Raw genomic sequence first — 56262 nt, forward strand, 5'->3', positions numbered from 1 at the left:
GGCCGACGACTTGATGGTGGTGAAAGCGGCGCCGTCGGTGCTGCCCGACAGGGACAGCGTCTGGTTACGGGCGCCCCAGCCGGCCGGGAGCTGGAGGACGACTCGGCCGGCGCTCTGCGCGGAACCGAGATCCACCTGCACCCACTGCGGGAAAGCGTTGTTGGCGCTCTCCCAGTAGCTGCCCTGGTTGCCGTCCGTCACGTTCGACGACGCGTACACGTCGGTGTGGCTCGACTCGGTGGTGGGCTTCCCGGCCGCCAGGTTCTGGTTTGCCGCGCCGGCCCCGGTGCCGGTCAGCGCGACCGTGGTCGTACCGTTCGACGCATTGCCGGCGATGCTGAGGTCGCCGGCGCGGGTGCCGGACGCGGTGGGCCTGAACGTGACGTCCACCGTGCAGGAGGCGCCCTCCGCGATCGACGTCCCGCAGGTGTTCGTCTGCGAGAAGTCGCCCGTGACGGTGATGCCGGAGACGGTCGCGGCCGCGGTACCGCTGTTGGTCACCATCACCGTCCGCGCGCTGCTGGCGGTGTTGAGCGCCTGGCTGGGGAACGACAGCGACGTCGGGTCGGCCGACAGGGTCGCCGGCGAGGAGCCGCCCCCGCTGGGGAACACCTGGAGGGCCGACAACTGGGAGGCGTTCCAGCCCGTGTTGGCGGTGATGTTCACCCGCACGTATCGCGCGGTGGCGGCGTTGAACGTGATCGTCGCCGTGTTGTTGTTGGCGTTCGGGTCGAAGGTGTACCCGGCCGAGGCCTTGATCGTCGAGAAGTTGGATCCGTCCGTGGATCCCTGCACCGACAGGGTCTGTGTGCGAGCCGACCATGCCGTCGCCGGCGGGAGCTTGAGCACGACCTTGCCGATGCTGAAGTTCTGGCCGAGGTCGACCTGGGCCCATTGCGGGAACGAGCCGTTCGCGCTCTCCCAGTATGTCGACGCGTCCGGGTCGGTGAGGTTCGAGGGGACGTACGGACTGCTGCTCGAACTCGCCGTCGTGGGCCGTCCGGCGGCGATGTCGGTGCCGCTGTCGATGCCGTTGCCGGACAGGGAGACGGTGGTCGGGCTGTTGTTGGCGTTGCTGGTGACGGTCAGGTTGCCGGTGCGCGATCCGCCCGCGGTGGGCTTGAACCCGACGCTCACCGTGCAGGACGCGCCGACCGCGAGGGTGGAGCAGTTGTTGGTCTGGCTGAAGTCACCAGTCACCGCGACGCTCGAGATGTTCGCCGACGCGGTGCCCGAGTTGGTCACCTTCACCGTCTGCGCGGGGGCCGACGAGCCGACCACCGTCCCGTCGAAGGACAGGCTCGACGGGTCGGTGTTCAGAACCGGGCCCGGCGCGGTGCCGGTACCGGAGAGGCTGACCGTGTTGGTGGTCCCGCCCGCGGTGACGGTCAGAGCGCCGCTACGGCTGCCGGTCGCCGTCGGCGCGAACTTCACGCTGACGGTGCACGAGCCGTTCGCCGCGATCGACGAGCCGCACGTGTTGGTCTGGGAGTAGTCCCCGCTGGTGGAGATCGACGAGACGGGCGCGGCGGTGTCGGTCGGGTTGGAGACCGTCACAGTCTGCGCGGCACTCGTCGAACCTGTCGGCACCGAACCGAAGTTGAGCGCGCCGGGGGTGGCCGTCACACCTTCGGACGGGTAGGGCGGGTAGACCGGAGCCGGCCACCCTCCGCAGTACGGCGTGCCGCTGATGCCGGAGTTGCCGCCGCCGTCGGTCACCGTGAAGCTCCCGACCGAGCAGTTGTACACCGGGGAGGAGTAGCCGACGCCGGTGGCCGTGACATTGGTGAACTTCGCCGCGCCGCCGGTCTGCTCCTGCAGGGCGAAGGTGCCGGTGCCCGCGATGGTCACGTTGGTGAGGTTGACACCGCTGATGGTGCCCTCGACCCACTGGACGGCCTCGTACGGACTCTGCTGGATCAGCGCGTTGGTCACGTTGACCGGGCCGGTGATCGCGCCCTGGCTGCCGTCGAACCACAGTGCGCCCACGCCGAACTGCCAGTTCGGGTCGAGGCTGCCGTCCCGGATCATGGTGTTGTCGGAGATCGTGGTGGTGCCGACCGGCGTCGACGAGAACCGTTGGCCCACGTGGATGCCGCCGCCCTGGGTGATGCCGGAGTCCACCACCCGGTTGCCGCTGACGGTGTTGTCGTGGCCTCCGTAGATCGCGATGCCGTTGGCGAGGATCTGCAGGGACACGGTGTTGTTGGAGATCGTGTCGTTGGCGTCGGCACCGATACCGGAGTCCGCCCAGGTGGCGATGCCGTCGTCGCCGGTGTTGCGGATGTCGCTGTTGGTCACCTTCGAGTTGGTGACCGCGCCGTGGAAGTTGATGCCGTCCGCGGTGGTGTCACGGATGCGCATGCCGCTGAACGTCAGCCCGTCCATCGGGCCGTCCATCCAGGCGCCGACCTTCATGTGGTCGATCCACAGGTTGGAGACGGTCGAGTTGCTCATCGCGCCGCCGATGCCGTTGACCTGGGCGCTGTCGTCGCGCTCCTGCACATTGCCGAAGATCGCGAAGTTCTGCAGGCGCACATTGGTGCTGGCCGAGGGTGCGGAGTTGCCGTAGAAGCCGGGTGCCGTGCCGGTGACGGTCGAGTACCACATGCCGGCGCCGGCGATCGTGACGTTGTTGACGCTGATGTGGCCGGGGATGTTGTAGGTGCCCGGCGGGATCCACACGGTGCCGCCGGGGCCGGCCGCGCTGATCGCGGCGTTGAACGCTCTGGTCGCGTCGTTCACACCGGTCGCGTCGGCGCCCTTGCTGGTCACCGACACCGACCCCGAGGGTGCGGTCAGGGCGGCGCCGACCTGCTCGAAGTCGGCGAAGTCGATCGTGTACGAGGAGGCGGTGTCCCCCGAATCGACCTGCAGCTTGAAGGTCGTTCCCGCCGGATAGGTGGTGGAGAACAGGCGGTGGGCCTCGTCGAAGAAGTGGTGCGGGTTGCTGCCCGGCGAGTTGGTGAAGGGATAGCTGCCGTAGTACCAGCTGTAGGCGTTGGTCAGGGTGAAGTCGGGCTGCTTGACACCGTTGATGTACAGAGACAGCGCGGCGGTGTAGACCGAGCCGCCCGAGGTGTCGGGGATGCTGTACCGGAAGTTGATCGAGTTGGTCGCCACCGGCGTGGTGAACGTGACGTACTCGCCGGTGCCCCGCAGCGTCGTCGCCTTGCGGTACGACGCCTCGTCAGCCAACTGGCCCTGGGTGTAACTCGGGCCGATGGGCGTGCCGTTGGTGGCGGAACTCTCCGCCTGCACCTCGACGTACGGCAGGCTCGCGCCGCTGCCGCCAGTGGCAGCGGCCGCCGCCCAAGCAGGTTGGACAGCCAGGGCGAAGACGCCGACGACAGCCAGCATCGCGGTGCTGACTGCCCAGACGAGGGCTCGTCTCAGATCTCGGATGGAATGGAACACTTACCACTCCTTTCACGCAAAATGCCGGAACTCTTCCGCTGGCACCGCCGGAGAGGGAGGGACGGAGAACACGCGAGAACGCAGGCGATCGACACGGTTCAGCGCGGAGCAGGACACCTCGTCGGCCCGATGGACTGAGGTCGGCGAAGCGACTCAAAGGGAGACGGGAGACAGAGGAAGGACGGGGGGGTGCCAGAGACGCAAGGGGGACCGTAATATCTTTGATATGAGGCCGCAAGAACTAGACAGAACTTTGCAACAATAAAAATGTAGCCTGCAAGATCTAATGTGACGTCTTGAGGCTGGAGGGCGGGGTCAGGGGTTCCAGATCTGGAATTCGGACACCTGGCCCGCGGGCAGCCGTTGTTGGCGGTGATGGTGACGCGGGAGGCGCTCCGACCGAGACGGTCTGCGCGGCGCTGGTCGTGTTCACCGCCTGGTCGGCGAAGGTCAGTGATCCGGGAGACACCGTCAGGGTGGCCGACGGCGATCCGCTCCCCGCGGCAAAGCCGAGGTAGTTGATGTTCCAGCCGCCGCTGTCCTGGTTGAGAGTCAGAATCTGCCGGCCCGCGGGCAGGCTCACATGCGTGGTCACAGTGGCCCATGTCTGCCAGTCGCTGGTGGCGGGCGGGTCGACGGCTCCGGGGAGATCGACGCCGGAGGCATCCGACAGGTGCAGCGCGCCTGCCACCGCGGACGGTGCCGCGACGCGGAGACCGAGGGTGTAGATGCCGGCCGCGGCGACGTCCACGGCGTAGCGGAACCACTGTCCGCCGCTGGTCCAGCCCAGGTCGTAACCGCCGCCGGTGTCCGCGGTGTTGTCCGGGTCCACGCCGTCGACGCGGTAGAAGTTGGCGCTGCCGTTGACGGAGGTGACGCTGTAGGCCACCCCCTGGCCGCCGGTGTCGTAGTTCTCCGCCTGCACCCTGCCGGGCACGGCGGCAGAGGTGCCGCCGTAGGGGCCCTCGGAAGCGCCGGCGGCCAGTGGTTGTCGCTCACCGTTGCGACGCACCCGCTGGAGTTGTCGACGAAGTCCGAGGCTCCGGAGCCGAGCCCGTCATAGAGGGAGTCGGTGACGGTGTTGCCGGTCACCATGACCCTGTCGACGACCCCGGTGTTCCGTCGGTGTTGCCCGCCACGGTCGCGGACAGCAGGTCGTTGCCGTTGACACCGAAGCGCCCGGCTCACAGACCGATGTAGCGGGCTGTATCGCTGATGTAGTTGTCCTTGACCTGATGGCCGCTGCCCCTGTAGATCCCGGCACCCTTGCCACCCCACGGTGCGATCGAGGTGTTGTCGCTGACGGTGACATTGCTCAACCGACTGGCTGCCGGCCGCGCCATTGGTCGGATTGTTGTCCGCCACCGCACTGCCGGGAGTTGAGGTTCAGCGCCTGCCGAAACACCCAGTTGACGTGCAGGTCCAGCGTCGCTGTGACCCCACCGCCGGACGCCGAATCCGAGATGCCGGCACGGACGTTGAGGAAGGAGATCGGCTGCCCGGTGGTGTTCGTCCACTGCACCGACTGGCCCGTGCCGCCCAGGTGGACACAGGAATGGCCCGAAGCCTCCAGGGCGGCGCTCGAGTACTGCGTCGTCGGCGCCGAGGTCAGCGACCGGACGGCCGCACCCCCGTCCGGCGTTCCCTCCTCGGCCTCGTAGACCGAGAACGGCTTCGTCGCACCCACCGCCGCGCTCGCTGCCGCCTGCGCCTGTCGGCATCTGATGCTCCTTCAAGGAGTCCGAGGAACCGGCGCCCCGACCGTACAGAGCCCCCATCCACCCCGCTAGATTCCGACGAAGCTAAGAATGACTCATGTAGATCGCTGCAAATTTCTCACCGAAGTTCGCAAATATCGGATGGAGCGTGGGGCGCGGACGCCAGGTGCTCGCGGGGTGGGCGTGTCGGGCTGGCGGATCGTGCTGTGCTCCCCGGCCTGCCCCACCGCCTCCCGAAGGACAGGCCCCACCGCACACCCGACCACGGAATGGCTCGTGCAGCTCGGGCGCAACCTCCGCACGGACCTGGAGGGCGCGGGCAACAGGGCCAGAACTCGCTCCCATGCCCCGACCAGTATCCCGCCCATCACGAGCCACGTCTTCAGGGTCGCTTACAGCAGGAGGGCGGCTGCCCGTCCCGATGCTGATCGACCTACATCTCCAAGGACGCCTGGACCTCGACGCGTTCGTCCTCGGCTCAGTACGCGGTGGTCGTTCCACCAGGTGGAGAACTCGGGGGATTTCAGGGTGAGTTCGGCGACGAGGTCGGCGAGCCTGCGGTCGTGAGGGTGGCGGCCGGCCTCCAGGCGGAGGATGGCGACGGTCTCGGCGGCGACCTGATCCCCGTCGGTGACGCGTTGCTGACTCCTCCCAGGCGGGCGACCTCGTCGCGGCGCAGGCCGGGCACCCGGCGGGTGCGCCCGTCGGCGGGCAGCCCGGCGCGGTCGGGGGTGAGCATCAGACCCCCCACCCGTCCCCTCCCCGGCCGTGTCGCGGTCGTCACCGGTGCCTTCAGCGGCATGGGTGAGGCGTCGGCCGAGCACCTGGCCGCGCCCTGGCCATCGACGTCGCCGACGCGGTGGCCGTGCAGTCCGCTGCCGAGCTGTTGGCGGCCGAGCTGGGCGGCGCCGACCTGCTGTCCGACAACGCGGGCTGCGCGGCTCTGGAGGGGCTGCCGCCCGCTACGGGTGGCAGCCCGCGACATCGGATCAGGGCGTGTTCGGGAACAGGGTGCGGGCCCGGTCGGGGTCGGGGTCGGGTCTGACGAAGACCCCGTCCGCGGCGACCAAGGCCACCGACGGGTCGTCCTCGGTGCTGATCGAGCCCGCCACGAAGATCTTCCGGTCCTGGGTGCCCGTGACGCGGGCGTGGGTCCGCAGCGGGGTCTCCAGGGGGACGGGACGCCGGTACCGCATCTGCAGGAAGACGGTCATGGCGGGGCTTCCGGCCGCGTAGCAGGCCCAGCCCATCAGTTCGTCCAGCAGCATGGCGCTCATGCCGCCGTGCGCATAGCCGGGTGGGCCTTCGTGGGCGATGCCGAGGGTGCAGTGGCCGACGATGCCATCGCCGTCCGGCGTCACCCGCATGGGCGGGGCGAGCGGGCTGCCGGGACCGGTGACGGGGCTGTACATCCGTACCCGACCGGGGAACTCGTCCACCGCCGGGATCTCCGCCCGTGCCCGCCGCCGGCCGGTCAACTGCCCCGTGAGCCGTCGCACTTCGTCCGTCATGCGGTGCAACACCTCGGGCGGGGTCGGGGGTCGTCCTGAGGGACTCGGTCGGTACTGGGTTCATCAGGTTTCTCGGTCGGGATGTGTCAGCCGTCGACGCGGACGAACACGGGCTTGAGGTGCTTCTCGGGCAGGGCGTCGGGGAGTTGTTCCCAGTCGAGGACGTGGGACACGACCCGGGCGGGGTCGACCTTGCCGGAGAGGGCCAGGTCGAGGGCGTCGGGGATGTGGCCCCGGACGTTGTCACGGGCGATGCGCAGCGTGACGCCGGTGAGGTACATGTCGAGCAAGGGGAGCTCGCCGGGACGGAAGTGGTTGCCGGCGGACTCGCAGATACCTTCCGGGGCAAGGGACTTGACGGTCAGGGCGAGCTGGCCGACGCGCCCGGTTGCCTCGACGGCGATGTCGAAGCCGTGCCGGACGGGCTCGATCGCCTCCGCGGTACGGGCGCCGTAGCTCTCGGCGAGTTTGCGGTGTTCGGCGTTCGGCGTTCGGCGTTCGGCGTTCGGGTCGACGTACAGGACGTCGGAGGCGCCGAGCGCGCGGGCGATGTCGCACACGTACAGGCCGATGCTGCCGCGTGCGACGACCAGCACGCGCGCGCCGGGCCTGTTCTTCAGGTGAGGTGCGACAAGCCGCCAGGACAGCGACCAGTTGTCGCTCGCCGAGGCCATCGCGACCGGGTCCAGACCGTCCGACAGCGGTACGAGCATGTCGTCCGCGTAAGGCACACGGACCAGGTCGGAGAAGAGTCCGCCGAATTGGCCGACCTCAGGCACGAGCACCGCGTCCGTAAGCGTCTCGGCCGGCTTGCGGCGCCGCTCCTGATCCAGACGCCCCTTCGAGTTGTTCACGGTGATGACGGTCACGGCCGCCTCCTGTAGCGATCCCTATAAACGACGCCTTGACATTCGAGGAGTACTCGGCCGCTACCGCCCTGACCACGATGTCGAGCGGCCGGCGCTCGGCGGGCGTCGATCCGATGCGGCGCGTGGTGCTCCTCGAGTGGAAGGATCGGTGCCATGGGCACCGAGAAGGGCTGGGTGTACCGGGTCGACGAGCCGCACGGCTCGCAGGGCTGGCGCCTCTACGGCGGCCATCCCGAGCGGTGGCGGGGGACCGTCATCACCGACGATCCCAAAGAGGCCGCCGAATACGTCGCTGCCCTCGTCGTCACCGACCTGGTGACCGAGTGGGAGGTGCGCGGCACCGGGCAGAGGCACGTACGCGTGATCGTCTGGGAGGACGAGGAAGGCGACGGCCCCGAGGACGCGGCCTTCACCGTGGAGATCCAGCCCGACACCGATGCAGACTGACCGATCCGGCCGCAGGGCACAGGCACGGTGCTCTTCGGTTTCGCGGAGCGCAGGCGCGGCAGAGCCTTCGCGCTGCGGTCAGGCCCGCGCGAAGGCTCCGAGGGCAAAACAGTCCCCGGTAGTGCTGCGCGTGTCCTGAAGCTTCAGTCGTCACTGTCGCCTCGGTATCGCGCCGGCTTGCCGGGGGCCTAAACCACATCCTGTCCAAGTCACTCCGCCGACTAGACGTCCTCACCGATTTTGCGGCTCTTTCGGTGTTGTGGCCTATTAATCACTTTGCGCGATATATGCCAAGAGTCAATACCCTTTGGGTAAATTTTTTAGCATCCACTCGAGGTTCCCTTCCGCGCCCCAGTCCGTCAGCCGGGCAATACGGTTGCTCCGCCGCCCATCAGGAGTCCGAAGATGTTGGCCACGATGAACGAACGCGCCTGGGAACAGCTCGAAATTGAGCGGTCCGCCCCGGCAACCAGAGCTGCTTCCGCAGAGAAACCTCATGGAATCCCGTTCAGCCGGGCCATGAGGACGGTGATGTCGTCGTGGTGGCCCTCGGGATGCTGGTGCCGCATCAGTGCCTCACAGGTGTCCTCCAGCGACGAGTGCTGGGTGGTGAGTCTGCGGCCGAGCGCGCGGAGTGTCTCCTCGATGTCCTGCCCGCGGGTCTCCACCAGGCCGTCGGTGCACAGCAGGAGGAGGCTGCCGGGGTCCGTGAGCAGTTCCAGGGTGTCGAAGGTGACGCTGCCCACTCCGATCGGTGCGCCGACGGGGACCTTCAGCAGGTCATTGCTGCCGTCGGGCCCCACGAGGACTGGCGGCAGGTGGCCGGCGCTGGCGAGGGTGGAGCGGCCGGTCGCCGGGTCGTAGACGCAGTACAGGCAGGTGGCCAGCTGGGTGTGGCCCAGGTGCTGTGCGAAGGCGTCGAGACGGGCCAGCATCCGCCCCGGGGGCAGGTCCAGAGTGGCGAGGGTTCTGACCGCCGTGCGCAGCTGCCCCATGACGACCGCCGCGTGCAGGCCGTGACCTGCCACGTCGCCGATGGCGAGTCCGACTCGGTGGCCCGGCAGGGGGATCACGTCAAACCAGTCGCCTCCGACCTGCGTGGTGCGACTGCTGGGGTGATACCGGTAGGCGATCTCCACCCCTGGCAGGCGAGGGGGTGGCGTGGGAAGCAGGCTGCGCTGCAGCACCGCGGATGCCGTCGCTTCGTCGCTGTGGATCCGGGCGTTGTGCAGGGCCACGGCCGCCCGCTCGGCCACCTCCTCACAGGCTGCCAGGTCCGCGGCGACGAAAGCGGGGCGGTCGGGTTTGCGCCCGAACACCAGGAAGCCGAGGGCCCCGCCGTGCGCCACCAGATGCACCAGCAGGACGGAGGAGCCCTTCAGCACCAACCGGGCGGCCGGACTGTCGAGCTCCGCCGGAAGTTGCTGGAGGATCTCGTCTCCTACATGCGGAATGAGGACTGGTTCGATCTCCGCAAGGAATCGGGCCATGGCCGTGCCGGTCGTGTAGACGAAGGTCTCCCCCGGGCGGAGTTCCTCCCGGCAGTCCAGGCCCTCATGGTGGACCGCCGCCACGCGGTGCATCACCACCGCACCCTCCAGGCCCTGGGGCGCGAGGTCGTCTTCCGACGCGACGACCTGATCGCACAGATGAACGGAAGCGAAGTCGGCGAACCCCGGCACCGCCAGGCGGGCCAGTTGGCCGGCCTGGCGCTTGAGATCCAGGGTGGTGCCGATACCGCGCACGGCGTCGCACAGGAAGGTCAGCCTGGCCGTGTCGGTGCTGGTGGCCGCACCGGGGGTCGCTCGGCGATCGGAGCCCGGGAGCGTCAGAGCGCATCGTTGTGTCTCTGGCGGCAAAGAGGCCCCCTGACGTGTGCCGGGCGCAGACGCGCCCCTGGGATGACAAGGACAACTGCGCCAGACCCGACCCTCGAGACTGCCCAGACCTTCCGTTATGACCCTATCGCCCCAGCTCAGCAGAGGCGTTCACTCACAGGGGTGGTCCGCGCTGGTGGATCGGCGGTGTGGTGAAGGACCCGTGAGGTCTGTCCAAACGGCTCCGGGTCAGTGTGCGGTCGGGGGAACGATGGCGCCGGTCCGCCGGCGGCCGCTCCGAGCGGAGGCTGCCGTCCTCGACAGTCCCCAGGGTCTGCTTTCTCTACCCCGCTCAACCTCCTTGTTCCACACACTCCTTGAAATGCTCCAGATCGCTGCGGACGAGCCGTTCGATCGCGTTCGCCTGGGCGAATCCCCTCAGCCCGCCGAAGGTCTCCCTGACCGTGTCGGGGTCGTACTCGAGCCGTGCCCGGACCCGGGTGCGGTTCTGGTTGATCGGCTGAAGCGAGAAGGAACCCACCAGTTCGGGGTCGCTGGTGGTGTGCCACTCCATGACGCGTTCCCCCCTGCGATCGGAGATCTCGGCCTCGAACACTCGGGCCCGGCCGCCGGCCTCGACGTCCAGACGCGCTCGACCACCCGCCTCCGTACGGACCTCGCGCACTCCTTCCACGAACCGCGGATAGTTCTCCACGCGGTGGAGATCGTCCCAAGCCTTGTCGATCGGCACTCCAACGTCGACGTGTTCTTCGAGGGTGCTCATGGCCCACCTCCATGTTCGACTCATGACGCATGGGCTTTCTGTGTCCAGTGTGCGCCCGGTGGGGGTGCCAGGTGGTGGCGCCGAGCATTCCGGTGAACGCGGTCCGCAACACGCATCGCTACGACCACGCTGTCCGATGCTGTCCCCAGCTGCGCGCCGACCGATCCCGGCGCATGCTGGTGACATGGACGTACGCCCCCCAGCGGTCGTGCTTTCGCCGGAGTCGGACGGGGGTCGGCGTGTGATGATCCAGGGCGAGTTCACGGGCACCGCGTACAGCCTGTTCGACGTGCTGGACTTTCTGCACCGTGCGGGCCTGCCCGCCGAGGACCGGGTCATCGACGACCCGGAGCTGATCGAGTGGCGTGGCGGCGGACCGTACGACTGGGGCAACACGGCGTAGCCACCGTGACCCTGGATTTCCGCCCCCGCGTATCGCCGTCCTGGCGCGTTAGGGGTCTTTCCTCTCTGACCGCTTACCAAAAGGGCGACAAGGGCCTCCCCTACTCGTCACTCGCCTCCGATGCGTACGACCGCCAGCGTGATGTTGTCGGGTCCGCCCGCCGCGATGGCCGCTTTCCACAGTTCGAAGGCCGCCCGTCCGCCGTCGTGCTCCCGTGTCACCGCGTCGATCTCGTCCGGTGTCACCGGGTCGGTCAGGCCGTCTGTGCAGATGAGGTAGCGGTCGCCGGGCGACAGCGACGCGGCCGTCACGTGAGGACTGATGGAGCGGTAGCCGGGCGTACCACCCAGGCACTGGGTGACGAGGGACGTGGTGCGCTGCCCGGGTTCGAGCGGCGGGCTGTCGTCGACGCTCACCTGGCGCAGCCCGGCGCGGGAGACCGCGAACACCCGGCTGTCACCCACGTTGAACGTCATCAGCGAGCCGGGCTGCACGACAACACCGGCGACGGTCGTCCCCATGGTGGCCAGCTCACTTCCGGTGCCGCCGGCGGCCTGGTACAGGGCACGGTTGCAGGCGTTCAAGGCGTCGCGGACGGCGTCCTCGCTGCTCAGAGTGGGACCGATCGACGCGATCCGGCGGACGGCCAGGGCGCTGGCCACGTCGCCGCCGGGATGTCCGCCGAGCCCGTCGGCGACGGCGACGACGAGGGGCGTCCCCAGCGGGAAGACCAGCGTCTGCGGATTCTCGGTCACGGTGGCGCACAGTGTCCACGGTCCGACGACGAGGCTGTCCTCGTTCCGCTCGCGGAGCAGCCCGGGGTGGCTCAGCGCACTCACTGCGACGTACGACATGGAGCGCCACCGCCTTCCCACAACGGCACACCGCCGAACCCCGGACCCCGGACCCCGGACCTGCTGACACTCGCGCACGAGTCCTCACGGCCGAAAGCCTGAGCCGAGAGACGGACCCTCACGAGACGTCCTGTCCGGGGCACTCCGAGAGTTGACGCCCGTCTCTCAGACATCGGCCGGCCGCGCGCACACGCAGAACTCGCGCGGTTCGGCCCAGCGGGCACACTGGCGGGCGAAGGCTACGACGTCACCCTGCCGCAACGAATCCAGGCACAGTGCGTCGGTCGGTTCCAACGCCCGGACCCACCCGGCCGAGCCTGTCCATCCGACCACCGCCCAACCGACGAGCAGGGCAACAACACCATTCTCCGCTCCGGCACGCCCTCCGGCCAGCCTCCGCGGACGGTCACAGTGACCTGCCGTACGCCAGGGAGCACACGGAAGTGGGTGGTGTCGACGGTGACAACGACGCAGCGCTCGAAGGGAGAGCTCGACTCAGACTCCTTGGACGTGGCCCGGGGGCCCGCAGTGAAGCGCTGTGATCGATCCGCATGGACTGCACGGCACGCGACTAGGAAGATTGCACACGCTCCCTATTTGTTCCAGCCGCATAGCCGCGCATGAGACTTTCACGCTGTCTGGCGTGACGGCTACGCCAGATGCCCCTCACCCACTACGACATCCGGGCCGGCACGCTACGGAAGCGTGGTCACGACCTCTTGGTTGGCCTGTCCGCACGGTGCTGTGGTGCCAGGCTCGCGGCATGGCAGACGATGTAGTGGGAAAGCGTGTCGCTGATCTTCGGACCGAGTGTGAAGAGCAGGCACGGAAGAATCGCTTCCGTCGGCAATTCTGGCGGCTTACCCATGCCGCGCTCGGGCTGCCGGCCGCTGTGCTGGCTGGTATCTCAGGCGCAACGGGGCTGTCCTCGGAGGGGGCCCGTATCCCTGCGGCGGTGCTGGCGCTCATCAGCGCGGGACTCGGCGCTGCTATCGCTCAGGTACAGCGTTGTGACTGAGCACGCTGGGCCCTGTGTCCTCGATCAGGTGACTCGTTGCCCCGGTCATGCGTTCAGCCCCACCTCGTAGGTCTCAACTGCCAGGTGGCTCGTGTCCGTTCAGCTGGCGACAGCACTTGGTGCACGGCCCTCCCACGTGACTGTGTGAACTGCCGTGGTCCGTCGACGACTTCACCGACCGCGGTGCGGAACCGGCCCGGATTGACGATCTCGTTCACGCCGAGCACTCGCCGGGTGTCGCCGTGGGTTGGTCTTCGACCGCGCCGAGTACATCCCCTCCGACGTCTCCCTTGGGTAGACAGTCAACCGCCTGAAGCAGCGGCAACGTGCCGCGTTGAGCACGGATGAACTCGGCGTGCGCCATGGTGTTCTTGGCCTCAGCGGGCCAGGATCCAGCCGGCCGCCAGTTCACTGACGCGTTGCCCGAGACTCCCGTCCACGGAACGGGTGCCCTCGGGATACAGCAGCACGTTCCAGCCCTCGTCGAGGAGGCTCATGGCGACGCTGCGCCCTCCTCTGCGGGCCCCGCTCCGTTGCACGGGGAACGCGTTGATCAACAGCGCCGTGCTCATGCCGGCCACAGCCGAGGTGAAGAAGTAGTCAGCGGCGGCTCCGACCGCCAACCGGGACGCGAGGGGACGAGGCAAGGCGCCGAGGATCAGTGGAGTGTCGAGATGACTGGCGTGGTTTGCCACGAACACCGCCGGGCCGCTCAGGGACCCCAGGTCTTCCCTGCCTTCGACGCGGGGGCGGGCGCACGCCCACACGTAGGGCTTGAGCACCGTTTGGTGCGTCGTCCCACGCAGGACCCTGGCCGGTGCTGTTCGGGCCCACGCCGTGGGAAACGGTTGGGAGCGCACGCGATGCAGCACCTGGGAGACGCGGTCGGGCTCACCAGGCACACGACACTGATCACAGGCACCCCGACGGACCTCGCGGCGACCGTCCGCGCCTGCACCGGCACCTTCGACGAATCCGGCCTCGCGCAGCACCTTCAGATGGTTGGAGAGGTCGGCTGCCGGGATCCAGCTCGCGGGCGCGCAGGGCCGCACTGATCAGACCGACTTCCGCAGCCTCGCCAGATGCGGGGAGGTCAGCCGACGTGCGCGCCAAGTATCTCCGCGAGAGCCGCTCAGCGCGCACAGCAGCCGGTAGCACGACGGATCGGCCACCGCCTTGCGCACGGCGACCACCCGGTCGGCACCGCCTGCGTCCCACGACGTTACTTGCGTCCCCATGTAAATCTAGTAACCGGCAGTACGCGCACCAGGCCGCGCCCGTCGCGAGGAGACGCCATGACGGCCAGCAGTACACCACCGACACCTCCACCGCCGCGGTCCAACCCGGAGTCCGTGGTCGACTGCGCCCTCTACGAACACGGCAAGCGCCGACCGGGCCTCCTCCCTCTCCACCAGGCGATGTCCTCCTGCCACGCCACCCCGGACAGCTTCGTCTGGATCGGCCTGCACGAACCCACCGAGGACCAGCTCCAGACCGTCGCGCGCGCCTTCGGCCTGCACCCCCTGGCCGTCGAGGACGCCCTGAACGCCCACCAGCGCCCCAAGCTCGAGCGCTACGACGACACCCTCTTCCTCGTCATGCGGACCGCGCTCTACGTCGAGCACGAACACCTCACGGCCACCAGCGAGATCGTCGACACCGGCGAGATCATGGTCTTCATGGGCGAGGGCTTCATCGTCGTCGTACGGCACGGGCCCTCCCGCCAGCTCACGGGCGTCCGCCACGCCCTGGAGAGCCGTCCCGAGCTCCTCGCGCACGGCCCCGCCGCCGTACTGCACGCCATCGCCGACACCGTCGTCGACCAGTACCTCGAGGTCGTCACCGCCGTCGAGACGGACGTGGACGAAGCGGAGGGCTCCACCTTCGCGCCTCAGCAGGTCCACGACATCCGCCGCGTCTACCAGCTCAAACGCGAGCTCCTGCAACTTCGCCGCGCGGTGGCCCCACTCGCGGGGCCGATGCGGGAGCTCGCCGGAGGCCGGCTGCCCGGCGTGGACCCGGACATCGCCAAGTACCTGCGCGACGTCCACGACCACCTCACCCAGGTCGCCGAACGCATCACGACACTCTGCGAGGTGACCGACACCGCCCTGTCCCTCACCCTCGCGCAGACCGGCGTCCAGCAGAACTCCGATATGCGCCGCATCAGCGCGATCGGCGCCCTCATCGCCGTACCCATCGGCATCGTCGGCGTCTATGGCATGAACTTCGATCACATGCCCGAACTCCACTGGACCTTCGGCTACCCCCTGGTCATCCTGGGCATCATCGTCGTCTGTGTCGTGATCTACCGGGCCTTCCGGCGCAACGGTTGGCTGTGAGCGCCGTCAGAAGAGCGTGGCATCAGAAGAGCGTTATGAACCGCCCGCCTGCCATCAAGTAACCGCCAACAGAGCCGTCCGCACCCGCCCTCGGGGACTTCCATGAGACTCGAATGTCTGTGTGGATGCACGCCGAGGGGTGATCGAGCGATGAGCAATGCCAAGGGGCGGCGCGTCGTTGCCGGAGGGAGTGGTTCGCTGGGGAGCCTGGCGGCTCTGCACCAGGCCGCGGACGAGGCTCGCCGCACCGATGCCGAACTGCTGGTCGTCCTCGCCTGGGAACCACCCGGCGGTGACCTCGCCAACCGGCGCTCGATCTGCCTGGTGCCGATGGCCAGCCTCCGGCGGGATGCGGGCCAGCGGCTGCTCGCCGCTCTCGACACGGCCTTCGGCGACACCGGGCCCGGGGTTCCGTACCAGGGGCTGGTCGTCTGGGGCACACCGGGGCGCGCGCTGGTCGAGACCGCTGACCAGGGCGACGACCTCCTCGTGGTCGGCGTGGGGTGCCGCGGAAGGCTGCGCCGCGCTCTGTTCCCGTCCGTCGCCCGGTACTGCCTCGCACACGCCGCCTGCCCCGTGCTGGCGGTGCCGCCTTCGCCCTTGGAGAGCGAGCTCGCCTCCGTGCACCGTCGCATCAGCCTGCGGATGCCGCTCGACGCCCGGGAGCTGACGGACAGCAGGCCCTGACCGACCCGGACGCGTCGGGGTTGAGGCCCCGTGCCAGGAGCGCCGCGGTCATGTTGACCTGGTCGTCGCCGTAGGTCAGCGCGAGGGCCGCGGCCCGCTGCACGCCGGCGGCCCGCAGGGTCTGTTCATCGGGGTGCGCCGACACCAGTAGCTCGATGGGCGAGTGCGGGTCACGGTGCAGCGCGGCGATCTCGGCGCCGTGCTCGTCGCGCCGGGAGGGTAATACGACGGTGACGGCCTCGCCGCACACGGCGTCCAGTTCGACGGCGAGCCGGTGCGCGAGCCCGTCGTCACCGCAGATCACCATGTGCTGGGAGCGGGGGCCGAGTTCCGCGCGGAGATGGAGAGTTGACGTCACGTCAGTCAAGAACGGCGGGGCGGACGCAGCCAGTTCCTGGTGGGCGACGGTTCGGCGTCAACGTTCCGTATGCGTCTGAAATCTCATCCGTCTCATCCGTCTCATCCGTCTCGTCCCGTATGCGTCCGTCAGCCGCGCCGACGTGAAAATAGCCGGTCATCACGCCGCCACCTCCTGCGCTCATCACAACGGCTCCGAGCCCCCGCGCCCTGGTACGCCCCTTTCGAGGCTCATACGCTGCCTCCCACGCTCTGCGTACCACCGGGCTGCTCCGCTCGCTCGGCGAAGGGCAGCGACAGCACCATGGTCAGGCCCCCGCCGGGAGTGTCTTCCGGGGTGAGTGTGCCGTCCATCGCTTCGGTCAGGCCCCGCGAGAGGGCCAGGCCCAGGCCGAGTCCGGTGGTGTTGTCGGTGTCGCCGAGGCGTTGGAAGGGTTCGAAGAGGCGGTCACGGTCATTGGGGGGCAGGCCGGGGCCCCGGTCGACGACGCGCACCTCGACGCGGCCCGCGTGGGCGCTCGCGGTCAGCAGCACCTTGCGCCCGGCCGGGGTGTGGCGGGCCGCGTTGCCGACGAGGTTGGCGATCACCCGCTCCAGCAAGGGCGGGTCGGCCAGCACAGCCGGAACCTCCTCCAGGTCCGCCACCTCGACTTCGGAGGTGTCGGCCAGCGCGGCCGGAAGGACCTCTTCCAATGCCGTGGCCCGCATGTTCAACGTGAGCGCGCCCGCCTGGAGGCGGCTGAGGTCGAGCAGGTTCTCCACCAAGCGGTTCAGCTTGGCCATGGACTCGTCCGCGGTGGCGAGGAGTTCGTCCCGGTCCTCGTCGGAGAACTCCACGTCCCGGCTGCGCAGCGAGGCGACGGCCGCCCAGCCGGCGGCGAGCGGGGTCCGCAGGTCGTGGCCGACCGCCCGCAACAACGCCGTACGCATCCGGTCGGCGGCCCTGACCGGCTCCACCTCGGCGGCCACCTCCGCGAGCCGGGCCCGCTCGACCGCCGACCCCACATGCGCGGCGAAGGCCGCGAGGACGCGCCGCTCGGAAGAGGGCAGGGTGCGACCGCGCAGGACGAGAAAGGCGCCGGGACCCGCGGGCACGGCCGTCACGCCGTCCTCTCCGGGCGGCTCGTCCACCAGTTCCGCGGAGTCCATGCCGAAGGTCTCGCGGGTCCGCTCCACCAGCGCCGGAATGGTCGCTCCGCCCCGCACGATGGTGCCGGCGAGCGAGGACATCGTCTCCGCCTCCGCCGTGGCGCGGGCCGAGCGCCGTGACAGGCGCAGCGAGCGGTCCACGACAGCAGCCACTATGGCGGCGACCACCGCGAAGACCGCCAGCGCCAGCAGCGCGTTCGGGTCGTCCAGCGTGAACTGGCCGATGGGCGGGATGAACCAGTAGTTGAGCAAGAGGGACGCGGTGACCGAGGCGATCACCGCCGAGACGACCCCGCCTATGCAGGCCACACCGACCACGGTGAGCAGGAACAGCAGCGCCTCACTGGTGAGGTTGAGCCGGTCCCGGGCCCAGTCGAGATCGAGCAGGAAGGTGAGTGCCACGGGCAGCAGCAGCCCGGCGACCGGACCCGCGATCCTGCGTACGGTCGAGAGGGTGCGCCGCCGCGAGGGCAGCAGCGTGCCGCGTCCGGCGCGTTCGTGCGTGACCGTGTGGATGTCGATGTCGCCGGAGAGTTCGACGACCGTCTCACCGGTGCCGCGTCCGGTGACGAAGCGTTCGAGGCGGCCGCGGCGGCTGGTGCCGAGGACGAGCTGGGTGGCGTTCTCGGCGCGGGCGAAGTCGACGAGGGCGGTGGGCACGTCGTCGCCGACGACCGAGTGGTAGGTCCCGCCGAGGTCCTCGATGAGCCGCCGCTGCCGGGCGAGTGAGGCGTGCGAGGCACCCGCGGCGAGACCGTCGCTGCGGGTCACGTGCACGGCGAGCAGATCGCCGCCCGCGGACCGGTCGGCGATCCGGGCGGCCCGCCGGACGAGGGTGTCCCCCTCGGGCCCCCCGGTGAGCGCGACCACGACCCGCTCCCGGATCTCCCACACCCCGCCGATGCCGTGCTCCGAGCGGTACGACTGCAGCGCCTCGTCCACCCGGTCGGCCACCCACAACAGGGCGAGCTGGCGCAGCGCGGTCAGGTTGCCGGGGCGGAAGTAGTTGGCGAGGGCGGCATCGACCTTCTCGGGCGCGTAGATGTTGCCGTGCGCCATCCGGCGGCGCAGTCCCTCCGGCGGAATGTCCACGAGCTCGATCTGCTGGGCTCGTCGTACGACCTCGTCGGGCACCGTCTCACGCTGGGGCACCCGCGTGATCTTCTCGACGACGTCGTTGAGGGACTCCAGGTGCTGGATGTTGAGCGCCGTGATGACGTCGATCCCGGCGGCGAGGAGTTCCTCGATGTCCTGCCGGCGCTTGGCGTTACGGCCGCCTCCCGGCACATTGCTGTGGGCGATCTCGTCCACCAGCGCGACCTGTGGGCGGCGTGCGAGGACCGCGGCCAGGTCCATCTCCTCGAACTCCCCGCCACGGTAGGCGCAGGGCGCACGCCGGATGACCTCCAGGCCGTCGAGCATCGCCTCCGTGCCCGGGCGCCCGTGGCACTCCACAAACCCCACCACCACATCGGCGCCGCGCGCCGCCCTGCGTCGCCCCTCGTCGAGCATGCGGTAGGTCTTGCCCACGCCCGGGGCCGCCCCCAGGTAGACCTTCAGACGACCGGGCCGTACGTCACCCGCACCGGGCCGTACCTCACCCCCACCGGTCCGTACGTCACTCATATCGGTCCGTACGTCACTCATCGCAGCCGATGTGCTCCGCTCACTGGAGATCAATTCCCCAAAGGGAAGGGTCACTTCCCTCACCGAAGCGCTTGTGCGAGTCGTTCGGCGCGCTCATTGACGCATTCTTGGCGCCGGTCACGTGGACGTTGACACTGCTTTGACGGGCCCTGGCCCGATAGGGTGAAAGCGGTGTGCCGGGAAGTCTGGTCGGCAGGGAGCCACAAGGTCTCCTTCTCATGGCCAAAGGGATGGCATGCGCAGTGTAGGAACGGTCCTGGCTCTCGTGGTCCTCGCCACCGTGGTGGCCACCTTCGCACGCCGTTGGCGGATCCCCGCGCCCTCCCTGCTCGTGGTCGCGGGCCTCGCCGTCGCACTGCTACCGGGCACGCCGGAGATCCAGATCAGCCCCGAGATCATCGGCCTCGTCGTACTGCCGCCCCTTCTGTACGCAAGTGCCGAGGAACTGCCCTGGCGTGAACTGCGCGCCGTATGGAAGCCGGTCGGGGTGCTCTCCATCGGACTGGTACTGGCCTCGGCGGCGGCCGTCGGCGCGGTGGCGTCCCTGATCACTCCGCTGTCCTGGCAGATGGCACTGGTACTCGGCGCGGTGCTCGCCAGCACCGACCCGGTCGCGGTCACCGCTCTCGGCAGACGACTCGCACTGCCGCCCAAGGTCCAGGTCCTGGTCCAGGCCGAGAGCCTCTTCAACGACGCGACCTCCCTCGTCCTCTTTCGGGTCGCGGTGAGCGTCGCCGTTGCCTCGGCGGCGGTCGGCTGGGGTTCTGCGGCAAGCGAGTTCGCGCTGCTGGCGGGTGGCGGCATGGTCATCGGCGGGGCCGTCGCGGGCGTGGTGGCACTGATCCGGCGGCGCACCGAGGACCCGGTCCTGGAGACTGTGATCGCCCTCGTCACGCCCTACGCGGCCTACGTCCTGGCCGAGGCCGTACACGCGTCAGGTGTCACCTCAGTGGTGGTGGCCGGAGTCGTCCTCGGCGGCCGGGGCGATCGCCTCACCAACGCCCGCATACGCCTTCAACTGCACGCGGTCTACGGCACAGTGGTCTTCCTGCTGGAGAGCGTGGTGTTCTCGCTCATCGGGTTGGCTCTGCCGGCCCAGGTGCGAGCCCTGTCCGACGGCAGCCGGGCCTGGCCGCTGTACGCGCTCGCCGTCGCCGCCACGCTGATTGCCATGCGCATATTGTGGCTGGCGCCCTTGTCGGCCGTGGTGCAGCGCAAGGGCGGTATCCAGCGCATGAACTGGCGGGTGCCGGTCGTACTGACCTGGGCGGGCACCCGCGGCGTAGTCCCCCTGGCCGCCGCCCTGTCCATCCCGGTGGCCACGAAGACCGGGGCCACGCTCACGGAACGCCCGCTGGTCCTCGTCCTGACCACGTCGGTCGTGGTCGCCACCCTGGTCGTGCAGGGCTTCACGCTGGCACCTGTCGTACGCCGCTCGGGCATCGCACTCGAACCCGACCACACCGAACGCGAGGAGGCCCAGGCCCGCTGCAGCCTGGCCAACGCGGGCCTGAGCCGCCTGGACGAGATCTCCGAACTGGAGGCCGTCCCCGACGTCGTCCTCGACCGCCTCCGCCGCGGCCTGACAGCTCGCCTCGACGACGCGAGCGACCGCCTCGGACAGGCCGACGGCGACGACACCCCGACAGAATCCGCCGACCTCACCTATCGCCAGCTACGACGCGACCTGATCACGGTCGAGGAGGCCGAGCTCCGGCGCCTGTACGACGAACACCGCATCAGCGACCCCACCCGTCGCCGCCTGCAACGCTCGCTGGACTTGGAGGAGGCGCGACTCGCGGACGCTTGCGGGCTGCCCCGCGATTGATTTGGGGTTCCGGCTTGGGGGGGGGTCGGCTGGTGGGTGATGAGCGGGACACTCCGGATTCCCCCTCGAGCTCAAGCTGTTCCCCCAGACCTGTTCTTGTTCACCACGCTGCGTCACCCTGCCTCGGTGGACGGTCAGTTGCGGCAGCCGCAGCCGGGACGGCAGCCACACGCGTCCTCGGCATCGGTGTCGGCGGCGGCGCTGGCCGGGACCGTCGCGGCTTGGGGCGCGCAGCATCCTTTGCCCTGCCAGGCATCACGGCCCTCCTTGACCGCGACGACGGAGATGACGAGGGCGGCGATGGGGTCGGCCCAGGACCAGCCGAGGGCGGCGTTGAGGACCAGGCCGACAAGGAGCACGGCCGAGAGGTACGTGCACAGCAGGGTCTGCTTGGAGTCGGCGACCGCACTGGCGGAGCCCAGTTCGCGGCCCGCGCGACGCTGGGCGGCGGACAGGAACGGCATCACCGCCAGGGAGAGGGCCGCGAGCACGATGCCGGGGACGGAGCGTTCGGCCTCGCCTGTTCCTGCCAGGGCGCGGACGGCGTCGACGGTGACGTACAGGGCGAGCGCGAAGAACGACACCGCGATGATCCGCAGAGTGGTCTTCTCTCGTGCCTCGCGCACCGCGTGCTCACGGGCGGAGAACTGCCAGGCGACCGCTGCGGCCGAGGAGACCTCGATGACCGAGTCGAGGCCGAAGCCGACCAATGCGGTGGAGGAGGCGAGAGTGCCGGCGGTGAGGGCGACGACCGCCTCGATGACGTTGTAGGTGATCGTCGTGGCGACCAGCAGACGTATCCGACGGGCCAGCAGATCGCGGCGGGCCGGGGAGGGTCCGAGGGATATCGCGGTCATCAGCAGCACCCCTTGTCATCGGCTTCGACGCAGGTGCGGTCGGTCTCGACGGCCACCACGGCCGTGCGCAGGTCGTCGAGCGCGTGCCCGAGGCGTTCGTCGGCGAGCTCGTAGCGGGTGCGGCGGCCGTCGGGCACGGTGACGACCAGGCCGCAGTCACGTAGGCAGGCGAGGTGGTTGGACAGCCGGGTGCGGGAGATGCCCAGTGTGTCGGCGAGATCGGCAGGGTATGCCGGGGCATCACGCAGTGCGAGCAGAATGCGGCAGCGGATCGGGTCGGCGAGCGCACGGCCGAACCGGGTCAGCACGTCGATGTCGGAGACAACAGTCAGCACACTTCGACAGTACACGTAGTCCTGAATTCAGGAAGTCATGAACTCCACTCTTTGTCCGACGGCCCGCCGGGCGCCTCAGCGGAACTCTGCGAGCCGCGGCCGCAGCCCGAGGGCGGTGAGCGCGGCCGCCGAGACGAGGGCTGCCAGGGCCCCGGGCAGCAGATCCCCCACTGCCGAGCGGCCGGCCTGGACCGAGGCGGTGAAGTGCCGGCGGTTGATGTCGGTGACCTTGTCCAGCGCCGTCATCCACGCCCCGAAGTGCGCGTTGGACGTGCCCGCCTCCCAGCCGATGCAGAACCCGACGGCCTCGCGTTCCTTGCCCTGCGCGAGCAGTGCGCGGATCTTGCGGTCGTCGCGCTGGTAGACGGCGTACGTCTCGACCGTCTTCTCCGCCCCGGCCCGCTCGCCGGCGAAGGTGATGTTGTCGAGTTCTCGCCGGAACTCGCCGGTGAAGCGCAGGTCGCCGTGGTCGGAACGGTACGCCTGCCACGTCGTGGCCAGTTCGTCGTCGTACGTGGTGAGGGTCGCGCCCTTGAGCCCGTACAGCTCCTGCGACTTGGTGAGGAACGCCTGCGCGTACTGCTCGCGGCGCTCGGGGTCCAGCAGATAGCGGCTCTCGTCGGCGTTCGCGTCGTAGGCGATCGCGCGGGCACGGGAGAGCGCGACGACGGAGTCGAACGCATCTCGCCGTGCCCCGCGCAGGTGCTCGGCGGTGGCCGACAGCGCCTGGACGCCGAAGAGGACGGCGAGCACCGCGCAGACCGTGGCGGACAGGACGCCGGGGTTGAGGATCCGGTGGAAACGGCGGGCCAGGTACCACTGGAGGACGCCGAGCGAGACGAGGAACAGTATGCCGAGGACGACGGCGACGACGAGCTGGGTCGCCAGGGTCGAACGGGCCTGCGCGTACCGCGTGTTGAACGCACTGTTGTTGGAGTCCACCAACTTCCTTGCGCCAGGCAGGAGGTGGTTCTGCAGCAGGTCGGTGGCCTTGCGGTAGTCCGCGAGTGCGGCCGGTCTGCCGCCGGTGCGGGCGTCGTTCTCCAGGGCGCGGCCTATCAGCTCCTGGTACTCGGCGAAGTCGTCGGTCAGGGACTCCACGGTGTGCTCGTCGGTGCGGTCGCCCTGGGCGGCGACGGCGAGCGTGCGCAGGTCGTGGCCGATGGCGCGACGCGCGTCACCGTAGAAGCCGACCGCCTTCTCGTACGGCGTCGCCAGACGCCCCTTGCCCGCGTTCCCGCTGGACAGCAGGAGGTTGGCGGCCTGCGCGTCCATGTCGTTCAGGGCGAGGTCGAGGTCGGCGGCACTGATGGTGCGCGGCGCGTCACTGTCGGCGACGCTGTCCCAGGTGCTGGTCGCGGCGAGCCCGGCCAGCGCGAGCAACAGAGCCAGGGCCGCGGCGAGCGAGACCGTGGCCACGCGCAGGAGACGCAGCCGCCCGGGCAGGGAAGCCCAGTAGCGGCGGCGCAGAGCGGCCCACGCGGCCACGGTCTCGCGACGGAGGCGACGCCTCCGGGGGCCCGTCCGCGCCCCCCCTGGCCGCGGACCTGGCTGACCCCCAGGCGGGACGACCGGTCCGTGCTGTGGCTGTGGTTGTGCCTGTGCGACAGTCCCGGCCCCCGCCTCAGAACTGCGCGTGGTACCGGCCGTGATAGTCACGAGCCCTCCAACGTCACGCCACGGACGGTCGCCCGTGTCCCCGTACCGCTCAGTCTGGGACCGGTTTCGGCCACCGACGTCGTCCGTTGATGATCTCCTGACGCTTCCTCAGGTGACCTTGACGAGGCCTTGATGTCGCCCGTCGACCGGCCGTAAGAGAGGCGCAAATTCCATGCTCGACCGGGCGGTTCGCAGGTGCGGCCGGGCTAGATTTCCCCTCGGTCGCCGGAGAGGCCGCGGACGTCAGTGACATGACGGCTTCACCCCGGAAGCACCCTCGGATGCCTTCCTCGCCCGAAGGCATCCGAATGGCCTCCCGGCGGCCGAGCACGCGGCGGCGTTCTCGTCGTCATCGCGCCGCCGACGCCCGTGCGCAGCTCTGCGGTGCCGTGACCCCGGCACCGCAGAGCCCGGCGGCCACCACACGCTCTGTCAGCCCGACCGGTCGCCGGCGTGCCTCTGTGCGCGTGGGTCCGGTTCCCCACCGAGGCACGAAGGTCCCGATGATTCCCGCCGCTCCCCTCCAACCCCCGCCGTCCCGCCCTCGGCGCGACCCTCGGCCCGGATCGGAGGGAGGGGTGAAACGCCGAGCACCGAGCGGTCTGTTCGAACCCGCACAGCTCGTGCAGTCCTTCCCCGAGGCGCTGCGCAAACTGCACCCGCGGGTCCTGGTGAAGAACCCGGTGCTGTTCGTCGTGTCCGTGGGAGCCGTCCTCACGACCCTGTCCGCGGTACTCCACCCCGCCGTCTTCACCTGGGTCATCAGTGCCTGGCTGTGGCTGACGGTGATCTTCGCCAACCTCGCCGAGGCCGTCGCCGAAGGCCGTGGCAAGGCACAGGCCGAGTCGCTGCGCAGAGCCCGTACGGACACGGTCGCGCTACGCCTGCGCCACTGGAACTATCGCGGCCCGCGGCCACACCGCGAGCTGGTCCTGCTCCCGCGACAACCGCCCCAGCCGCCTGCTCGCCTGGACCGCCGGTTTCCGACTGGAGCGCGAGTACGTTCACTACGTGGCCGGAAGTCCGACGCGGCGCGACCACCTCATCGCATAGCCTCCGCATCACCGCACGTCCCGGACCAGACACGCGCGCGGGAAAGGGATCCGAAGCGACCAGGACCTCCCTCCTCACCCTGCCGATCCTCGACGGCGGCCACGAGCTGACGATCCGCAAGCTGAAGCTGCGGGAGGACTCCTCCATCCGCTGCTCCATCACCCCGCCGCTGCCCGACGCCGACAGCGCCCCGACCCCTGACGGAATCCGCACCGAGGGTTGCCTCACCGGTCGGCCCGTCCCAACTCCAGAAGCGCACGTCCGCCTCATCCGCGTCACGTTCGTCCAAGGCAGCCGCGAGACGGCGCACGACATGGCGTTGCGCATTCGCCCCTGAAACACCTCTCCCGGCGCCCCTTTCGGCGAGCCGTGAGGGCGACCATCTCGCCCACCGCACCAGCCCGGGCCTGTGGATCACTGGCTGCCTACGCCCCGCGCCCCTTCAGGGCGCCGCCGAACCGCACCGGCCGGAAGCCTGACCCGGAAGGCCGCCCCGGACGGCTGCCTCGAAGGAGTAGTCCGCGGAACGCTTCGATTTCCTGTCGCGGGCCCGCTCGTCGTAGGTGATGTGCCGCCACCCTGTCCCCAGTTCACAGATGACCCGCCGCCAGTACCCCTGAGTGGCGAACTGGTCATCGAGGTAGACCACAGTGATCGCTCCCCCTGGTCGCGCGAGAGCGCCTTGTCCTACTTCTCCAGGCCCCGCAACTTCTCCAGGCCCTGCCATGTGGATCGCGGGCTCCTCGGGACGGACGGCCGGGTCCTCGGCGACGACCGAGGGGATCTCGATCGCGGTGGGCCCGGCCGGATGGTCCTGGTCCTGTCCTGCTCGTTCAGAGGCTGCGGGCGGTGATGTCGCCGCGGGAGGTGGTGGCGCGGATGTCGAGTTCGGCGGTGCCGTCGTTCTTGAGGGCGTTGCTGACGCGGCCGTGGTCGGTGCCGGCGCCCAGGGCGGCCGAGACACCGGCGGCAGCGGCGACCGAGATGTCGCCGGACTGGGTGCGGAGCACGACCGTGCCACCCACGGCCTCGGCGATCCGGATGTCACCCCTCGCGGTGCTGATCTCCGCGGAGCCGCCCAGCCGGCCGACCTCCACGTCGCCGTCGACCGCGGTGAGGCGGACACTCGCGGCCTCGTCGATCTTGATCCGGCGGTACGCGCCTTCGAAGACGACGTCACCGAGGCGCCCGACGCCGCGGAGCTCGGCGCTGGCGGCCCTGGCCTCGACGCGGGAGCCGGCAGGCAGCTGGACGGTGACCTCCAGGGATCCGGAGGGGCCGAAGAGCTGCTTGTCGGCGGCCTTGGCCGAGATCCGCAGGACGCCGTCGGCGTAGGCGACTTCCGTCTGCTCAGCGGCCTTGATGTCGCGGCTCTTGGAAGGGTCCGCGGGCAAGACCTCGACCGTGGTGTCGGCGCGGTCTGCCGCGATGAACTGGACGCGTCCGGCAGGGATGTCCAGGACGGCGGAGATCGGGGCGGGGGTGTCGAACTTCTGCATCATGCTCTCCCGTACTCGCTCGTTGTTTCTGACACCGGAAACGCTACGTTGCTTTCCAGATTCAGACAACATTCCCGTTGCGTCAAATTGGCGTCGTTGCAGGTCAAGGCAAGGAAACTGTTGCAACGGCCTTGAGACTAATGCAACGACAGCCACTCCCGGTCATTGCAATGAGCGAGAAGTGAACGCTATGGTGAGGGCCTCCCCTACGCCGAGATCGCCCGACGCCTCGACCGTCCGACCTCACGGACGCGACGCCGAGGCCGTGACCGAGTACGAGGAGACGTTCACCACCGTCCTCATGGCTTCGGGCCTGACCAAGATGTCGGCCCAGGTGCCGACTTGTCTGTTCACTGGGTTCAAAAGCGCCGCATATACGTCCGCGAGGAGGTCCCTTCGCCACCGGTTGCCGCCGCTCGGTCGCCAAGGTGATCGTGCGGCGGGCACAGCAAGCCACCCGGGGGTGGCCGCGCGTGGGCGGGCGCAGCCACCTCGTCCGGTGTGGTCAGCCGACCGTGACCTTGAAGGGGCTTCCGTTACGGACGCCCAGGGCCGCCCTCACCACCAGGGGGTCCGACGAACCATCCACCGTGAACTCGGCCCTGCCGATACCCAGGCGGGCGGATTTCTGTCCGCGGTAGCGGAAGTACACGGCTATTTCGTGCGGACCCGTGGTGACCGGGATTTCCGTCGTACCCCACTGCGCCGCAGATTCGGTCCCGTCGACGTCCAAGAACGGGCGGGTGAAAGCCAGGTGGAAGGGTCGGGCTATCCATGAGGGGCGAATCTCGATGCTCAGTCGGGCCATCACTCAATCCTTGTCGTTGTATTTCTGTTTTCCGTCTCCGTGCGGCCCGCTCGGTGCTCAGGCCGAGCCGAGCACCGATTCCGGACGGAATCCACGGGCGATTCCCAGCAGGCTCCCGACGATGACGGCCGCGGTGACGCCACCCGCGCCGAGCAGCAGCCGCAGCGGTGTCACGTTCCCCAGGCCGAGCGCCAGCGTCAGCAGGGCGCCGAAACCGGGGAGGATCGCCACGATGCTGACCACCGCGCCGCCGTTGCCCGCCAGGCCACCCTGCCCGGGCAGCGACAAGCGGGGGAACAGCAGACTGAGCAGCAGTGCCAGCGCCGCGCCCGCCCACGCCGACAGCAGCGGCAGCAGCAGCGACAGCACCAAATAGCCGCCGTCCACGGAGAGTCCGTCGTGGTGGAGTCGGCTGGAGACCAGCAGGGCCACGGCGCCGAGCCCGCTCATCACCGCCCACTGTCCGGTCGTGACGACCAGGCCGTAGCCGAGCAGCCCCGCGGCGATGGACGCCGGGGTGTACGGCGCGCCCAGCATCGTCTCGAGCGCGCCCACTCCGGCCTCCGCGCCCACCACATTGCGTACCGCCAGGCTCGCGCCGACGGTGCCGTGCACGGCGATCACGCCCGGAATCAGCACCAGCAGCAGCCCCGTGGCGACCGCGTCGGCGTTCGCGCCGTACTCCATGCCCAGCCGGGCGCTGTCCGCCGCGCCGTTCATGGAGCTGTCGTCCGAGACCAGAGGCAGCACGACGGCGACCGTGACGGTCAGTACGAACGGCAGGAAGACCGTAGCGAAGTTGCGCAGGCGTTCCTGCCTCATCCGCCACAGCAGGGCCTGGGCCAGAGTCAGCGACCGCGCCAGGTCGAATCCGGCTGTGTTCGCCTTGCGCGTCATGGTGCTTGTCATCCTGCGTCCCCTCCGTCCGCGGCGGCCAGCTGCCGGTACACGTCCTCCAGCGGATTGCGGGCGGGTACGACTTCGCGCAGCCCCACGCCTTCGCGGACCAGCTGCGCGACCAGCGTCTCGGTGGCGGCCTCGTCGGCCACCTCCACCTCGACCGCTCCCGGCCCGCACTCCCGCCACCGGTGCCCGAGGCGCTCCAGGGCCGCCGGCACGTCCCCGGAGCCGCGTATGCGCAGCCGGTAGGCGTCGCCGAGCAACTCGCTGCGCAGCGCCGCCGGTTCGCCGCGGCCGGCGACACGCCCGTCCTGCAGTACCGTCACGTCGTCGGCGAGCCGGTAGGCGTCGGCGAGGGCATGCGTCGAGACGACCACGGTGTGCCCCTCGTCGGCGAGCTTGCGCAGATGGCCGGAGAGCCGCTGCGTGGTGTCCGGGTCGAGGCCGGACATCGGCTCGTCGAGCAACAGGACAGGGGGGCTGCCGAGGAACGCCTTGGCCAGCCCGGCCCGCTGGTTCTGGCCGCGGCTGAGGGCGGCGACCCGCTGGTCGGCAAGTCCGGCCAGCCCGAGCAGTGCGAGCACCTCCTCGATCCGCTCTTCGGCGGTGCCGGGTGACAGGCCGAGGACCCGTGCCCAGTAGCGCAGGTTGTCCACGACGTTCAGCCGGGGAGCCAGCGCCGAGCGATGGGTGGCGAGACCGACGAGCTCCTTCGCCGCGACGTCGACGTGCGGGTCCCTTCCGTCCACCAGGACCGTTCCTTCCATGGGCGGAAGGATTCCGGCGAGAACGCGGAATGTCGTCGTCTTACCGGCGCCATTCGGGCCGAGCAGCACGTGAATGCCTCTGCCGTATTCGAGGGAGATGTCATGGAGTACTTTTTTCCCGCGATACCCGGCAGTGACATTCACGATTTTCAGTTCGGCCACCGCATCAGCGTAGCACCGCCGTTCGGCCGAACCGCCTTTCGGGGCAACCGAATTGGGCAATGCCTGGCCGGAGTCCGGCGTCATGTCGCACCGACCGGCGCGGCCGCATCGGCCCGCTTCGGCCCCCCGGTGTCGTTCGACTCCTCGGCAGGCGTCTTCTCGGTAGGCGCCTTGCGCATCGGCAGGGCGGCGACGGTGGACGTACCGATCATCACCAGGGCGAAGCTCCACAGGCCCATGGTGAGGATGATCGTCCCGTGCAGCAGGACGTCGAGCACCAGGCCGACCTTGCGCCACCGGTCGGATCCCAGGACGCAGGCGGCGATGAGCAGTTCGACGACGAGCGCACCCCAGGTCATGCCGACCACGATCAGCGCGTTCTTCGACAGGGGCAGGAAGATGCCGGCCCACGGCGTGCTGACGCCGAACATGTTGTCGCGCAGGAAGTAGTACTCGGCCGTGCCATTGGCCCAGTCGGCCACCCCGAACTTGCTGATGGCGGTGTCGAGGTAGATGTAGGCGAGTTCGACCCTGATCGCCCAGAACGCCGCGAAGGCGATGGCGTGTGCGGTCGGCCGCAATGGTGTTTCCGCCGGCTGCCAGTGCCAGGTGCGGTCGTCGGTGAGGAGGATCGGCAGCATCAGCAGCGATATGACCATGCTCACCGATTCGCCGCCGTCAGGCACGCTGATGCTCACCGCGATCGAGTAGACCGCCCACAACTGAGGGATCGCGGTCCACCGTGGCCGGTACCCGCTGGCGGCCAGGAGGAGGATGGCCACCAGTAGCCAGCGCGCATACTCGGCGTGCGAGGTACCGCCCACCAGGCAGTACGCGGAGGCGGCCCGCACCCCGCCGCAGCGTGCACCATCGCTGATGGTGAGCACCGGGGTCAGCAGAGCCTTGGGAGGCGTGAACAGGATGACGGTCAACTCGGCGAAGCAGATGAGCGACCGGCCGACCCCGAACCACCGGGACCGGAAGTCGAATCTGCCCAGATGGCGCTGGAGGCCGGCGGCCTGCTCGTCGATGAATTCTGCTACGGGCATGAGACATCCAGGTGTGCAATTCTGGTGACGCGCCGGTCGTAGGGGACAAGGTTCCGGTACGACCATGGCACGACGTACTCCTGCGTCATGAAAGCGTCGCCGCAGATGGTCTGGACCGGATTTCGATTGGTGATCTTCGCGGCGGGGAGAGCTGCCGCCTGGCTCAGGCAGGTCGTCAGCGTCCCGCTGCATGGCTTCCAGTCGGTTACCCGGAACCTGTCAAAGCGATCAAGGCAGGTAGATCGTTCTAACGCTGTGCTGGGATCAGCGGGGTGTCTGGTGCCGGCTGGTTGATCCATGCCGCTGCGGGGAGCTTGGGAGGCTCGGGTGGTTTGCGGACGAAGCGTTCGGGGTGCTTCGCGTAGACCGCCTGGAGGACGTCGGCACGCATCTCGCGGAGCTGCTCGGCGAGACCGAAGTGCACGTCGTGGGGCGTGTGCAGGCCGATCCCGGAGTGCCGATGCTCCTCGTTGTACCAGGTGAAGAACTGAGTGCACCACGCCCGGGCGTCCTCGAGGGATCCGAAACGCTCGGGAAAGTCGTGCCGGTATTTCAGGGTCTTGTACTGGCTCTCGCTGTACGGGTTGTCGTTCGACGTCTTCGGCCGCGAATGCGACTTGGTGACGCCGAGACCGGCCATCATCTGGGCAACGTTCTGCGCGACCATCGGGGATCCGCGGTCCGAGTGGATCGTCAACTGCCCTGCTTCAATGCCGTACTTGGCGATCGACTCAGACAGGAACCGCTCGGCGAGGTCCTTGTTCTCGTGGGCAGCGATCATCCAGCCGACCGTGTAGCGGCTGAAGATGTCGATGATCGTGTAGAGGCAGTAGTAGACGCCTTTGACCGGCCCCTTCAGCTTCGTGATGTCCCAACTCCACACCCGGTTCGGGCCCTCGGCGACCAGCTCGGGAACGGTCCGGGGTGGGTGGACGGCCTGGCGGCGGCGTTCACGGACCTCGCCGTGCCGTCGCAGGAGCCGGTACATCGTCGACTCCGAGCACAGGTAGACACCCCGGTCCAGGAGCACCGCGTAGATCTCGGCGGGCGCCATGTCGGCGAACTCCGGGGAATGGAGCACGTCGAGGACCCGTATCTCCTCCTCGGGTGTGAGAGCGCGGGCGTGTCGGCGCCGTTCCCGCCGCGGCTTGGCCGGGGCGGGGCTTCGGCGGTGTTGGCGGTAGTAGGTGGCACGGCTCACGCCGAGAGCGGCGCATGCCTGGACGCGTCCGACCAGCCCGGTGAGCTCTTCAAGGGCCTGGTTGCGGGCGGTGTCGAACGCCACGGCCGCGAGCTGGGCTTCGGTCACTGGTTCTTCTCGCCGTTCCGGGCCGGGGCGCTGTCCGTGGCGAACTGGTCGAGCAGCGCGGAGAGTTTTCCCTGGACCTCGATGACGGTGCGGGCCTTCGCGAGGTCGGCTTCCAGGCGGGCTTTCTCCGCCTTGAGCTTCTCGATCTCCTTGTCCCTGGGGTCCGCCTTCGGCCGTCCGGCCGACGCGGCGAGCGCGTCCAGGGCACCCTTGTCACGCTGCTGCCGCCACGTCGTGATCAGCGACGAGTACAGGCCCTCCCGCCGCAGCAGAGCGCCCTTGCCCTTCTTGTCCAACGTCTCGTACTCCGCGAGGATCCTCGCCTTGTACTCCGCGGTATACCGGCGAGGACCGGTCGAACGGGCTTCTACCTGCGGATCAGGGGTCCCGTGGTCATTCGTGCTGGCCACCCGGGCACTACTCCTTCTCCGCCCTCGACTCAATGAATCATCCAGTATGCCTGACTCGATCTACTTTGACAGAGAGGGACCGACGCGTCGATGATGGCCATTTCGGGCCCCTGGGCGCGCTGGGTCCGCGACAGACCGAAGAAGTTGGACGGATTGCTCTGCGGGGTGCGCAGCAGATTCTTCGAGTGCTTCCCGTCGAAGGCGTAGGCACCGATCTGCACACCCTCCGGGTTCTTGGTGAAGAACGCCCACACCTGCGGGGTCACATCATTGAAGAACTGCCTGGCACCTTTCGAATGACGGCTGCTCAGCGCGTTGCTGGGCAGTGTGTAGAACAACGCCACGAGCAAGTACGAAGCCATGACGCCGAGAGTGATCGCGAATACGTAGAGCTGCCGCCGTGCGACAGGCATCGACACGATGGGGTCCTTTCCCCGAAGGGCGCCCGCGCGGGTTCCGACCGGGGTCGGCCTGCCGTGCCGCGGACACGGCAGGCCGACCCCTCACCGGTGCGCCGGACGCGGCGCCGGATCAGAGGGCGGAAGTGACCGCCGCGACGAAGTCGTTCTCGTCCAACTGGTCCGACTGCTGTAGGTCGAAGCCATAGCTGGCGGCGGCCGGGACGATGACCACTACCACCACGGCTTCGGCGGCCGCCGCCACGTTGGCGCCCGCTGCGACGTTGATGCCGGCCGCGACGTTCGCCACCGTCACGATGTTGGACTTGGTCCACACCCAGCCGTTGGGCCGCATGACGGAGTCAGCGCTCATCGTCTTGGACGTACGATCCGAGGCGATGCTCTTCTTCAGGTCGTCGTTGAGCGCCTCCATTCCCTGGCGGACGACGAACGGGTCCTTGGACTGCACGGCCTCCGTGACCCTCGCGTGGAAGGCGGGGTCGGCCTGGTGGAGCTTGCCCATCAGGTAGGCCAGCTGCGGGGCACTGACCTTGGGGTCGGAGCGCCGGCTGCGTATCTCCTTGGCCAGCTCCGCGTGGTCGGCGGCGGCTCGGCCCTGGCCGAAGACCAGGAAGCCGACCACGTCGCTGTCCGAGTAGGCGCCGGTCGCCTTGGCGGCGATGGCCGGCGCCGCGTGCGGCGCGGCGGGGGTCTGGGCGGACGCCGTACCGGCGACTGCCGTCACGGAGGTGACGGCGGCCAGCGCGGTGCTGATCGCTGCCTTCTTGAACTGCATGACTGAACAACTCCTACTCGTTTGGGCAGGCTCTTCCGCGCCGTCGGCGAAGCGCGCGCACAGGCGGACACAGCGGACACTCCCGTGACGTTTTGCGGGCATGTCGGGCTGTGGGCTCTGCCAGTTCCGTGAAACAACAACCGCTCACGGCGAGGCGAGAATGATGAAGAACGAAGATGCCTGGACGACGTACCGCGGCCTCGGCCTGTCGTCGCCCTGGCACCCTCGGACAGGAGGATTCCCCTGATTCAATCGGCGGCGCGCAGTACTCTGCGCGCGGTCGCCCGATCCGGAATTACGGGACGACGCTCCGATGACACCGAATCATGGGCAGGAGACAGCCCTGAAACGCGTACGTACATGTGATTCCCCGTTCGGCGGTGCAGGATGGTCAGTCCTGTTCCCCACTGTCTCCAGACTCGCGGAACGAAGCCGCTCGCTGGAGTTCACCGTTTTTGCCTCGTGGTCCGCGAAGCAGTGGCGATGTTATGCACGGCCGACGATCAGGGTCAATGCGCCGAATTCCGGGGAGAGTTGCGGAGGCACCTGCTCCACTTGACCGTCATCCACGCTGCGTTACGGCGGACACCGGCACGGAAGCGATACGAGGCCGGTATTGATGACGGTACGTGATCACCGCGCGAGGCCCCAGAGGCGGCCGCACCGGAATGTGCGGCGCAGATCACAGAATCCGGACATCCGGGCTGGAGGATCCGATCCTGCGGGTGAGCGGGCAGTCAGGCCCGGGTAGAGGCGCAGCGGCGCTGCCGTAAAGCCGATGGGACCTCGGCGGGCTCCCGGACGGCCAGCAGGATGAGGTGGCCGAGCGAGCATCCGGCGCTTCAGACAGTGTCCTGATCGCGGACGACTCGGAGTCCATCAAGAACGACGTCACCCCGCCGGGACGCGGTGCTTTCCCGGCGCCGTGGGACGGTCCAAGGGCTCCCGGATCGGCACCTTCGCCTCCTCCGCACCAAGCGCGGGGCGGTCACTGCCGGACCAGGAGTTGCACCCGCCGTAACTCTTGAACCGACGATTTCGCCTGATAGCAGGGCACCCGCGCGCGAGAACCACCTGTCTGTCACCAAGACCGAGGCGGCTCACGGCCTGATGCCGCGGGCGCCTCCTCCCCGTTGTCCATCTGGCGGCCCAAGTCCCAGCGGATCAAGGCGCCGGCAGGATCCTCCGCCGGTCCGCGGTCATCGCCTGCCACCCGCACTTGGTCCCGGCGAGGGCCGACGTGACGGGCGCACGAGCTTCGCTTGGACCGACTCCGGCGACCTGCTGATCACCGCACACCAAAAAAACTGGGCGGCCGATCGCGCTCTCGCCGTCCGGCAACGCCCCTCCCACGTAACCGATCTCCATCCCGCCGAGGACATCGGGTCACCGCGACGGCGAGGCTGACTGTGGCCCAGCTCGCCGCATCATCACCATCGGTGACGGCGAGGCAGGCCGAGCGCAAGCCCCGCCCAACTTCAAGGACTCGGTAAGAAACCGCTAAGGGGAATCACATTTCATGCCATGGCCCCTTCAATGAAGCTAGTGTCACGGCCGACCGCGACAAACGGCGAGCGCTCGGGGGAACGGGTCACTCGCTGAAAACGGGAGGTTGTCATGAGGTGTACCCGCATACTCGCCGCCGGCACCGCACTTGCGGCTGCACTCCTGGCGGGATCGACATCGACGACGTAAGCCCGCGTACCCCAGGACGACGCGGTCTCCGTACAGGACGGCGATGCCGCATACAGCTCGGTGTCCAATGGCCGTCTACAAACACACCCGGGGTTCCTCGAACTCCAGGCAGAATCTGCCGAAATCGAGCAGCAGAGCCACTTCGGCTGCAACCCGCAGGTGTGTATCGGCGTCCAGAGCAGGGTGACCGGCTATCCGTGCGCCACGGTGCATCGGTGACCTGGTCGTAGGCCAGACGAAATCCCGTTCAGCAGGAGCGACATGCACGATGATGATGTGGTCGCCCAGGGAAGATTTCCTCGGAGTCGTCTTGCGAACCGCAGCGTCCGTCGCGCATCTGACCCTGACCGTGGGATCGGCCGAGCCGACCGAGCTCAGCTGTACCCGATCCCTCACTGTCGCTCCCTGTCGCCCCGCCTGCACGTCCCGCGGGAACCACAGGCGAGGGCTGGACAGTTGGGTCATGGTTTCCGTGGAGAGTGCCGCTGATCGGCAATCACGAGGGTTTCCAAGCTCCTTGTCCCCGTTCCCGTCGGAGACCCTTTCCTACCGTTCGAAGACGCTGGCGCTGTGACGCGCGTAGAAGGCCGGCACGTTCAGATCCGGTGCAGCACCGACGGAGACCGGGAGCAAACCGACGCGCCGCGGTGGCATCTTGTTCGATGTCCCATCCCACCGTCATGGACGGAGCCGTCCCCATGTCTCTTCACGCCGAGCCCATGTACCCGACGCTGAAAGCGTGATCCGTCATGATGGGGCCGGACGAGCCCACTACCAGTGAGGCGGTCGTCGAGTACGTCACTGTGGGAGGGGAGTAGCCGGTTCCGATGCACGACGTGGCCCTGCATCTGCGCAAGGCCGAGAGCCTCGGCGAGGACCTGCCCATCGCGATCACTCTGGGCAACGATCCGGTGATGACCATCGCGGCCGGTATGCCGATGGGCTACGACCAGTCCGAGTACGAGATGGCCGGTGCCCTGCGCGGCGCGCCCTCCCCGGTCCCCGGCGCCTGGGACGTGCTCCAGTGCGGCCGCTGTCTCTACATGTGGCGCACCACCGAACCCGCCCGCCGCACCCGGCGCGACGCCTATCCCCAAGAGTTCCGGATGACCCCGGCGGACATCGACAACGCCCCGGAGGTCCCCGCGATCCCGCCTCTGGAAACCCGCTGAAGCGGCTGCCCACACTGAGTGCCACTCCGGACGTCCGGCGGCCTTCGAACTGCTCCGCCTACCGCGGGCCACCGTGCTGCCCTGGCCCCGCCGCGACCGCGATCGCCTGCTGCGCTGGTCAGCCTGGCGCCGCCAACCACCAGCAGTCACTGATCGGCTCCGGAGGCTATGAGCCTCAGGACGTGCGCACCGTGTTGGACATCATGGAAAGCCATGGCAGCGACTCTGGACCGCAGGCACCCCACGGCGGCCGCGTCAGGCCGGCGCTCCGGACGTGCTGCGCCTCAGGATGGCGCCCGCGTCGACCTTCATCTGGAGCCCGGTCACGTACCGCGATTCGTCCGAGGCGAGGAACAGCACCGCATGACTGATGTCGGACGGATCGACGTACGGGATCGGCATGGGCTGCGTGGTGCGGAACGACTCCTCGACGTCCTCCCGGCGCGGCTCGTCCAGGTCGGGGCGGAAGATCCGGTACATGGGACCGCTCTGGAGCATGTCCGTGTCGCAGTTGGTGGGGTGGACGGCGTTGACCCGGATCAGCCGCGGGGCCAGTTGCAGCGCCAGGTCGTGCACGAAGCGGGCCACCGCTCGTTTGGCATGGGAGTAACCGGCACCGCCGGGACCGCTTTCCGGGCTGTCGACGCTCCCGACCATCAGGCCCGCGGACGATCCGATGCAGATCACGGACGCCTCGGAGCCCAGGTACGGATAGGCGGCCTCGACCGTGTTGACGACGCCGACGAGATTCACGGAGACCGCGTCCAGGAAGCCCTGCGGGGGCACGTCCAGGCCCACCGGGGCGATCCCCGCGTTCGCCACCACGATGTCGAGGCGGCCGAGTTCGGCGACCGCGTCGCTGACGGCGGAGACGAGCCGAGAGCGGTCTCGGACGTCAACCTGGCGGGTGACGATCCGGCGGCCGACTCCTTCGACGAGGCGAGCGGTCTCGGCCAGGTCCTTCTCCGTGGAAAGGGGGTAGTGCGCGGAGTCGATGTCCTCGCAGATGTCGATCGCGATGATGTCGGCGCCTTCCTCGGCCAACCGCAGTGCGTGACTGCGGCCCTGCCCACGCGCGGCGCCGGTGATGAACGCAACCTTGCCCTCTACCCGCCCGGCCATGTCGGTCCTCCCTCGTGTGCGCGACGGACCAGGGCCGCGTCGGCCGGCAGTCGGCAGTCGGCAGTCACCTCGGCCCCGTCCTGTATGAGCGACGACGATAGCGCCATATCAGTGAACTATATATACTCTTGCATTGACAACTGAGCGCAGCCCCAGGGGCTTTGGCCCACATCATGGACAGAGGTGGGATGCGGTATGCAGGTTGCGGACAACGCCGACCCAAGGGTCGGCAAGGCACTGCAGCGGGCCCTCGACGCGGGCGAGAAGGGTGTACAGATCGCAGCCCTCCTCGACGGCGAGCTCATCGTGGACGCCTGGGCCGGTGAGACCGGGACCGGGCGGCCCGTCGACGGCGACACCCTGTTCCCGGTCTTCTCGGTGACCAAGGCCGTCACCGCGTCCGTGACCCACGTCTACGCACAGCGCGGCCTCGTCGACCTGGACCGTCCGGTGGCAGACGTCTGGCCCGAGTACGCCGCGCACGGCAAGGGAGGCATCACCTTCGACCACGTGCTGAGCCACCGGTCCGGTGCGCCCACCATCGGGGCCGACACCACTCTCGAGGAGCTGTGCGACTGGGACAGCATGGCCGCCAGGGTCGCTGACCAGTCACCCGTCGCCGAGCCCGGCACCCGAAACGCCTACAGTCCGTTCGCCTTCGGCTGGGTGCTGGGGGAAGCCGTGCGGCGCGTCGACCCGCGGCGGCGTCCCTTCCAGGAGATCGTCCGCCAGGAGGTGCTGCTCCCCCTCGGCATGGACGACTTCTTCCTCGGACTGCCCGACGACCAGCGCCACCGCGTCGCGACCCTTGTGGGCGACAGCGCTCCCACCACGGGCCCCGACCGGCTGCTGGAAGAGTCGTCACCGTCACACCTGCCGTTCGGACCCTCCATGTTCAACCTGCCCCAGGTCCAGCGGGCGGGGTTGCCCTCGGCTGGCGGCATCGCCACGGCCCGGGCCACGGTGCGCCTCTTCGACGCCTACGCCGCGGCCGGGAGGCAGGACGGAGTACAGCTCTTCACGGGCGACACTCTGCGGCGCTGCCGCAAACCCCGGCCGGTGGGCGTCGATCACACGTACGGCTTCGGCATGCCGGTCGGGCACGGCGGCCTGTGGCACATCGCCCCCGGCGTGAGCGACGACAGCCAGGGTGGGGCCCTCACCGAGGGAGTGCTGTCCCACACCGGCGCGGGCGGAACGATCGCTTGGACCGAGCCCGAACTGGGCCTCTCCGTGGCCGTCCTGCACAACCGCATGTTTTTCGGACCACAGCCTGTCGCCCCCTTCGGCGCCGTCGCGGACGCTGTGCACGCCATCGCCGCGGAACGGGGCTGACCAGGGGTCCGGTGTCGGCTCCCCCGGACTGCTGCGAGCCGAGTACGGAGTGTCCTCCCGGCGTCACACCGGCCGGCGGCCCGTCATCTCCGCCGCCAGTGCGCGCATCGCGTGTTCGCGCAAGGCGAGCAGCACCTCCTTCACCGACTCCTTGTCCCGGGCGTCACACAGCACGAGCGGCAACGGGAGAGAGATCGAGTGCGGCACGGATGTCCTCCGGATCCTCGTCGCACCGGCCGCATCGGCACCTCGCTGGTGCTGGCCAAGGCGATCGAGAAGGCCGGCTTCGACCCGGTGGTCTCCGGCATGGCCTCCACCGACGGCACCGCCGGTGTGGTCCCGGCCCTGCCGGCCGAGCGGCTGGGCGTCCCGCAGGTCACCCTGCTCTCCGAGGTCTCCGTCGAGGCCGGGGTCGTAAAGGGCCGCCGCGACGGCGACGCCGCCAGCGAGCAGTTGGAGGCGTCCCTGCCGGCCGTGGTCTCGGTGACCGACCAGTCGGGTGAGGCGCGTTACCCGTCCTTCAAGGGCATCATGGCCGCCAAGAAGAAGCCGGTTCAGTCCTGGGACCTGTCCGACCTCGACATCGAGGCGGCGGAGGTCGGCCTGGAGGGCGCCTGGACCGCGGTCGAGAACGCCACCACGCGTCCGGCCCGCACGGCCGCAAGCCCACCCTGGAGCTGCTGACTGGCCCTGGCCCGCCGTATCGGCGAACCCGTCGCCGTCGCGCTGGGTTCGGGCGCCGAGAACACCGCCGCCGCGCCGGCCGAGCACGGCGCGACCCGCGTTCTTACCCACGACGCGTCCGAGTACGCCGACTACCTGGTCGTCCCGAAGGTCGACGCCCCCCGGGCCGCTGTCGAGGCCGTCTCCCCGGCCGCCGTCCTCATCCCGTCCTCCGCCGAGGGCAAGGAGATCGCCGCCCGCCTCGCGCTGCGCGTCGGCTCGGGCATCATCACCGACGCCGTCGACCTGGAGGCCGGTGACGAGGGTCCGGTGGCCACCCAGTCGGTGTTCGCCGCGTCCTTCACCACCAAGTCCCGCGTCTCCAGGGGCACCCCGGTCATCACCGTCAAGCCCAACAGCGCCGCCGTAGAAGCCGCCCCGGCCGCCGGTGCGGTCGAGGCCCTCGCGGTGGTCTTCTCCGCGGCGGCGACCGGCACCAAGGTGACCGCCCGTACCGCGCGTGAGTCGACCGGGCGTCCGGAGCTGACCGAGGCCGCGATCGTGGTCTCCGGCGGCCGCGGCGTCAACGGAGACTTCACCACCGTGGAAGCTCTTGCCGACGCGCTCGGCGCCGCCGTCGGTGCCTCGCGCGCCGCCGTCGACGCCGGCTGGTACCCACACGCCGACCAGGTCGGCCGGACCGGCAAGTCCGTCTCCCCGCAGCTGTACATCGCCAACGGCATCTCCGGCGCGATCCAGCACCGCCCGGGCATACAGACCTCCAAGACCATCGTGGCCGTCAACAAGGACACCGAGGCCCCGATCTTCGACCTCGTCGACTACGACGTCGTCGGCGACCTCTTCGACGTCGTCCCGCAGCTGACCGAGGAGATCAGGACCCGCAAGGGCTGATCGCGCTCGCTCAGGCGTCCGCGGGCCCCTCCGCCAGCGTCGTGCGCACCGTGGCGACTGTCGCCGAGGCCGTTGCGCGCCGCCTCGGCGACAGCACGGTGACCGCGAGCAGGGCACCGCCGAGTGCCAGACCGACCATGAGCAGCAGCGCGCCGCGAATGCCCGGCTCGCCGTAGCGGACACCTGCCGCGGAGACGGTCGACGAGCCCGCCATGATGGCGAACATGATGACGGGAACGACGCTGGCGAAACCGCTCTGGCACACCTGGACGCTGCCGGCGATGGAGGCCTGTTCCTCCGGCGGAGTCTCCGCGATGACCATGTTCGGCACGGAGCCGTAGGCGAGCCCCGTCCCCAGGCCGTCGCACACCGCACCCGCCAGCACCTTCCACAGACTGTCATGGCAGAAGAAGAGGAAGACCCCGGCGACCGCGATCAGCGAGAGACCGGCGACCATGCACCAGCGCGCCGCGAGACGCCGGACGGCACGGCTGACGGTCACTCCCCCGATCACCTGGGCGAAGGCCTGGGGTGAGGCGATGGCGGCGAAGGCGAACGCGGTCATGCCCAGGCCGTACGTCCCGCCGATGGAGGCGGGCGTGAGCGACAGGATGGGAAGGATCGTGGCGGGCACCACCGTCGCGCCGTAGGCCGTCGCACCCGTAACGGCCGCCAGGAGGATCGGGCGCCGGGTGAACAGCGCGATGTTGAGGATGGGTTCCGCCGTTCTGCGGGCTCTCAGCACGAAACCGCCAAGTGCCGCGAAGCCGACGACGAACAGACCGAGGACGGAGGCCGAGGTCCAGCCCCATCGCTGTCCCTGACCGACCGCCACCAGCACCAGGGCGACGCCGGCCCCGAGCAGCACGGCACCCCCGTAGTCGACACGCGCCGGGTGCCGCAACGGGGTCTCCCGCGTGGTCAGCCGGATCAGCGCGGCCAGAACGACCATCACGATCACATTGAAGGTGTACATGCCCCGGAAGCCGAATGTGTCGAGGAGCCATCCGACCAGAAACGGCACTCCGACGCCGAAGGCCCCGATACCCGTCACCGAGATACTGGCGGCGAGGGGAACCGTGCGTGGCGGATACACGTCGCGCATCAGCGAGTAGGTGAGGAACATACTGGATATGGCGAACCCCTCCAGGCACCGGCCGACCAGGAGGACTCCGAAGCTCGGCGCGACCGCGGAGACGGCCGCGCCGGCTGTGGCCACGGTCAGGCCGCCGAGCAACACCCGCCGTTTGCCGTGCAGGTCGGCCAGCTTGCCCAGGAGTGGGCTGACGACCGCGCCGGTGAGCATGTAGCAGGTGAGGAGCCAACCGCCTTGGTCGGTACGGAAGTGCCGGGTGATCGAGGGGAGCGCCGTCGACGTCATCGTGTAGCTCAGTGCGACCAGTTCCACCACCATCACCATGGCGATCGTCGACACGACGAGCTGTGGTGTCCAGCCCTGTCTGTCCGGGCTCGGCGTGTTCGTTGTGCGGGATTGGCGTAGCGTCATTGTCGCTCCCCGTGGGATCGGCTCTTTGACGCGACGCTATGGTCGTGCTCTCCACCTCAACAATCGGTCCTCCCGGTGGCCGGGCGACTAGGGGCGGTTGTCATGCGATGGGGCGATGGGGACAGCCTGCGGCGGGTCCGGAACCTCCGTCTCGGCGCGTCCTGCCTGGGCCGAAGTCGCATTACCAGGCGACGGGCAGCTCGTAGATGCCGTAGGCCTGCGAGTCTTCCTTGAACTTCAGTTCCGACAGGTCGGCCGCCATCCGCAGCGTCGGGATCCGGCGGAACAGCGTGCTGAAGACCACGTGGAGTTCGATGCGGGCCAGTTGCTGGCCGATGCACTGGTGCGGACCCCAGCTGAACGCCATGTGATGGGCGGCCTTGCGTACGAGATCGAGTTTCTCGGGCTCCGGGAACGCTTCCGGATCCCAGTTGGCCGCCGCCAGTGACGCGATGACGCCCTCTCCCGCGCGGATGACCTCGCCGTCGATCTCGATGTCCTCGGCGACAGCACGCCGGGCTAGCAGGTGCGGGATCGTCAGATACCGCAGCAGCTCCTCGACGGCGTTGGCCACGAACTTCGGATCGTCGCTGTGGTCCCGCAGGGCGGCGAGCTGATCGGGGTTCTCCAGGAGCACGGCCGTGCCCAGGGTGATCATGTTCGCGCTGGTGTCGTGGCCGGCTACGAGCAGGATGTGCCCGAGCGGGGCAGCCTCCGTCATGGACAGATCGCCCGCCTTCACACGCTCGGCGAGGTCGGAGAGGACGTCCTCGCCGGGGTCGTCCATCTTGGCCTCGATGAGCCCGGAGATGTACTCGCGCAGCACCCTGGCGGTCTCGGCGCCCTGCTCGGGTGTCTGGAACCGTGCGTTGGTGACGCCGGCGTGGTGCTGGAAGAAGTCGTGGTCCTCGTAGGGCACGCCGAGCAGCGCGCAGATCATGAGGGAGGGCAGGGGCAGCGACAGCGCCTCGTTCAGGTCCGTCGGGTTCGGGCCCGCGAGCATCTTGTCGATGAGGTCGTCGGTGATCCGCTGGATCTCCGGGCGCAGCTTCTCCATCCGGTGCCGGGTGAAGGAACTCGTCAGCATCCGGCGCCAGCGCTGGTGCTCGGGGCCGTCGGTGTTGTTGATCGAGGGCTGCATCTGACCCGCGTGCGCCTTCATCCCCGCAGTGGTGTGCGGATACCCGGAAGCGCCGATGTTGGCGCTGAGCCGCGGGTCGGCCAGCAACTGCCGCGTCGCGGCGTGGGTCGTGGCCAGCCATGGGGTGGTGCCGTCCCAGGTCTCGACCCTGTGCACCGACTTGCCCGTGCCGTGCAGCGCGCGCAGACCCGGCGGCGGTGCGAACGGGCACTCCGCCGCCCGGGGTGAAGGGAACTTCGGGGTCTCCTCCGTCACGCCGGCACCGGTCACCTTCTCGGCCATGTCCGCTCTCCTCTTCCTTGACCTCGTCGCCAGACGGCGCTGAACCGCGCGTTCGTCATGACATCCACGGAGCTGCCCGCCTCGCACCCTGTGCCTGGTCGACGGCACTCCGATGTGCACGCAAGGAATATTACTTCGACCGGTCGGTACAATCAATGGAGAGCCCTGCATCGCATCGCTGATCACCAACCGCGCCGCTTGCCAGGGTTCCAGCGCTCGTCGTGATGTGCCGGCGTCCGCGTCGCCTCTGTTGCGTGTGCGGGAATGGCGATGTCCGGCGCGAGGCCGCGGCCCTGTGCGGGGCCGCGACCCCGTGCGGCGTCGGGGCGCTACGGGTGCGAATCGGGCCTCAGACCGTCGTGTCTCCGGCGAGATCGAGGACGGCTCGGTACGCGAAAGCGAGGCTGCTGCCGATCGGGTTCCCGGCGCCCGGGTACACCCGTCCCGACATGGCCGCCGCCGTGTTGCCCGCAGCGTAGAGACCCGCGATCGCTCCGCCGTCGGGGCGCAGCACGCGCGCGTTCTCGTCCGTCTTCAGGCCGCCCTTGGTGCCGATGTCGGAGAGGACGATGGTCGCGGCGTAGAACGGCGCCGTGTCGAGGGGCGGCAGCAGCGGATGGGCGAAGTCCGGTGACGCCGGCGCCGGATAGTTCATCACGGGCCCGGCCGGGAAGCCCACGATGTGCTGGTACATCTGGTCCCATGGGGTCTCGCCGCGGTGGAACCGCTCGTCCACACCGGTGGCGGAGTAGCCGTTGTACTCCTCGACGGTCTTCTTCAGAGCCTCGTACGGCACCCCGATCAGCTCCGCCAGCTCCTCCAGGGTGTCCGCCTTCTTCAGCGCGCCCGACTCCAGCCACGCCGGGTCCGGCGGCCGGCTGGGGTCCCCGCCGATGCTGTCTCGGTCGAGCTGACGCTGGTCGAACACCCAGTGGCAGGGGATGTGGGAGACACCGGTGGCCGAGTGCAGACGGACCAGTTCATGGCCTGCCTGGTCGTAGGGGCGGGTCTCGTTCACGAAGCGCTCGCCGGCACCATTGACCCAGATGCCGCCGCGGGTTCCCGTGTGGAACACCGGTAGTCCGTCCGGCTGGACGAGACCCGGTACGAACCATGCCTCGTCGAGGAGGTCGGTGGCAGCGCCCACCGCGATGCCGGCCTGAAGGGCGTCGCCGGTGTTGCCGGGGCAGCCGTTCGACCACGTGCCGTCCAGCGGCACCGCGTGGTACTTCTTGCGGAGTTCCCCGTTGCGTTCGAAGCCTCCGGCGGCGAGAAGAACTCCACGCTCGGCGCGGAAGGTCGTCCGCTCACCCCCGCTCGTCGCCGTGACACCGACGACCCTGTCGTCCTCCAGCAGCAGGCTCTCCAGACGGGTGTTGACCTGTAGCTCCCCGTTGCCGGTCTCCAGGAAGGCCGTCAGGGCCCGGCCGATGAGTGCCCGTCCGCCGGTGAACACCGCGGGGCGCTCCGCCCCCCAGCGTTCGGTGGGTATCGAGTCCCTCACCAGCTCGGCTCGTTCGCCCAGATCCGCCGCGGCTATGTCCGGCGGGAAGATGGTCCGCCCCGCGGGTGAGGAGCCCGGTACCCCCGCGAAGTAGTCGGGCACGGGTCCGTAGACGAAGGACTGGAACCAGGAGTTCTGCTCCAGTTCGTCGATCAGCCTCCGACCGGCGTCCAGGTAGGCGTCCTGCAGCTGCTCCCTGGTGTCGTCCGCCACCACACTGCGCAGATAGGTCCTGGCGTCCTCGCTTCCTTCCTCGACACCGGCCCGCAGCAGCGGCGCCGACCCCGGGAACCAGAGCCCCGCACCGGAGTAGGCGGTCGTTCCGCCGACCCGGTCCGTCTTCTCGATCACGAGCGTGCGCAGGCCTCGCGACGCCGCGACATAGGCTCCGACCAGACCACCTCCTCCGGATCCCACGACGACGACGTCGTAGTTCTCCCCACTGGCCATCACTGTCCTCCTCGTCTGAGGCTCTCGCGCCCGGGTCACCTGCGCCGAGGACGACGTCCTGGAGCTTCGGCGCCCGTCCCTGGCCGAGCGCCCGCATACGCCCGCCCGGCCGGGCGGCCGCATCATCAGTGTGTTGTCGGCCTCAGTCACGCAGGTGGCGCGATTCCGGTGACCGGTACGGAATGTGCGGGACCCGGTGGCGTCAACGGTTGGTACGGCCGAGGTCCACCGGCAGTTGTATGCCGCTGACGTGACGTGCCTCGTCCGAGGCGATCCAGGCAACGGCCGCGGCGATGTCCTCGGCCTGGCTGACGCCGTCGGGGAGGACGCCCTGGAAGAAGGCGCTCAGTTGCGGGTCGTTCTCCAGGATCGGTCGGATCCCGGGGACGAGTTTGGTGTCGACCCCGTGGGGATGCACGGAGTTCACCCGGATCCGGTGGTCCCCCAGTTCGTTCGCCAGGGTCTTGGCCAGTCCGGTGACACCGTGCTTGGCCGCCACGTAGTCGGCGAGCAGTGGCAGCCCGCGCAGTCCGGCGACCGAGCTGGTGAAGACGATCGCGCCACCGGTCCCCTGCTGGATCATCAGCGGGACGGCGGCCTTCACGGTGTGGAAGGCTCCGGTGAGGTTGATGTCGAGCGTCGCGTTCCAGTGCTCCAGGTCGATCTCCCAGGTGCGGGCGAAGGTCGTCATACCGGCGTTGGCCACCACGACGTCCAGGCGGCCGAGTGCGCGGACGCTCTCCTCCAGGGCTGCCCGTACGGCGGGGAAGTCGCGTACGTCGGCCTTGTGGGTGAGGATGCGCCGGCCGAGCTTCTCGACGAGCCGGGCGGTTTCGGCGAGGTCCTCGGGAGTCGCCCCCGGGTACGTCGTGGTGGGGAGGTCCTCGCAGATGTCCAGCGCGATGATGTCCGCGCCCTCCGCGGCGAAGCGCACCGCCTCGGCCCGTCCTTGCCCGCGGGCCGCTCCGGTGATGAAGACGACCTTGTCCTGGAAACGGTGCGCGTTCGGCGCGCTCGGTACGGGTGCCTCGGGAACGGTGCCGGTCATCGTGCACTCCTCTCGTCGTCGACGGGCTTCGCGACGGAGACCTCGGGGCTCGGCTTCGGCGCGGGGGTGAGGCTCAGCTCGTCGAACTCACAGCGGTGCCGCCATTCCTCCAGCATGGTGAAGTACGCCGTGGAGGTGCCCGGGTAGTTGACGTTCTTCCGGGGGCGGCCGTCTGGATCCCCTTCGTTGTTCCAGCGGCCCGGCGTGCAGTCCTTCAGGAAGCCGCCCCCGCCCAGGAGCGCCAGCCCGGAGCCCTCCGTCACCTGCCGGACGTACGCCTCCTCGCCCTGCCTGGTGACGTCCGCGATCACTCCCCGCCGCTCGAACTCGGCGACGAGGACGGCGACATGCTGCGCGGTCTCGTCCAGGGTGTGGCAGAAGTTCACCGCGGCGGTGCCCTGCGTGTAGTTGGGCGGCAGGAGGAAGAAGTTGGGGAAGCCGCTCGACATCACGCCGTGCAGGGTCTCCGGACCGTTCTCCCACTTCCGGGAGAGGGTGAGGCCGTCGCGACCGGTGACGTCGAATCCCACCCGGTCGACGTATGCTGAGTCCTGGTCGAAGCCGGTCGCCAGGATGATGCAGTCGAGCGGGTACTCGACCTCGCCGACCGCGACTCCCCGCGGGGTGATCCGCCGGACGCCCTCGCCCTGGGTGTCGACGAGTTCGACGTTCGGCCGGTTGAAGGCCGGCAGGTACTCGTCGTGGAAGCAGGGACGTTTGCACTGGTAGCGGTAGTAGGGCTTGAGCGCCTCCGCGGTCGCCGGATCCCGCACCACCTCGTCGATCCGGGCCCGGATGTGCTCCATGTGCTCCAGGTCGGTCAGCTCGCGCTGCTCCGCGACCTCCTGAGGATTCAGGGCGCCGTATTCGTCGCCGCTGAGCATCGCGTGGTAGAAGACGGTCCAGCCGTCCCCCACCAAGTCCTCGGTGATCCGCTCGCCGTTGGTGACCGCGGTGAAGTTCTCCCGCCGCCGCTTCTGCCAGCCCGGCTCCAGAGAACGCGCCCACGCGTAGTCCGTTTCCCTGTTGTCCCGGACGGCGACCGTGGAGGGGGTGCGCTGGAACACGTAGAGCCGCTGGGCCGACTCGGCGAGCGGGGCCACGATCTGGACCGCGGTGGCGCCGGTGCCGATGACGCCGACCCTCTTGTCACCGAGTCCGGTGAGAGGGCTGGAGCTGTCGCCGCCGGTGTAGTCGTAGTCCCATCGCGAGGTGTGGAACAGCGCGCCCTCGAAGCTGTCGATGCCCTCGATCGCCGGCAGCTTGAGCGAGGTGAACGAGCCGTGGGCCACCACCACGTACCGCGCCTGAAACTCGTCGCCGCGATCGGTGCGCACGATCCATCTGGCGCTCCGCTCCTGCCACTTCAACCCGGTCACCGAGGTGTGGAAGAGCGCGTGGTCGTAGAGCTTGAAGTGCCTGGCCAGCCGCTGGGCGTGGGCGAGGATCTCGGGGCCGTACGAGTATCGGCGCCGGGGTATGTAGTCGAGCTCCTCCAGCATCGGCAGATACACGTACGACTCGACGTCACACATCGCGCCCGGATACCGGTTCCAGTACCACACGCCGCCGACGTCTCCGCCCTTCTCGACGATACGGATGCGTTCGACTCCTGCCTTGCGCAGATGTGCCGCGGCGAGCAGACCGCCGAATCCTCCTCCCACCACCATCACATCGACCGTGTCGTGCAGCGGCTCACGCGGCGCCACATCCGTGAAGGGATCCTCCACCAGCTTCTCGCGTGCCGAGAGGTCCAGGATCTCCCGGCGCGAGGGATCGAGGCGCTTGTCCCGCTCGGCTCGGTACTTGGCGCGCGCCCGATCGAGATCCGTGGGCGCGGCCGAGGTGTGCGTCATCCCTGTTTCTCCGTCCTGGGGCCTCCGACCAACGGGGCGATTTTAGAAGAACAGTTAAATGATGTGAAGGTATCCGACCACCTGAATCAGCTAACTCAATGCTACAATTCATATGCTCAGCCGAGCAGTGCACGACACTTGCGGGAGGATCGGCGCACATGACTGAGTTCGGCATGCCCTGGCCCGGCGCGGAGGTCGGCCCGGAGGCCGAGGCCGCGGGCGTCGCGGCCTTCTGCACCGGCGAGTTCGCGGACCACGACGCCTATGTCACGGTCGCCGGGATGGTCGCGTCGACCCGAAGGGCTCTCGTCGGTCCGGCGATCGCGTACGGGTTCTCGCGTACGCCGTTCGCCCATGCGACGGCGATCCGTGACCTGTGGAAGCAGGCGCCCGGACGCGTCTTCGCCGGTCTGGGCTCGGGGGCGTTCGCCATCAACCGCGACTGGTGCGGTGTGGCGGCGGACCGCCCCGTGGCGCGGATGTCCGAGCTGGTGACGGCCGTACGAGCGTGGCTGCACGCCGAGAACGGTCAACGTATCCGTTTCGAGGGCGAGTTCTACCGGATCGACGCGCGGGTGAAGGCGCCGGTGCTGGGCCGGATCGACGTGCCGATCCTGCTGGCCGGGTTCCAGCGCGGGATGGCGACCGCCGCCGGCCGCACGGCCGACGGGATCATCGGCCACGGACTCTTCACGGACGACTGGTGGGACGGCGTCGTCCGTCCGGCCGTCGAGGCCGGCGCGCGCGAGAGCGGACACGACCGGCGGCCGCTGGAGCACGGCTGGCTGCTGACCGCGATCGACGACGACGATCCCGAGCGCGCCGTCACCGACATGCGCCGGATGATCGCCTTCTACCTGACCGTACGCACCTACGACGCGTTCGCCGCACACCACGGCTGGACCTCACAGGTCGAGAAGATCAGGGAGGCGTTCGCCGACGGACGGTTCGACGACATGGCGCGGGCCGTGACGGACTCCATGGTCGACGCCATCGCGCTGTGCGGGAGCACAGCCGACGCGGCGGCCGCCCTCCGCCGGCGCCGGGCGTCGATCGCCCGTGACGTCGCCTACTTCGCGCCGCCGTCGTTCATGGTCGGCGAGCGCCGCCGGCAGGCCTACGCACGGTCCAGTCTGGCGCTGATGGACACACTCGACGCCGCCGAAGCTCCCTGAGAGGGGCGCCCCGCAGACCTCGCGCGTCCCCGTCGGAAACCCCCGGCACGCTCATCCCACGACAGAGGAGACCGGCCATGCCGCAAGCCCAGGACGTCGTCAACGAAGTGCTCGAACTGCTGGAACCGATGGTCGCTCCCGACGGAGGTTCCATCCGGCTCGCGGAGTTCGCTCCCGAGCAGTCCCGTCTGACGGTCGACTACTCCCGAGGCCACAACGACGCCTGCGCCACATGTGTGCTCGACGGCGAGTCGCTCAAGGCGTTCATCGAGGAGGGGCTCCAGACCCGCGGCATCGAACTGGCCGAGGTCACCGTGCGCGAGCCGGACCTGGCCGGCTGAGGCCACTCCCCCACCCGGCCACACGACGGAGCGGGCGGCAAGTCCTGGGACTCGCCGCCCGCTCCGCGTTCGCGGGACCGCCGCTACCAACCGACGAGCCGGTCCAGTACCAGCGAAGTGGTGGAGAAGTAGTCGCCGTAGCCGCCGCGGAAGAACAGCAGCGGTGTCTTGGCCGACTCGGCGCGCAGGGCATGAACCCGCCCCACGGCCAGACAGTGGTCGCCGATCTCGACGACCTCCGCGAGCTCGCAGTCGATCCAGGCGACCACGCCGTCGAGCACGGGGTTGCCCAACGGCGAGAGCCGCCAGGGGACGCCGTCGAAGCGGTCGGCGCTCCTGGTCGCCATCGACCGGCACAGGACCTCCTGGTCGGCCGCCAGTGCGTTGACGCAGTAGCGGCCGGCCGCCCGGATCCTGGGGAAGGTCCCGGAGGAGCGGTCCGCCAGGAAGGCCACCAGGGGCGGATCGAGGGAGACCGACGTGAACGATCCGACGATCATCCCCTCGGGCCGTCCTCCGGGCGCTCCCGCCGTGATGGCCACCACGCTCGTGGGGAAGTTCCCCAGCACCTGGCGGAAGTGGGCCTTGTCGTGCGGGGAGTCCGGGAGACCGGGGGAAGAGGCGTTCGTTCCGCTCTCACTCTGCATGTGTTCTCTCCTCCTCGCCCACGGCACCGGAATTCAGATCAGCACCCGCAGCTGCGGCGGTAGTTCGAGACCCATCTGGGCCAGGGAGTTGGCGTGGTAGGCCGCGCCCGGGACATGAATCATGTGGGCCAGGCCGACATGCGCGTCCCGCCAGTAGCGCTGCAACGCGTTGTCACGCCGGATGACGTTGCCCCCGGACCTCGCGAAGATCTCGTCGAGGGCCGACACCGCCCGCCAGGCGCAGCGCACCTGGTTGCGCCGGACCCTGGAGCGCTCCTCGACGGACACCGGCTCTCCGGCCGCGACCTGCTCGTACACCCGGCTGATCCCGTCGATCAGCTGCACACGAGAGGCGGCGATCTCCGCGGCGGCCTCGCCCGCCGAGTAGAGCACGTACGGGTCGTCGCGCACCTGCACACCGGTCACCGCGACCCGGTCGCGCTGCTGGGCCAGGTGGACGTCCAGGGCTCCCTCGCAGATGCCGATGACGGCCGAGGTGATCCCGAGCGGGAACATCGAGGTGAACGGCAGCCGGTAGAGGGCTTCGGTGACACCGTTGCCCACCGCCGCTTCCCCGGCCGACACCTCGTCCTGGTTGACGGTCCGGTAGGTGGGGATGAACGCGCCGTCGACGACGACGTCCTTGCTGCCGGTACCGGACAGTCCGATGACGTCCCAGGTGTCGTCGATGATCTCGTACGACGACCTGGGCAGGATCACGTGCAGCACGCTCGGCGGCGAGGCCGGCCTGCCCTTGCCGTCCCCGACCAGTGCGCCGAGGAACACCCAGTCACAGTGGTCGGTCCCCGACGAGAAGGGCCAGCGCCCGGAGAGGACGTAGCCGCCGTCCACCGGCTCGGCGATCCCGTTCGGCATGTAGGGGGAGGCGATCCAGGTGTCCTGGTTCTCGCCCCAGATCTCCTGGGCGACCCGCGGGTCCATCTGGGCGACTTCCCAGGGGTGGACTCCCACGACGCCGCACACCCAGCCGGCGGCACCGTCGTGCCGGGCCACGGCCATCACGGCTTCGGCGAAGTCGCGGGGGTGCGCCGCGTAGCCGCCGAACTTGGTCGGCTGGAGCAGGCGTAGCACACCGGCTGAGCGCAGGAGACCGACGGTCTCGTCGCTCAGCCTGCCCAACTTCTCGTTCTCGACGGCAAGTTCGGCCAGCTTCGGACCGTACTGCTCTACTCTCTCGACGACTTCATGCGCCATGCCCCGCACCTTCCACTTCCGATGTCTTCCGGGTGAGGAACTCCAGCACCACTCGTTCGAACTCGGTCTTGCGCTCCACCTGCACCCAGTGACCGCAGCGGGCGAAGGTGTGCAGCTCGACCTCCGGCAGCCACCGGGTGGCGAAGTGCGCCTGGTCGTAGGGGAGCATGCGGTCGTCGCGCCCCCACAGCAGCAGGGTCGGAGTGGTGAAGGACGCCGCCTTGGTCCACAGGGGCGTGTACTTCTGCCGCAGAGCGGGATGGAACATCGACCCGATGATCTTCCGGGTCTTGTCGATGACACCTTCCTCCAGAGCGTTGTGCATACGCTCGTCGATGAGTTCGTCGGTGATCCTGCCGTGGTCGCTGACCATGGTCCTGACCCAGGCGATCATGCGCTCCCGGGTGGGTTCGTCGAGGAACTCGAAGAGCCGTACGAAACCCTCGCTCGGCTCGGCGGCGAACAGCCCAACGGAGAGTCCGCCCGATCCCATGAGAGCCAGTCGGCGGACCCGTTCGGGGTACAGGGCGGCGAGCTCCGCCGCGACCGCGCCGCCCATGGAATTGCCGACGAACACCGCGGACTCGATGCCCAGTTCGTCCATGAGGCCGGCGATCCGGCGCGCGGCGGCCACCGGATAGACCTCGGTGAGTTCCGGCAGGTCGCTGCCGCCGAACCCCGGGAGGTCGGGCGCGATCGTGCGGAAGTTCTCGGCGAAGACAGGCAGGTTGTAGCGGAAGTTCGACCAGGCGCTGACGCCGGGGCCGGACCCGTGCAGCAGGAACAGTGGCTCGCCCTCACCCGCCTCGTGGCAGGCGAAGGTGAGTCCGTCCACGTCGTGGGTGACCCTGGTCGACTCGAAGGTGAGTGCCGTCATCGTCCGACACCCCTGGCTTCTGCTCGTACTCCGCCTCGGGACGTTTCCATTCCAATGCCTCCCAGTCCGGGGCGAAGGAGAGACGACCCGGAGGACAGCTCGATGTGGTGGTCCGACCCGGGTTGTTGGATACCGACCGGGTCGGGAAGGCTCGCGTACGGGACCTCAGGACTTCTGGGTCTGGAGTGTCAGTGCGATGTCGATGAGCATGTCCTCCTGCCCACCGACGAGTTGGCGGCGGCCCGCCTCGACGAGGATCTCCCGGGTGTCGACCCCGTACAGCCGCGCCGCGTTCTCGGCATGGCGCAGGAAACTGCCGTACACGCCGGCGTAGCCGATGGTGAGGGTCTCCCGGTCCACCCGGACGGGACGGTCCTGGAGCGGTCGTACGAGATCGTCGGCGGCGTCCTCCAGCGTGAACAGGTCGCAACCCGTCTTCCAGCCCTTGAGGTTGGCGACCGCCACGAACGGCTCGATGGGGTTGTTGCCCGCGGCCGCGCCCTGTCCGGCCAGTGAGGCGTCGACGCGGTAGGCGCCCTCCTCCACCGCGGCGAGGGAGTTGGCGACGCCGAGCGAGAGGTTCTCGTGGGCGTGGATACCGATCTGGGTGTCGCCGTCGAGCACCTCCCGGTAGGCCCTGACCCGGTCGCGGACGTCCTCCGAGGTGAGCCGGCCGGCGGAGTCGGTGATGTAGACGCAGTGCGCGCCGTAGGACTCCATCAGCTTCGCCTGCCGGGCGAGTTCGGCCGGCGGGAGCATATGGCTCATCATCAGGAACCCGGAGACGTCCATGCCGAGTTCGCGGGCCTCGGCGATGTGCTGTGCCGCCACGTCCGCCTCGGTGCAGTGGGTGGCGACCCGCACCGAACGCACGCCCAGGTCGAAGGCCTTGCGGAGTTCGGTGATGGTGCCGACGCCGGGGAGCAGCAGGGTCGTGATGATCGCGCGGGGGGCGTTGGCGACGGCGGCCTCGATCCACTCCCAGTCGGTGTGGCTGCCGGGTCCGTAGTTGAGGCTGGCGCCGGCCAGGCCGTCGCCGTGGCTGACCTCGATGGCCGCCACTCCGGCCCGGTCGAGGGCGGCGACGATCCGGCCGACCTGCTCGGGCTCGATGCGGTGCCGGATGGCGTGCATACCGTCGCGCAGGGTCACGTCCTGGACGTAGATCTCGGTCATCGGGCCACCAGCTCCGCCTGCTCGACGATCCGCTCGGCGACGCGCAACGCGGCGGACGTCATGATGTCGAGGTTGCCCGCGTAGGCGGGCAGGTAGTGCGCGGCTCCCTCGACCTCCAGGAACACCGACACCTTGGTGTCGACCGGGCCGGCTGCCTGGGGCAGCAGGGTCGCGGCTTCGGCGCGCTCGATCGGGGTGAACTGCACGTCCTGCACCAGGCGGTAGCCCGGCACATAGGTGGCGACCTCGGCCACCATCTCCTCGACGGACCGACGGATCTCGTCGTGGTCGGCCTCGCCGACCAGACAGAACACCGTGTCCCGCATGATCAGCGGCGGTTCGGCCGGGTTGAGGATGATGATCGCCTTGCCGCGGCGGGCGCGGCCCACCGTCTCGATGGCGTGGGCGGTGGTCTCGGTGAACTCGTCGATGTTGGCCCGGGTGCCCGGACCCGCGGAACGCGAGGCGACGGACGCGACGATCTCCGCGTACGGCACCTCCGTCACCCGGGACACGGCGGCCACGATCGGGATATTGGCCTGACCGCCGCACGTCACCATGTTGATGTTCGGGGCGTCGAGGTGTTCGCCGAGGTTGACGGCAGGGATCACGAAGGGGCCGAGCGCCGCCGGTGTCAGATCCACCAGCCGCCGTCCGGACCCCTCCAGCGCCCGCGCGTTGGCGACATGCGCGGCGGCGCTGGTCGCGTCGAGCACGATCCGGACCCGCTCGAACTCCGGCATACGGAACAGGCCCTCGACCCCCTCCGCCGTCGTCGCCACGCCTAGGCGGGCGGCGCGGGCCAGACCGTCAGACTCGGGGTCGATCCCTACCATGGCGAGTGCCTCGAGGTTCTTCGAGGTACGTTTGATCTTGATCAGCAGGTCGGTTCCGATGTTGCCCGACCCGATGATCGCGACTCCCACCCTGTCCGTCATCACTCTCCCTTTTCCTCCGAGAAGCGGGCGGTGATGGTGCCGAGCGGCTCGATCGTCACCTCGAAGACGTCCCCTGGGAGCACCGGGACCATCGGCCCCAGCGCCCCGGAGAGCACCAGGTCCCCCGCGCGCAGCGGCGAACCGAACTCGATCGCGGTCGCGGCGAGCCAGCCGAGTGCGTTGAGCGGGTCCCCGAGACAGTCGCGCCCGGTGCCGCTGGAGACGATCTCGCCGTCGCGCCGCATCGTCATGACCGTGTCCACCGGCTCGAAGACGTCCAGCGACCGTCCTTCACCGCCCAGCACGAAGACCCCGGACGAGGCGTTGTCGGCCACGGTGTCCGTAATGCCGATCTTCCAGTCCGCGATACGGCTGTCGACGATCTCCACGGCCGGGTAGGCCGCTTCCACGGCCTCCCGCAGCACGGACAGGTCGCGGGTGTCGGTGAGGTCGCGGCGCAGCAGGAACGCGACCTCGGCCTCGGCCTTGGGCTGCAACAGCCTGCCGTAGGGCACGACGTCACCGTCGACATAGCGCATGTCGTCGAAGAGGACACCGAAGTCGGGCCGGTCGACCCCCACCTGCGACTGCACCGCCGCGGAGGTCAGCCCGATCTTCCGCCCGATCAGCCGGGCGCCGGTGGCCAGCCTGCGTTCGGTGACGGTCTGCTGCACCCGGTAGGCGGTCGCGATGTCGGTCCCGCCGATGAGGTCGGTGACCGGCCCGCATGCCCGCCCGGTGGAACTCGCCTGCTCCAGCCGGGTGGCCGCCGCGAGCACGGCTTCCGTCCCGGCCGTCATGAGTGTCCTCCGCGTGCGGCGGTCCATCGGCACCGCGGTGTGCGGGGCCGACGGATCGCGGCCGGGGCCGGTCGTCGCGGGTTCGCGGTCATCACCGCTTCGTCCATCACGCTCTCATCGTCCGGCGTCGGCCACGCCGGCGGACGCCATGTGCCCGCTGAGCGGGACAGAAGTGATCAGAGGGCGCGGGCGCGGCCGTGGCGTGGAGGTGGCCGTCAGGCGGCGGGAGATCTCGGCGGCGATCCATTTCACGTGGAACTTCAGCTCGTCGACACGGATGCGCTCCTGGGGGCCGCACACCGAGATGCCGGCGATCGCCTGGTTCATGACGAGAACGGGTGCGGCCACGCACGACACCCCGGAGACGGACTCCCCGGTCTCCGTGGCGTATCCGGTGCTGCGGATCCGGGCGAGGACGGCTTCCAGGGCCTGGGGCGTGGCGATGCTCGCCTCCGTACGGCGGCCCAGATCGCTCCAGAGGTACTCGTCCACCACGTCCTTGGGCGAGTGGGCGAGAATCGCCTTGCCCACCGCGGTGCAGTGGGCGGGGAAACGGCCCCCGATCCTGGACGGCAGGGTGCTGGCGAAGTTCCCGCCGACCTTGTCCAGGTAGACGACGTCCTGCCGGTCGAGTACCGCCAGGTGCACCACGTGTCCGGTGGCCGTGCACAGTTCCTGCAACAGGGGCCTGGCAGCCTCGTTCATCCGGGTGCGGTGCACGACCAGGCTGCCGATCTCGAACATGCGCAGTCCCAGCCGGTACTCGTTGTCGTACCTGCTCAGCAGACGGGCGTTGACCAACTGCTGGAGGATCCGGTGCACGGAGGAGCGCGGGAGACCGCTGCGGGCGCTGATCTGCCCCAGGTTGAGCGGTCCGGTGGACCGCTCGAAGACACCCAGGATCATGACGACCCTGTCGACCATACTGGACGGGGATTCGGACACGGTGACCTCCTGAGCATCCCTGGACGGCGCCCTGGTCGGCATCGGGCGTCGTCCAACGGGTCCCTCATGGGGAAAGACTTCATCGGCTCTGCGTCGTCAGATCACTGCGGACTCCCGGCGGAGCCCGCTCTTGGTCGAAGCGGCTCGTCCCGGCCGATCGGCCGGGCCTTGATCAGACAGGTAACTCCCGGTAGGGGCCGGCGAGATGACCGCCGTCGGCGGTGAACTGGGACCCGGTGCAGTACGACGCCTCGTCCGAGGCGAGGAAGAGGGCCAGGGCCGCGACCTCCTCGGACCGGCCCATCCGGGCCAGGGGCTGCCGCTCCACGGTGCGGGCCAGCCTCGCCGACCTGGCTTCGCCGATCGAGCGGACCAGAGGTGTGTCGATGACCCCCGGGTTCAGGGAGTTGACCCGGATCCCGAGGGGGCCCAGATCGATCGCCATCGACCGGGTGAGTCCGGTCAGCGCGTGCTTCGACGCGACATAGCTCGCCATCGAGCCGATGCCGGTCAGCCCGTCGATCGACGACACGTTGATGATCGAGGCGCCGCGGCCCTTCCGCAGCAGAGGCAGCAGGGCGCGGATGCCGTAGAAGGCGCCATGGACGTTG

At 69.1% G+C, this 56262-nt stretch carries 50 protein-coding genes and 8 pseudogenes (2 of these 58 cut by a window edge); 16 read left to right on the forward strand and 42 right to left on the reverse strand.

Annotation, left to right across the window (positions count from 1 at the left end; translation table 11 throughout):
- From OG568_RS03960 to OG568_RS03990, 7 genes and pseudogenes are all read right to left on the reverse strand, one after another.
- A protein-coding gene (locus OG568_RS03960; RefSeq protein WP_329530285.1) for a choice-of-anchor D domain-containing protein crosses the window boundary here: on the reverse strand, positions 1–3417 show its 5' portion. Its footprint begins 144 nt before the window's first position; the window shows 3417 of its 3561 coding nt (coding positions 1–3417); its start codon is at positions 3415–3417; its stop codon lies beyond the left edge, outside the window.
- Positions 3418–3700: 283 nt separating this feature from the next.
- Positions 3701–4429, reverse strand: coding sequence for a carbohydrate-binding protein (locus tag OG568_RS03965; protein ID WP_329530286.1), 729 nt, complete (start codon positions 4427–4429; stop codon positions 3701–3703).
- 172 nt (positions 4430–4601) lie between these two features.
- A complete protein-coding gene (locus OG568_RS03970) occupies positions 4602–4736 on the reverse strand; it encodes a hypothetical protein (RefSeq protein WP_329530287.1) in 135 nt (44 codons plus the stop codon).
- Positions 4733–5104 carry a hypothetical protein gene (locus OG568_RS03975; RefSeq protein WP_329530288.1) on the reverse strand — a complete coding sequence of 124 codons (372 nt, stop codon included), beginning with the start codon at positions 5102–5104 and terminating at the stop codon, positions 4733–4735. The genes OG568_RS03970 and OG568_RS03975 overlap by 4 nt, the downstream gene beginning before the upstream one ends.
- Positions 5105–5527: 423 nt before the next feature.
- Positions 5528–5959 (reverse strand): MmyB family transcriptional regulator, encoded by a 432-nt coding sequence (locus OG568_RS61230; protein ID WP_443077535.1) that lies wholly within the window; start codon positions 5957–5959, stop codon positions 5528–5530.
- Positions 5960–6124: 165 nt separating this feature from the next.
- On the reverse strand, positions 6125–6646 hold the full coding sequence (locus OG568_RS03985) for a PaaI family thioesterase (RefSeq protein ID WP_329530289.1): 522 nt from the start codon (positions 6644–6646) through the stop codon (positions 6125–6127).
- Between the two features lie 86 nt (positions 6647–6732).
- A pseudogene (locus tag OG568_RS03990) lies at positions 6733–7422 on the reverse strand (zinc-dependent alcohol dehydrogenase); the annotation flags it as partial.
- Between the two features lie 246 nt (positions 7423–7668).
- Between OG568_RS03990 and OG568_RS03995 the strand changes: the two are divergent.
- Complete coding sequence (locus OG568_RS03995) at positions 7669–7962, forward strand: hypothetical protein (RefSeq protein ID WP_329530290.1); 294 nt, start codon at positions 7669–7671, stop codon at positions 7960–7962.
- 494 nt (positions 7963–8456) lie between these two features.
- Here OG568_RS03995 and OG568_RS04000 read toward each other — a convergent pair whose 3' ends face one another.
- Complete coding sequence (locus OG568_RS04000; protein WP_329530291.1) at positions 8457–9821, reverse strand: PP2C family protein-serine/threonine phosphatase; 1365 nt, start codon at positions 9819–9821, stop codon at positions 8457–8459.
- Positions 9822–10131: 310 nt separating this feature from the next.
- Complete coding sequence (locus tag OG568_RS04005; RefSeq protein ID WP_329530292.1) at positions 10132–10563, reverse strand: SRPBCC family protein; 432 nt, start codon at positions 10561–10563, stop codon at positions 10132–10134.
- 184 nt (positions 10564–10747) lie between these two features.
- On the opposite strand from OG568_RS04005, the gene OG568_RS04010 reads away from it, so the two are divergent.
- Complete coding sequence (locus OG568_RS04010; protein WP_266589333.1) at positions 10748–10966, forward strand: hypothetical protein; 219 nt, start codon at positions 10748–10750, stop codon at positions 10964–10966.
- 107 nt (positions 10967–11073) lie between these two features.
- Here the strand turns inward: OG568_RS04010 and OG568_RS04015 are convergent, their stop codons facing one another.
- Together OG568_RS04015 and OG568_RS04020 are read right to left on the reverse strand one after the other, a co-directional pair.
- Positions 11074–11820, reverse strand: a complete 747-nt coding sequence (locus OG568_RS04015; RefSeq protein WP_329530293.1) for a PP2C family protein-serine/threonine phosphatase — start codon at positions 11818–11820, stop codon at positions 11074–11076.
- Positions 11821–13215: 1395 nt separating this feature from the next.
- On the reverse strand, positions 13216–13620 hold the full coding sequence (locus OG568_RS04020) for a lysophospholipid acyltransferase family protein (RefSeq protein ID WP_329530294.1): 405 nt from the start codon (positions 13618–13620) through the stop codon (positions 13216–13218).
- An 81-nt stretch (positions 13621–13701) separates the two neighbouring features.
- Here OG568_RS04020 and OG568_RS04025 point away from each other — a divergent pair, with 81 nt between their 5' ends.
- Positions 13702–13893, forward strand: coding sequence for a hypothetical protein (locus OG568_RS04025; RefSeq protein WP_329530295.1), 192 nt, complete (start codon positions 13702–13704; stop codon positions 13891–13893).
- Here OG568_RS04025 and OG568_RS04030 read toward each other — a convergent pair whose 3' ends face one another.
- Positions 13894–14076 carry a hypothetical protein gene (locus tag OG568_RS04030; RefSeq protein ID WP_329530296.1) on the reverse strand — a complete coding sequence of 61 codons (183 nt, stop codon included), beginning with the start codon at positions 14074–14076 and terminating at the stop codon, positions 13894–13896.
- A gap of 57 nt (positions 14077–14133) precedes the next feature.
- On the opposite strand from OG568_RS04030, the gene OG568_RS04035 reads away from it, so the two are divergent.
- Positions 14134–15180, forward strand: coding sequence for a magnesium and cobalt transport protein CorA (locus OG568_RS04035; protein ID WP_329530297.1), 1047 nt, complete (start codon positions 14134–14136; stop codon positions 15178–15180).
- 150 nt (positions 15181–15330) lie between these two features.
- Entirely contained in the window at positions 15331–15867 is a 537-nt protein-coding gene (locus OG568_RS04040) for a universal stress protein (RefSeq protein WP_329530299.1), read from the forward strand.
- Here the strand turns inward: OG568_RS04040 and OG568_RS04045 are convergent.
- Together OG568_RS04045 and OG568_RS04050 are read right to left on the reverse strand one after the other, a co-directional pair.
- Entirely contained in the window at positions 15815–16225 is a 411-nt protein-coding gene (locus OG568_RS04045; RefSeq protein WP_329530300.1) for an NAD-binding protein, read from the reverse strand. The genes OG568_RS04040 and OG568_RS04045 overlap by 53 nt on opposite strands.
- A 230-nt stretch (positions 16226–16455) precedes the next feature.
- On the reverse strand, positions 16456–18999 hold the full coding sequence (locus tag OG568_RS04050) for an ATP-binding protein (RefSeq protein ID WP_329536251.1): 2544 nt from the start codon (positions 18997–18999) through the stop codon (positions 16456–16458).
- Between the two features lie 256 nt (positions 19000–19255).
- On the opposite strand from OG568_RS04050, the gene OG568_RS04055 reads away from it, so the two are divergent.
- The gene (locus OG568_RS04055; RefSeq protein WP_329530301.1) at positions 19256–20848 is read left to right on the forward strand and encodes a Na+/H+ antiporter; all 1593 of its coding nucleotides are present in this window, start codon (positions 19256–19258) and stop codon (positions 20846–20848) included.
- Positions 20849–20982: 134 nt separating this feature from the next.
- On the opposite strand, the gene OG568_RS04060 is transcribed toward OG568_RS04055, so the two are convergent.
- The 3 genes from OG568_RS04060 to OG568_RS04070 all read right to left on the reverse strand — a co-directional run bounded on the left by OG568_RS04060 (position 20983) and on the right by OG568_RS04070 (position 23528).
- On the reverse strand, positions 20983–21705 hold the full coding sequence (locus OG568_RS04060) for a cation transporter (protein WP_329530302.1): 723 nt from the start codon (positions 21703–21705) through the stop codon (positions 20983–20985).
- Positions 21705–22040, reverse strand: coding sequence for an ArsR/SmtB family transcription factor (locus OG568_RS04065; RefSeq protein WP_329530303.1), 336 nt, complete (start codon positions 22038–22040; stop codon positions 21705–21707). Before OG568_RS04065 ends, OG568_RS04060 begins: the two co-directional genes overlap by 1 nt.
- 75 nt (positions 22041–22115) lie before the next feature.
- Entirely contained in the window at positions 22116–23528 is a 1413-nt protein-coding gene (locus OG568_RS04070) for a DUF308 domain-containing protein (protein ID WP_329530304.1), read from the reverse strand.
- A gap of 674 nt (positions 23529–24202) precedes the next feature.
- On the opposite strand from OG568_RS04070, the pseudogene OG568_RS04075 reads away from it, so the two are divergent.
- Positions 24203–24595, forward strand: a pseudogene (locus OG568_RS04075) (potassium-transporting ATPase subunit B); the annotation flags it as partial.
- Positions 24582–24752 (forward strand): annotated as a pseudogene (locus OG568_RS04080) (GNAT family N-acetyltransferase); the annotation flags it as partial. The pseudogenes OG568_RS04075 and OG568_RS04080, both read left to right, overlap by 14 nt.
- Positions 24753–25194: 442 nt before the next feature.
- Here the strand turns inward: OG568_RS04080 and OG568_RS04085 are convergent.
- On the reverse strand, positions 25195–25401 hold the full coding sequence (locus tag OG568_RS04085) for a hypothetical protein (protein ID WP_329530305.1): 207 nt from the start codon (positions 25399–25401) through the stop codon (positions 25195–25197).
- Between the two features lie 184 nt (positions 25402–25585).
- Complete coding sequence (locus OG568_RS04090; RefSeq protein ID WP_329536252.1) at positions 25586–26251, reverse strand: DUF4097 family beta strand repeat-containing protein; 666 nt, start codon at positions 26249–26251, stop codon at positions 25586–25588.
- A 195-nt stretch (positions 26252–26446) separates the two neighbouring features.
- Here OG568_RS04090 and OG568_RS04095 point away from each other — a divergent pair.
- Positions 26447–26603, forward strand: a pseudogene (locus tag OG568_RS04095) (MarR family transcriptional regulator); the annotation flags it as partial.
- A 153-nt stretch (positions 26604–26756) separates the two neighbouring features.
- Here the strand turns inward: OG568_RS04095 and OG568_RS04100 are convergent.
- The 8 genes and pseudogenes from OG568_RS04100 to OG568_RS04130 all read right to left on the reverse strand — a co-directional run bounded on the left by OG568_RS04100 (position 26757) and on the right by OG568_RS04130 (position 32850).
- Positions 26757–27059 carry a hypothetical protein gene (locus OG568_RS04100; protein ID WP_329536655.1) on the reverse strand — a complete coding sequence of 101 codons (303 nt, stop codon included), beginning with the start codon at positions 27057–27059 and terminating at the stop codon, positions 26757–26759.
- A gap of 57 nt (positions 27060–27116) precedes the next feature.
- A complete protein-coding gene (locus tag OG568_RS04105) occupies positions 27117–27968 on the reverse strand; it encodes a hypothetical protein (protein ID WP_329530306.1) in 852 nt (283 codons plus the stop codon).
- On the reverse strand, positions 27965–28972 hold the full coding sequence (locus OG568_RS04110) for an ABC transporter ATP-binding protein (protein WP_329530307.1): 1008 nt from the start codon (positions 28970–28972) through the stop codon (positions 27965–27967). The genes OG568_RS04105 and OG568_RS04110 overlap by 4 nt, the downstream gene beginning before the upstream one ends.
- Positions 28969–29937: a sporulation-delaying protein SdpB family protein gene (locus OG568_RS04115; protein ID WP_329530308.1), complete on the reverse strand. Its 969-nt coding sequence runs from the start codon at positions 29935–29937 to the stop codon at positions 28969–28971. The genes OG568_RS04110 and OG568_RS04115 overlap by 4 nt, the downstream gene beginning before the upstream one ends.
- Positions 29928–30236: a hypothetical protein gene (locus OG568_RS61235; RefSeq protein ID WP_443077536.1), complete on the reverse strand. Its 309-nt coding sequence runs from the start codon at positions 30234–30236 to the stop codon at positions 29928–29930. Before OG568_RS61235 ends, OG568_RS04115 begins: the two co-directional genes overlap by 10 nt.
- Positions 30185–31656, reverse strand: a pseudogene (locus OG568_RS04120) (IS3 family transposase). The gene OG568_RS61235 and the pseudogene OG568_RS04120 overlap by 52 nt, the downstream one beginning before the upstream one ends.
- Before the next feature lie 29 nt (positions 31657–31685).
- Positions 31686–32069, reverse strand: a complete 384-nt coding sequence (locus OG568_RS04125; RefSeq protein ID WP_329536253.1) for an SdpA family antimicrobial peptide system protein — start codon at positions 32067–32069, stop codon at positions 31686–31688.
- A gap of 118 nt (positions 32070–32187) precedes the next feature.
- On the reverse strand, positions 32188–32850 hold the full coding sequence (locus OG568_RS04130; RefSeq protein WP_329530309.1) for a sporulation delaying protein family toxin: 663 nt from the start codon (positions 32848–32850) through the stop codon (positions 32188–32190).
- Between the two features lie 2522 nt (positions 32851–35372).
- Between OG568_RS04130 and OG568_RS61240 the strand changes: the two are divergent.
- Positions 35373–35531, forward strand: a pseudogene (locus tag OG568_RS61240) (UbiD family decarboxylase domain-containing protein); the annotation flags it as partial.
- Positions 35511–35717, forward strand: a complete 207-nt coding sequence (locus OG568_RS61245; protein ID WP_443077845.1) for a non-oxidative hydroxyarylic acid decarboxylases subunit D — start codon at positions 35511–35513, stop codon at positions 35715–35717. The pseudogene OG568_RS61240 and the gene OG568_RS61245, both read left to right, overlap by 21 nt.
- Before the next feature lie 255 nt (positions 35718–35972).
- Here OG568_RS61245 and OG568_RS04140 read toward each other — a convergent pair whose 3' ends face one another.
- On the reverse strand, positions 35973–36839 hold the full coding sequence (locus OG568_RS04140; protein WP_329530311.1) for a mycofactocin-coupled SDR family oxidoreductase: 867 nt from the start codon (positions 36837–36839) through the stop codon (positions 35973–35975).
- Between the two features lie 195 nt (positions 36840–37034).
- On the opposite strand from OG568_RS04140, the gene OG568_RS04145 reads away from it, so the two are divergent.
- The gene (locus OG568_RS04145) at positions 37035–38174 is read left to right on the forward strand and encodes a serine hydrolase domain-containing protein (RefSeq protein WP_329530312.1); all 1140 of its coding nucleotides are present in this window, start codon (positions 37035–37037) and stop codon (positions 38172–38174) included.
- Positions 38175–38237: 63 nt separating this feature from the next.
- On the opposite strand, the gene OG568_RS04150 is transcribed toward OG568_RS04145, so the two are convergent.
- Complete coding sequence (locus OG568_RS04150; protein WP_329530313.1) at positions 38238–38381, reverse strand: hypothetical protein; 144 nt, start codon at positions 38379–38381, stop codon at positions 38238–38240.
- 30 nt (positions 38382–38411) lie between these two features.
- Here OG568_RS04150 and OG568_RS04155 point away from each other — a divergent pair.
- A pseudogene (locus OG568_RS04155) lies at positions 38412–38840 on the forward strand (electron transfer flavoprotein subunit beta/FixA family protein); the annotation flags it as partial.
- Positions 38789–39749 (forward strand): annotated as a pseudogene (locus OG568_RS04160) (electron transfer flavoprotein subunit alpha/FixB family protein). The pseudogenes OG568_RS04155 and OG568_RS04160, both read left to right, overlap by 52 nt.
- 10 nt (positions 39750–39759) lie before the next feature.
- On the opposite strand, the gene OG568_RS04165 reads toward OG568_RS04160, so the two are convergent.
- The 5 genes from OG568_RS04165 to OG568_RS04185 all read right to left on the reverse strand — a co-directional run bounded on the left by OG568_RS04165 (position 39760) and on the right by OG568_RS04185 (position 47537).
- Positions 39760–41256 (reverse strand): MFS transporter, encoded by a 1497-nt coding sequence (locus OG568_RS04165; RefSeq protein WP_329530314.1) that lies wholly within the window; start codon positions 41254–41256, stop codon positions 39760–39762.
- Positions 41257–41437: 181 nt separating this feature from the next.
- A complete protein-coding gene (locus OG568_RS04170; protein WP_329530315.1) occupies positions 41438–42679 on the reverse strand; it encodes a cytochrome P450 in 1242 nt (413 codons plus the stop codon).
- A 349-nt stretch (positions 42680–43028) separates the two neighbouring features.
- Positions 43029–44633 (reverse strand): FAD-dependent oxidoreductase, encoded by a 1605-nt coding sequence (locus tag OG568_RS04175; protein ID WP_329530316.1) that lies wholly within the window; start codon positions 44631–44633, stop codon positions 43029–43031.
- Between the two features lie 202 nt (positions 44634–44835).
- Entirely contained in the window at positions 44836–45681 is an 846-nt protein-coding gene (locus OG568_RS04180) for a mycofactocin-coupled SDR family oxidoreductase (protein ID WP_329530317.1), read from the reverse strand.
- Positions 45678–47537, reverse strand: a complete 1860-nt coding sequence (locus OG568_RS04185; RefSeq protein ID WP_329530318.1) for a flavin-containing monooxygenase — start codon at positions 47535–47537, stop codon at positions 45678–45680. The genes OG568_RS04180 and OG568_RS04185 overlap by 4 nt, the downstream gene beginning before the upstream one ends.
- A 158-nt stretch (positions 47538–47695) precedes the next feature.
- On the opposite strand from OG568_RS04185, the gene OG568_RS04190 reads away from it, so the two are divergent.
- Both OG568_RS04190 and OG568_RS04195 read left to right on the forward strand, forming a co-directional pair.
- Positions 47696–48712 (forward strand): LLM class flavin-dependent oxidoreductase, encoded by a 1017-nt coding sequence (locus OG568_RS04190; RefSeq protein WP_329530319.1) that lies wholly within the window; start codon positions 47696–47698, stop codon positions 48710–48712.
- Positions 48713–48789: 77 nt separating this feature from the next.
- The gene (locus OG568_RS04195) at positions 48790–49053 is read left to right on the forward strand and encodes a NifU family protein (RefSeq protein WP_217562416.1); all 264 of its coding nucleotides are present in this window, start codon (positions 48790–48792) and stop codon (positions 49051–49053) included.
- A gap of 83 nt (positions 49054–49136) precedes the next feature.
- On the opposite strand, the gene OG568_RS04200 is transcribed toward OG568_RS04195, so the two are convergent.
- From OG568_RS04200 to OG568_RS04235, 8 genes are all read right to left on the reverse strand, one after another.
- Positions 49137–49700 (reverse strand): flavin reductase family protein, encoded by a 564-nt coding sequence (locus OG568_RS04200; RefSeq protein WP_329530321.1) that lies wholly within the window; start codon positions 49698–49700, stop codon positions 49137–49139.
- Positions 49701–49733: 33 nt separating this feature from the next.
- Positions 49734–50915, reverse strand: coding sequence for a hydroxylase (locus OG568_RS04205; protein WP_329530322.1), 1182 nt, complete (start codon positions 50913–50915; stop codon positions 49734–49736).
- Positions 50905–51792: an alpha/beta fold hydrolase gene (locus OG568_RS04210; RefSeq protein ID WP_329530323.1), complete on the reverse strand. Its 888-nt coding sequence runs from the start codon at positions 51790–51792 to the stop codon at positions 50905–50907. Before OG568_RS04210 ends, OG568_RS04205 begins: the two co-directional genes overlap by 11 nt.
- A gap of 165 nt (positions 51793–51957) precedes the next feature.
- Positions 51958–52968, reverse strand: coding sequence for a 4-hydroxy-2-oxovalerate aldolase (gene dmpG / locus OG568_RS04215; RefSeq protein ID WP_329530324.1), 1011 nt, complete (start codon positions 52966–52968; stop codon positions 51958–51960).
- On the reverse strand, positions 52965–53906 hold the full coding sequence (locus OG568_RS04220) for an acetaldehyde dehydrogenase (acetylating) (protein ID WP_329530325.1): 942 nt from the start codon (positions 53904–53906) through the stop codon (positions 52965–52967). Before OG568_RS04220 ends, dmpG begins: the two co-directional genes overlap by 4 nt.
- Positions 53906–54706 carry a 2-keto-4-pentenoate hydratase gene (locus OG568_RS04225; RefSeq protein WP_329530326.1) on the reverse strand — a complete coding sequence of 267 codons (801 nt, stop codon included), beginning with the start codon at positions 54704–54706 and terminating at the stop codon, positions 53906–53908. The genes OG568_RS04220 and OG568_RS04225 overlap by 1 nt, the downstream gene beginning before the upstream one ends.
- Positions 54707–54820: 114 nt before the next feature.
- Positions 54821–55651 (reverse strand): IclR family transcriptional regulator, encoded by an 831-nt coding sequence (locus OG568_RS04230; RefSeq protein ID WP_329530327.1) that lies wholly within the window; start codon positions 55649–55651, stop codon positions 54821–54823.
- 172 nt (positions 55652–55823) lie between these two features.
- On the reverse strand, positions 55824–56262 hold the 3' portion of the coding sequence (locus OG568_RS04235) for an SDR family NAD(P)-dependent oxidoreductase (protein WP_329530328.1). Its footprint extends 332 nt past the window's final position; only the last 439 of its 771 coding nucleotides appear in the window; its start codon lies off the right edge, out of view; its stop codon occupies positions 55824–55826.

This window comes from Streptomyces sp. NBC_01450, assembly GCF_036227505.1.
In the GTDB taxonomy this organism is placed as follows: domain Bacteria; phylum Actinomycetota; class Actinomycetes; order Streptomycetales; family Streptomycetaceae; genus Streptomyces.

Coding starts and splice junctions, on each gene's coding strand:
- OG568_RS03985 (WP_329530289.1), bottom strand. CDS start 6,646: ATGACGGACGAAGTGCGACGGCTCACGGGGCAGTTGACCGGCCGGCGG.
- OG568_RS03995 (WP_329530290.1), top strand. CDS start 7,669: ATGGGCACCGAGAAGGGCTGGGTGTACCGGGTCGACGAGCCGCACGGC.
- OG568_RS04005 (WP_329530292.1), bottom strand. CDS start 10,563: ATGAGCACCCTCGAAGAACACGTCGACGTTGGAGTGCCGATCGACAAG.
- OG568_RS04010 (WP_266589333.1), top strand. CDS start 10,748: ATGGACGTACGCCCCCCAGCGGTCGTGCTTTCGCCGGAGTCGGACGGG.
- OG568_RS04015 (WP_329530293.1), bottom strand. CDS start 11,820: ATGTCGTACGTCGCAGTGAGTGCGCTGAGCCACCCCGGGCTGCTCCGC.
- OG568_RS04025 (WP_329530295.1), top strand. CDS start 13,702: ATGCAGCACCTGGGAGACGCGGTCGGGCTCACCAGGCACACGACACTG.
- OG568_RS04030 (WP_329530296.1), bottom strand. CDS start 14,076: ATGGGGACGCAAGTAACGTCGTGGGACGCAGGCGGTGCCGACCGGGTG.
- OG568_RS04035 (WP_329530297.1), top strand. CDS start 14,134: ATGACGGCCAGCAGTACACCACCGACACCTCCACCGCCGCGGTCCAAC.
- OG568_RS04040 (WP_329530299.1), top strand. CDS start 15,331: ATGAGCAATGCCAAGGGGCGGCGCGTCGTTGCCGGAGGGAGTGGTTCG.
- OG568_RS04050 (WP_329536251.1), bottom strand. CDS start 18,999: ATGAGTGACGTACGGACCGGTGGGGGTGAGGTACGGCCCGGTGCGGGT.
- OG568_RS04055 (WP_329530301.1), top strand. CDS start 19,256: ATGCGCAGTGTAGGAACGGTCCTGGCTCTCGTGGTCCTCGCCACCGTG.
- OG568_RS04060 (WP_329530302.1), bottom strand. CDS start 21,705: ATGACCGCGATATCCCTCGGACCCTCCCCGGCCCGCCGCGATCTGCTG.
- OG568_RS04090 (WP_329536252.1), bottom strand. CDS start 26,251: ATGCAGAAGTTCGACACCCCCGCCCCGATCTCCGCCGTCCTGGACATC.
- OG568_RS04100 (WP_329536655.1), bottom strand. CDS start 27,059: ATGGCCCGACTGAGCATCGAGATTCGCCCCTCATGGATAGCCCGACCC.
- OG568_RS04105 (WP_329530306.1), bottom strand. CDS start 27,968: ATGACAAGCACCATGACGCGCAAGGCGAACACAGCCGGATTCGACCTG.
- OG568_RS04110 (WP_329530307.1), bottom strand. CDS start 28,972: ATGACGCCGGACTCCGGCCAGGCATTGCCCAATTCGGTTGCCCCGAAA.
- OG568_RS04115 (WP_329530308.1), bottom strand. CDS start 29,937: ATGCCCGTAGCAGAATTCATCGACGAGCAGGCCGCCGGCCTCCAGCGC.
- OG568_RS61235 (WP_443077536.1), bottom strand. CDS start 30,236: ATGGATCAACCAGCCGGCACCAGACACCCCGCTGATCCCAGCACAGCG.
- OG568_RS04125 (WP_329536253.1), bottom strand. CDS start 32,069: ATGCCTGTCGCACGGCGGCAGCTCTACGTATTCGCGATCACTCTCGGC.
- OG568_RS04130 (WP_329530309.1), bottom strand. CDS start 32,850: ATGCAGTTCAAGAAGGCAGCGATCAGCACCGCGCTGGCCGCCGTCACC.
- OG568_RS61245 (WP_443077845.1), top strand. CDS start 35,511: ATGGCCGGTGCCCTGCGCGGCGCGCCCTCCCCGGTCCCCGGCGCCTGG.
- OG568_RS04140 (WP_329530311.1), bottom strand. CDS start 36,839: ATGGCCGGGCGGGTAGAGGGCAAGGTTGCGTTCATCACCGGCGCCGCG.
- OG568_RS04145 (WP_329530312.1), top strand. CDS start 37,035: ATGCAGGTTGCGGACAACGCCGACCCAAGGGTCGGCAAGGCACTGCAG.
- OG568_RS04165 (WP_329530314.1), bottom strand. CDS start 41,256: ATGACGCTACGCCAATCCCGCACAACGAACACGCCGAGCCCGGACAGA.
- OG568_RS04170 (WP_329530315.1), bottom strand. CDS start 42,679: ATGGCCGAGAAGGTGACCGGTGCCGGCGTGACGGAGGAGACCCCGAAG.
- OG568_RS04175 (WP_329530316.1), bottom strand. CDS start 44,633: ATGGCCAGTGGGGAGAACTACGACGTCGTCGTCGTGGGATCCGGAGGA.
- OG568_RS04180 (WP_329530317.1), bottom strand. CDS start 45,681: ATGACCGGCACCGTTCCCGAGGCACCCGTACCGAGCGCGCCGAACGCG.
- OG568_RS04185 (WP_329530318.1), bottom strand. CDS start 47,537: ATGACGCACACCTCGGCCGCGCCCACGGATCTCGATCGGGCGCGCGCC.
- OG568_RS04190 (WP_329530319.1), top strand. CDS start 47,696: ATGACTGAGTTCGGCATGCCCTGGCCCGGCGCGGAGGTCGGCCCGGAG.
- OG568_RS04195 (WP_217562416.1), top strand. CDS start 48,790: ATGCCGCAAGCCCAGGACGTCGTCAACGAAGTGCTCGAACTGCTGGAA.
- OG568_RS04200 (WP_329530321.1), bottom strand. CDS start 49,700: ATGCAGAGTGAGAGCGGAACGAACGCCTCTTCCCCCGGTCTCCCGGAC.
- OG568_RS04205 (WP_329530322.1), bottom strand. CDS start 50,915: ATGGCGCATGAAGTCGTCGAGAGAGTAGAGCAGTACGGTCCGAAGCTG.
- OG568_RS04210 (WP_329530323.1), bottom strand. CDS start 51,792: ATGACGGCACTCACCTTCGAGTCGACCAGGGTCACCCACGACGTGGAC.
- dmpG (WP_329530324.1), bottom strand. CDS start 52,968: ATGACCGAGATCTACGTCCAGGACGTGACCCTGCGCGACGGTATGCAC.
- OG568_RS04220 (WP_329530325.1), bottom strand. CDS start 53,906: ATGACGGACAGGGTGGGAGTCGCGATCATCGGGTCGGGCAACATCGGA.
- OG568_RS04225 (WP_329530326.1), bottom strand. CDS start 54,706: ATGACGGCCGGGACGGAAGCCGTGCTCGCGGCGGCCACCCGGCTGGAG.